The organism is Ruegeria sp. AL3 (assembly GCF_056536065.1).
In genome coordinates this window covers 2,460,467-2,517,623 of record NZ_JBQFJG010000001.1, presented here as the reverse complement: position 1 = coordinate 2,517,623, position 57,157 = coordinate 2,460,467, and the positions used below count along the sequence as shown (strand labels likewise).

Sequence of the window (57,157 nt, the reverse complement as noted above, 5' to 3'; positions counted from 1 at the left end):
ATCGAAGATCTGTGCCACAGCCTGATCAAAGACTTCCCCGGGAACACGTTCGACCTGTTGGATACCTATTGCACTCAGGTTCCGGTGGTCACGATCTGCCGGCTTCTGGGCGTCCCCGAAGCCATGGCGCCCGATCTGTTACAATGGTCTCACGATATGGTTGCCATGTATCAGGCCAATTGCACGCAGGACACCGAAGACACGGCCGCCAAATCATCTAAGGAATTCACCGAATTCCTGAAGGAATACATAGAGCTGCGGCGCAATGATCCCCGCGACGATCTGATAACCCGGTTGATAAGCGCCGAGGAAGAAGGCCAGAAACTGTCACTGGACGAGCTGGTTGCTACCTGCATCCTGCTGCTCAACGCAGGCCATGAGGCTACCGTGCACTCACTGGGGAACGGGGTGAAAACCCTGTTGCAGACCCGCACCGCCCCTGACGCCCTGGCACCGGATGGACTCGACGGAACCATCGAAGAAATCCTGCGCTATGACCCGCCTCTGCACATGTTCACACGTTACGCGTATGAGGACGTGGATCTGTTCGGCCATTCATTCAAACGTGGCGATCAAGTGGCACTGTTGCTTGGCGCGGCCAACCGCGACCCCGCTGTCTGGGCTGAACCGAACACGTTTCAGCCGAACCGTCCGATTGAAGTCAACACAAGCTTTGGGGGCGGAATTCATTTTTGTGTCGGGGCACCTCTGGCGCGTCTGGAAATGCGCATTGCTTTGCCGATCCTGTTCGAAAGCTGTCCAAACCTGCAACTGGCTGCGCCGCCGCTTTATTCGGACAGCTATCACTTTCACGGGCTGAATCAGCTGCTGGTCAGACCTTAGCCATCACCTTCCGCATACCTACACGATCCCTCTGGCGATTTTGCTTCCGGCCGGATGAAAACACCCATCAGCTCATCTGGCTCAAAGCCCATTGAAAGACACGGGCGGAGGAGCCGCGGTCGAGTGTTCTAAGCCCCCTCTGCCAACGCATTCAGCGGCAGCATCGTTGTGGACTTGATCTCTTCCATGGACAACAACGCCGTGACGTTGTGCACGCGCACTTCCGAGATGAGCGACTGATAGAACTGATCATAGGCACGCGCGTTTTTAACCCGGACTTTCAGGATATAGTCGATATCACCCGCCAACCGGTGCGCCTCTTGCACTTCGGGGTGATCCTTCAATGCTTTCAGGAATTTACGTTGCCAGTCCGCCTCATGTTCCGAGGTGCGGATCAAAACAAAAAAGGTGGCTTCGAACCCAAGTGCCTCGGCATCCAGCAGCACCGTTTGCTGGCCGATGATTCCCGCCCCCTTGAGCTTCCGAATGCGATTCCAAACAGGCGTCTTTGAACTGCCGACCCGAGCCGCAATTTCGTCCAATGATTGGCCTGCGTCCCGTTGCAGCTCGGCCAGAATTTTTCGATCCGTGTCATCTATCCGCACCGACATTCCAATTTTCCTTCTGTTTCGACACCTATGTTCCGGCTTTTCCGAAAATCGGAACATTTGTCCTTATTTTAGCGGTGATATGGCGCTTCGGTGGGAATATTTCCTATATTGAGGGTCAAGTCAAACAATGTCCGAGACGATCCGATGCAGGATTTTCACACAACCAGTCCCAAAGGTCATGTCGACTTTGTCGGCGCCGGACCCGGTGACCCCGAATTGCTGACGCTCAAGGCGTTGGCCGCATTCGAGCGCGCGGATGTGGTGTTGCATGATCGCCTGATCAGCAAGCCTGTGCTGGACATTGCCGCCCAGAACGCCGCTTTGGTCGATGTCGGCAAGGCCGGGTTCGGCCCCTCGTGGAAGCAAAGCGATATCGACGCGCTTCTGGTTGAATACGCCCTGAATGGCAACCGTGTGGTGCGCCTGAAGTCGGGGGATCCCACGGTTTTTGGTCGTCTGGACGAAGAAATCGAGGCCGTCGATGCGGCCGGTATTTCCTGGCAGATCATTCCCGGCATCACGGCGGCCTCTGCCGCAGTGGCAAGCATCGGTCAAAGCCTGACTCGCCGCGGACGCAACTCATCGGTGCGTTTTTTGACCGGGCACGACATGCAGGGTTTTGCGGATCACGATTGGAACGCTTTGGCCAAGCCGGGTTCCGTGGCGGCAATCTACATGGGCAAGAAGTCCGCTCGGTTCATTCAGGGTCGCCTGATCATGCACGGCGCTGATCGCGCCACGCCCATTACCCTGGTCGAAAATGCCTCGCGTCCCGACCAACGGATTTTGGCCACCACTTTGGACCAGTTGACCACCGATCTGGCCGCCGCCGAAATGGATGGACCGGCCCTGACCTTCTATGGCCTTGCCCCGCGCGAAGCGGCGCAGGCTGTAACCGAATTCAACAAGGAGCTTGCCTGATGGCCCGCGCTTTTACCCCCAAAGTCGTCACTGCAAATGACTTGCTCGAAGGTGACGTGATTTATCTGACCGAAGATGACCGCTGGTCCCGTGACCTGAGCGAGGCAGAACTGATCACCGACGAGGCGCATGCGCAGGTTCGCCTGCTGGATGCCGCGCGTCAGGCAAACAAAATTGTGGGCGCCTATCTGGCCGATGCCGTTGCTGGCGAAAACGGCCCCGAGCCCACCCATTTCCGGGAAGACTTCCGCCGCACTGGTCCGTCCAACTATGCCCACGGCAAACAGGAAGCTTCCCCGCAGCCCCGGGCCTGACCTCTGGCCCTTCTCTCTCCCCTTCAAGGCCCCAGGTTCGGGGCTGCAACCAAGGACAGCTAGACATGTATCGCTACTCCGAGTTTGACAAAGATTTTCTGGCAGAGCGTAACGCGCAGTTCCGCGCTCAGGTCGAGCGCCGCATCGACGGTTCGCTGACCGAAGATGAATTCAAGCCGCTGCGCCTGATGAACGGCCTGTATCTGCAACTGCACGCATACATGCTGCGGGTCGCCATTCCCTACGGCACGCTGAACAGCGCACAAATGCGCCAATTGGCCCTGCTGGCTGAAAAGTGGGACAAGGGGTATGGCCATTTCACCACCCGTCAGAACATCCAGTACAACTGGCCGAAACTGAAAGATGTGCCAGACATGCTGGACGCGCTGGCCGAGGTGGGCATGCACGCCATCCAGACCTCGGGCAACACCATCCGCAACGTGACGGCCGACCATTTCGCCGGTGCCGCCGCGGATGAGGTCGCCGACCCGCGCCCCTATGCCGAACTGCTGCGCCAGTGGTCGACCGACCACCCGGAATTCCAGTTCATGCCGCGCAAGTTCAAGATCGCCATCACCGGTTCGGAAAACGACCGCGCCGTGATCAAAGCGCATGACATCGGCCTGCAACTGGTCGAACGTGACGGCGTTCTGGGTGCGCGCGTCATCGTCGGTGGCGGCCTGGGCCGTACGCCCATGATCGGCAAGGAACTGTCCGAATTCGTCGCATTCGATGATCTGCTGGCCTATCTGGAAGCCACCGTGTCGGTCTGGAACCAGATCGGTCGCCGCGACAACAAGTATAAGGCGCGCATCAAGATCACCGTGCATGAACACGGCATCGACGCCATCCGCGCCAAGGTGAATGAACGTTTCTTGCAGGTTCGCCCACAGTTCAAGGGCGCCGACATGGCGCTGCTGGATGAGATCAAAGGCCATTTTGCGCCTCCGGGCTTCCGCGAAGGTTCGGTTGCGTCGTTTGAAAGCGCCTATTCCAACGATCCGGTTTTCCGGTCGTGGGTCGATACCAACATCGCGCCCCACAAGAACGCGGACCACGCGATCGTTACGATCTCGATCAAGAAACACGGTCAGACGCCGGGTGATGCGACCGCCGAGCAGATGCGCGTGATGGCCGATCTGGCCGAAGAATTCGCCTATGATGAGCTGCGTATCAGCCACGAGCAGAACGTGATCCTGCCGCATGTCCACAAATCGGACCTGCCCGCGATCCACGCAAAGCTGAAGGAACACGAACTGGCCACCGCCAATATCGGGCTGATCAGCGATATCATCGCCTGCCCCGGCATGGATTACTGCGCGCTGGCGACGGCGCGCTCGATCCCGGTTGCTCAGGAAATTGCGACCCGCTTTGAAGATTTGAAGCTGGAGCATGACATTGGGCACCTGAAGATCAAGATCTCGGGCTGCATCAACGCCTGCGGCCACCACCATGTGGGCCATATCGGCATCCTGGGCCTGGATCGTGCAGGCGTCGAAAACTACCAGATCACACTGGGTGGCGACGCCACCGAGACGGCCGCGATCGGCGACCGCACCGGTCCGGGTTTTGCCTATGACGAGATCGTACCGGCCGTGGAACGCATCGTCGACACCTACCTGGATCTGCGCGAGAATGCTGAAGAAACCTTCCTGATGACTTATCGCCGCGTCGGCATGGAGCCGTTCAAGGCCGCCCTCTACCCCGAGGCTCGGGCGAATGCCGCTTGATCTGATTCAAACGGAACTGGGCAAAGACCGCAGCGACCTGACCGAGAAGGTCAACGCATTGAATGCCCGGTTCCGTCACCACAGCGCCCATGACGTGATGCATGGCGCCCTTGAAGAGATCGATGCGCTTGCTCTGGTCTCAAGCTTTGGCGCGGAATCGGTGGTGCTGCTGCACATGGCTGCGGTGATCGATAAGATGACGCCGGTGTTGTTCGTGGATACCCAATTGCTGTTCACCGAAACGCTGGAGTACCAGCAGGAAGTCAGCGAGCGCCTGGGGCTCAGGAACATCCGGATCATCCGGGCGGATGACGAAGAACTGCAACGCGAAGACCCCTATGGCGCGCTGCGCCTGCGGGATACGGATGCGTGCTGCAACCTGCGCAAGACCTTTCCCTTGCAGCAAGCCCTGACCGGGTATTGCGGTTGGATTACCGGCAGGAAACGGTTTCAGTCCGGCACGCGCGCCGCGCTCGAGTTTTTCGAGGTCGAAGACGGCACAGGCCGGATCAAGGTCAATCCGCTGACCCATTGGGCGCCGGACGATGTGCGCGCCTATATGGAAGAAAACAACCTGCCCCGGCATCCGCTGGTGGCCAAGGGATACCCTTCGATCGGCTGTGCGCCCTGCACTTCGCCGGTGAAGGAAGGCGAAGACCCCCGCGCCGGCCGCTGGCGCGATCAGAACAAGGAAGAATGCGGCATTCATTTTGTCGATGGCAAGATGGTGCGCATCGGAGAAAAAACATGAACGTAATCGTAACAGATGAGGGCTTTTCGCCCGATGACTGGACCGACGGCTTTGTCACTCTGGATGATGCCGCGAATGACGTGGTTGCGCTGGACGTCAGCTCGGACACGGACCCGGATGAGCTTTTTGACCGTTTGGGCAGTGCCAAGCTGGTCCGGGTGGATTTTCCATCCTTTGCCGACGGTCGCGGCTTTACCATCGCCCGCACCCTGCGCCTTAAGGGCTATGCAGGACGTTTGCGCGCCAAGGGTCATGTTCTGGCAGACCAGTACGCCATGGCGCGTCGCTGCGGCTTTGACGAAGTTGAGATTGACGGAGACCTGGCAGATCGCCAGCCCGAAGATCAGTGGCTTTCCCGGGCCAACTGGAAAGAGAACAACTATCAGGCGCGTTTGCGCGGTTAAAAGCCGCCCATCGCCGGCTTGAAACACAAAGGGGGCAATCTGTCCCCTTTTCCTGACTTGGATCAAAGATTAAACGGAGATGTCGGTTTAGCAGACCGGCAGGTAAACGATGACAGAGATGAAGCCCGTGAGCGAAGCAACTGCCGTGAAGGCCCCGGTCCTGCCGGACGCGCAAACTGTAACCGAGGTCAAGCATTGGACCGACAGCCTGTTCTCTTTCAAGGTGACGCGCCCCGCCACGCTGCGTTTCCGCTCGGGCGAGTTCGTGATGATCGGTCTGCTGGGCGACAATGGCAAGCCATTGCTGCGCGCCTATTCAATCGCTTCGCCGTCGTGGGACGATGAGCTGGAGTTCTATTCGATCAAGGTTCAGAACGGCCCGTTGACGTCGAAACTTCAGCACATCAAGCCCGGCGACCAGATCATCCTGCGCCCCAAGCCGGTTGGCACGTTGGTGCATGACGCCCTTCTGCCCGGCAAGCGTTTGTGGTTTTTTGCCACCGGCACCGGTTTTGCCCCGTTTGCTTCGTTGTTGCGTGAACCGCAAACATATGAAGATTATGACGAGGTGATCATCACCCATACCTGCCGCGAAGTGGCCGAACTGGAATATGGCCGTCAATTGATCGACAGCATCCGTCAGGATGAAATGCTGGCCGAACTTATTGGCGAAGGCTTTGCTGACAAGATCCGCTATTACCCGACAACCACGCGCGAAGAGAGCCCCAAGATGGGTCGGATCACCGACCTGCTGAAGGATGGCACCGTGTTCAGCGATCTGGGCATTGAAGGCGGAATCAAACCCGAAACCGATCGCGCCATGGTCTGCGGGTCGCTGGCTTTCAACCTGGACATCAAGGAAATCCTTGAAGGTTTTGGTCTGCGCGAAGGCGCGAATTCCGAACCCAAAGAGTTTGTAATCGAAAAAGCCTTTGTCGGCTAAAGGCACCTTGCGTTCGGAGCTTTGCAGCCCCGAACGCAAAATTCAGCGGACAAAAACACTGTTTTTTCGCAACTGCCGGTGTTTATGCCGCTTGAAGTGTGGCCCGGCCCGGTTTAAATTCCGGGCTCGAAATTCTGCAATTATCAAAGGAATGAACCCATAGCTCGCAGACCTCACAACGCGCCGCCACAACGAGACACCGGCCCGCGCGTCAATGATAAGATCCGTGCCCCCGAAATTCGCCTGATTGGCGCCGAAGGTGAAAATGTCGGGGTGGTTCATCCCGCCAAAGCCATGCAGATGGCCGCTGAGGCCGGTCTTGATCTGGTCGAAATTTCGCCCAATGCGAACCCACCGGTCTGCAAGATCATGGATTTCGGCAAATTCAAATATGAAACGCAAAAACGCGAAGCCGAAGCCCGCAAGAAGCAAAAGATCATCGAGGTAAAAGAGGTCAAATTCCGACCCAACACCGACACGCATGACTATGACGTCAAAATGAAGAACGTCTTCAAGTTTCTGGAAAAAGGCGACAAGGTCAAAGTTACCCTGCGTTTTCGCGGTCGCGAAATGGCACACCAGAACCTTGGCCGCGAATTGTTGCAGCGTGTTGCCGAGGACGTCAAGGACTTGGGCAAGATCGAAAACATGCCCAAGATGGAAGGCCGTCAGATGATCATGATGATCGGCCCGCTGCCGCAGAAATAATCCGGTCCAAAGATCGAAACGGTCCAAGCCCCTTCTCTTTTGAAGGGGCTTTTTCGTTCAGGGCGATCGCCTGCTGCGCAGCCAACGGGCCGCGTCCCGGAAATCGAACACCAGCGAGGTGATATCGACGATCAGAAGCACCCGGAGAAAGCAAACAAAGGCTGGGCTCAGGGGGTCTTCGGAAAACAGCAGAAGCGTCACGATGATGACCAACGGCACCCAGCACAGAATGTGTGGCAACGCCATCGCGCCGCTCATCCCGCGTGCACCCAACATGATCGGCACGTTCAGCGCCATGCCCGAAATTGCAAGCAATGCAATCAGGTGCCCCTTTGGCTGATCCAGAAATGCCAGCGGAAGCAGGTTTACCGGTACCAAAATGAACGCTACCCAGACCTGAACCCACACAGGGAGCGTTCGGAAACTGCGCCAGATATCCAGCACCATGGACGTCGCCTTTTCCAGATCCATTGCCCACGACACATAGCAAACGTGTCGCAGGCAAACAGGGTGCTCACGGTATTGTCAGAGAACGGCTGAAAAAGAGCGTTCCAGTTTGCTGACAAGTTCGCCTATCTGGGCCTCTTCTATGATGAAAGGCGGCGCGAGAAGTATATGGTCTCCGTTCCGGCCATCCCGGGTGCCCGCCATGGGATAACAGATCAGGCCTTCGGCCAGCGCCGCCTTCTTTATCTTTCCGGCAATGCCCAACGATGGATCAAAGGGGGTCTTCGTCTCGCGATCCGCTACCAATTCCACACCCCGGAACAGGCCCCGGCCACGCAAATCGCCCACGTTCGGGTGCTGTCCAAACGCGGCTTCCAGTGCGGAATGCACTTTGCTGCCCATACGTCCGGCGCGCGCCGGTAAATCACCCTCTGTCAGTTCACGGACCACCGCAAGAGCCGCAGCCGTGGCGACGGGATGACCGATATAGGTATGCCCATGTTGGAAAAACCCTGACCCATCGCGAATTGCGCCATAGATTTTACCGGTGCACAGCATCGCCCCGATTGGTTGATATCCTGCGCCCAACCCTTTGGCGATGCACAGAATATCCGGTGCAGCACCGTCGTGATCGCAGGCGAACAGATGACCGGTGCGCCCCATGCCGCACATCACCTCATCCAGAATCAGCAACACGCCATATTGGTCGCAGATTTCCCGGATGCGTTTGAAATACCCCTCAACCGCCGGAACCGCGCCAAGTGTAGCACCAACAACCGGCTCGGCCATGAAGGCCATAACCGTTTCGGGACCAAGGCGCAGAATTTCCGCCTCCAGCTCATTGGCGACGCGCTGACCATAGTCAAAGCTGCTCTCACCCTCGGGCTTTTCGGCATATTCATAGCAGGCCGAGATATGGGTCATTTCGATCAGCATCGGCGCGAATTGGGCCCGTCTCCAGGCATTTCCCCCGGCAGACAAGGCCCCCAGAGTGTTGCCATGATAGCTTTGCTTGCGCGCGATCACGTGGCGGCGCTCGGGCTGCCCTATTTCCAGAAAATACTGGCGCGCCAATTTGATGGCCGCTTCGGTCGCCTCGGACCCACCCGATACGAAATACACCCGGTCCAGATCCCCCGGCGCGTGCTGGATCAGAAGATCGGCCAATGCCTCGGCCGGTTCCGAAGTCATGAACCCGGTATGGGCGAATGCGATCTGTTCCACCTGCTGTTGCACGGCCCGGATCACTGCCGCGTTGGAATGCCCCAGACAGGACACGGCCGCATCGCCGCAATCCAGATATCGCTTGCCGTCGGCATCAATTAGGTATGCGCCGTCGCCACCCGCCGCGACGGGAAGTTCAGATTTGGTGTGGCGTGGGAAAACATGACTCATGTTCCGGTCCTTCCAAGTGTTTCTACCAAAGCCGCGACCGAGGCCGCGTTGTCCGTCCAGAGCGTGCCATCCGGTGCCGTCAGGCTGTTTTCGAATCCAACACGCAAGTCACCGCCGCGCCGCGCGGTTTCGACAAGACAATCATGTTCCTGCGTCCCAAAGGCGCACACCATCCATTTGGCCGGGCTGGATGGAAACGCATCCAGATCCGCTGGCACGGATTGCTGATTCTGACTGTAGCGTCCCAACACAAGCAATCGGTCTGTCTGGTCCGGCTGGACGATACCTTTTGACTGCCAGTCTTCCAGCAGCTTCACATCTTCCAAGTCGTAGAGAATATGCTGAACCCGCGTGCCCTGAGCCGCACATAGCGCATAGACCCGAGGCGCAAGATCAAGGGCCCGCGCGATTTCCCGGACTGAGATCGAGGCCCATTCAGGCTGAACCAGTTGCAGGCATTCAAACTGCGACTGGACATCGAACACGCCTGCTGCCTCGGTGGTGATCTGAACATCCATGCCCGGCACTTCCCTTTTCAGTTCCGCGATTGTTTCGCGATACAATCCGGCATCCAGCGTGTGATGTCCGTCGGCATCCCGTACATGCAGGTGTATGCCATTTGCACCAGCCTCGTGGCAGCCCCGCGCCGTTGCGACGATCTGATCCGTCGTGACTGGCAAAGCCGGGTGATCCGCGCGGCCCCGCCGGGCCCCGTTCGGAGCAACCAGTATATATGGTTTCCCGGTGGTTTTCACTGTGCTCTTGGTCATTGCGCCCTCGTGATCGTCTGTCCTCAGCTAATGAGCCCAAGCTTCGTTTTCAATTTACCAACTAGAAAACATATGTTTTGCTTACCGCATGACCCGCACTCTAACTGCCATCGTTACGCAATTGCGCCGCGAGATCGATGAAATGCCTGCGCAAATGCAGGTCGCTGTAAAGTATATCATCGATCATCCCGGCGAATTCGCGTTGAATTCGATCCGCACCACCACCGATCGCATCGGCATCAGCTCGAACGTTCTGATCCGGCTGGCGCAACGCATGGGGTATGACAGCTTTGACGCTTTTCGGCGCCCATTTCGAAACGCTCTGACAACCGATGGTGAGGACAGGTTTGGGCAGGATTGGCTGGAACACCTAAAGGAACAAGGGCAGTTTGGTGCGGCGCAGGCACGATTTGCGCAGAACGAAATAAATGTCGTGGCCAGATCGCTGCGCCTCATGGCCCCCCATTTGACGGAACAGGCCGTCGCACACATCAGGTCGGCGCGCCGCTGCTATGTGACGGCCACACGATCCAGCCATGCGCTGGCCTATTATTTTCACTACGCCGCACGCATGGCCCATCCCGGGCTTCAGCTGGTGCCCCGCCACATGGGTTCGGCCATCGACGATCTGGTCGAAGCCACCGCCGAGGATTGTCTGTTTGCAATCACGGTTCACCCCTATTCAGCCGACACGATTCAGGCGATGCGGTGTGCTCGGGGCCGGTCGATGCGCATCGTCCTGTTGTCGGATAGCGAGGTCATCGCCCCGGGGGTTGAACCGGATGTCGTCCTGCCTGTCAGCACGCGAACCTTGCACCCGTTTTCGAGTTTTTCGGGGGCAATGGCTGTACTTGAATGCCTGCTGGGCCATTTGTTTGCCGCCGGCGGAGAGACCGCCAGAGAAAGAGTGGATGCCTATCAGAAAGCACGGGAAGATACCGGTGCGTATTGGCGACCCGGCGTATTGCCAAAGCTCAGAAAACCATAAGCCGGTTCGGTCAAAGCCTCTGGGGTCAACCTCAGAATTCAGCCCCGCTCAGGATCAGTGGCGGATCATTCTTTTCGTTTGGCGCGCGGCTGCGGTCTGGTCGGGATTTCCTTCAGCAATCCTCCGACACCCATTCCGGCAATATCCGATCCGGTCGTTTCGATCCCGCAGGCAACCCGTGACAGAACCCAATCCGCCCCGTTCAACGCTGGAGATCGTGCACATCCGGGCAACCCGATCACCGGTCGATCCTGCATCGCACCCAGAAACAGCAGGTTTCCCGGATCAACCGGCATTCCGAACCGATCCACCCGCCCGCCGGCAAGCCGAACAGCAGACGGGGCAACATCGTCCGGATCCGAAGTCGCGGATCCGGTCAGGATCATGAGCAGATCACCGGTCGTTCTGGAAACCGCCTTGGCCAGCGCATCCACGCGATGCGGCACGATCTGAACATCACACAAATCCAGACCCAGGGCTTCGGTCCGTCCGCGAATGGCGGCGATCCCCTTGTCGTTGGGCGGGCCGCCGGGGATATCCGTGACGATCAAACCTGCCGTCTTGTGAACGGGTCTTGCCAGACGCACGGCCCCTTGCGCCAAATTGGCGGCCCGCCGAACATCAGCCTCTGGCACGGCATATGAGATAACCTTGATGGTGGCGACCATGCCCTTCGGGCCCATCTGCTGGTATTGCGGAACCGTCGCAACCGTGATCATCGGGTTGACCTGATTGAACATTTCCAGCGCATCCACATCCAGAACCGCCACGCCCGGCCCGTCCGCCAACAGGTTGACCCGGCCGGTGAACGCGTCTGTCACGCGCAGATTGGCCGACGCCGCATCTGGCGCAAGAGCTGCGGCCAAACGACGTGCGGCCTCGTCTTCGTGGCAATCGCCGGGTTCGAGGCGCGCAACGATCACTTCGCGGATGTCCGCCTGCGTCAACTGCGCCACATGCTCTGCGCGCAGTGACAGCCCCTTGCGCAGCTTTTGACCGTCAGCCGTCACCGAATGGGCCAGAATGGCGCCTTTTGCTTCAGAGACGGGTACCGGACCAAACCTCATGCCTTGCCTCGCAGAACGGCCGTCATCTGCGCCAGAATTGCAATGGCAATCTCGGATGGGCCGGCAGCCCCGATATCCAACCCGATTGGCCCATGAATCCTCGAGATTTGCTCATCACTGAAACCGGCCGCTTTCATACGCTCGACGCGTTTGGCGTGGGTACGTGTCGATCCCAAAGCACCAATGTAAAACACGCCCGCATCCAGTGCAGCTTGCAATGCCGGATCATCCAGCTTTGGATCATGCGTCAGCAGGACAATTGCGGTGCGCGCATCCAACCCGAGTATTGCAACGGCCTCATCCGGCCAATCCGTAAGGATCGTTTCGCCCGGAAAACGGGCGCTGGATGCAAACGCGTCGCGCGGGTCTATTATGGCCGGATCATACCCGGCAATTCGCGCCATCGGCACCAGTGCCTGCGCGATATGCACCGCACCAACAACGATCAATCGCAGCGGCGGGTTGTGAACGGCCACAAAGGTCTGACCATCTTCTTCAAAACCAGACCGATCCATGCGCAGCCGTTCCGCATAGGCGTTACGACGCAAGGCTCTGTGCCCGGTATCGATATTGACTTCGTAAGCGATGGGTTCACGCGCTGCGCGGGCTGCAACCAGTTCCGCAAGCATCGGTTCGGGCAGAACCTTTCCAACGGGTTCGACAAGAACGCGAATGGTCCCGCCACAGGCCAGCCCGACCGCAAAGGCATCTTCGTCGCTCACTCCGAATTCCAGCAAGCGGGCTTCGCCTTCGTCAATGGCCTCAAGCGCCTCGACGATCACCGCGCCTTCGACACAGCCGCCCGACACAGAACCCTCGATCCGGCCATCGCCGCCGATCACCAGCTGGGAACCCACCCGGCGTGGCGCGCTGCCCCAGGTTTCGACAACCGTGGCAAGCGCGGCGCCGCTGCCATTGCGGTGCCACTTCAATGCCGTTTCCGGGCTGTTGTCGAATCGTTCCATCAGGACCTCCAGACGTCGTCTGTCTCCAACATAGGCAGGATTGGCGGGATGAAAAGCGCAACGCCCCTGTCAAAACGTCTATGTTGAGCCCTGCAAGCCGATGCTAAAGCCTGAACAATATTCAATAAATCATAGTATTGATTGTTATGGGCCCGGGTTTTAGCTTGTGCGGGCAGCGGGCCAGTTGCCCAAGCTGCATACCAAACACATTTTTTCGGAGACAAGCAGTTGAAACATTATCTTGCACTGGGCGCAGTGGTTGGCCTTTTGGCTTCGACCGCAGCGTGGGCTGACACATTCGAACGTTATGGAGAGGTCGAGGGCTGGAAAGTCTTCATCGACAACGAAAAGAAATCCTGCCTGATCGAGGCCGTGGACGATGCGGAAAACGTCGTTCAGATGGGCCTGACCGAAGATCGCGGCGTGGGGTATGTGGGGGTATTCACCAAAGCCGATACCGACATCAAACGTGGCGAAACCCAAGAAGTGGCTATCCTGATTGGGGACAACATCTATCTGGGTGAAGCCACAGGTATGAAAGGCAACATCACCAAGGGTTATTCCGGTGGTTACATTCTGTCTGACAACCCGCAATTCGCGGATGATCTGGCCAAGAAGAAGGTCATGATCGTGTTCCCCGAGACATCCTATGCATTTACCGTCGATCTGACCGGCACCTACAAGGCCATGGAAATGGCCCGGAAGTGCAACGAAGAACAGTTGTCGTAACGGTCTAATCGGAAAGAGCGGCCATCAGCCGTGCTTTCTGCCCCTGGTCGTCGGGTTGTGAAATCACGGCGGCCAGGTCCTCGAGCGAGGCAATCGAGTGCCCTGCCCTGAAACTGTCGACATGGGGCAGCATGGCCGCCACACCCTGTGCCTTGGGGGCAAACCCGTCCCAGCGCAGCAGAGGGTTCAGCCAGATCAGGCGTTTGGAGGACAGGTGCAGCCGCTCGATCTCTTTCTCGAGGCTCTCCGGGTCACCCCGTTCCAAACCGTCGGTGATCAAAAGAACAACCGCACCTTGCCCCATGACACGTCTTGACCAGTCTCTGTTGAACTGATGCAGACAGTCGCCGATGCGTGTGCCCCCTTCCCAGTCCTGCGCCTCGGCCCCGGCAGCGGCGAGCGCTGCGTCAACATCCCGATGATGCAAGTGGCGGGTTATGTTGGTCAGGCGCGTGCCGAACGTAAAGGCATGAACCTTGGCCCAACCTGCCCCCTTGGCGTTCGAGACCGTGTGCAGGAAGTGCAGAATGACTCGGCTGTATTGGCTCATCGAACCCGAGATATCGCAAAGCGCAACAAGATTTGGCCATCGCGGTTTGGGTTGCAGCCGGGCGATATCACGCAATTCGCCCCCTTGCCGCATGGCTGCGCGCAAGGTGCGGGCACGGTCGATACGGTGCCCCAGATGACTGGCCTGTCCGCGGCGCGACTCAATGGGTTTGACCGGCAGGGTCATCCGCGCCAATACGCGTTTGGCTTGCGCGATTTCAGCGGTGCTCATCTGTTCGAAGTCCAGATTGCGAAGACGCTCTTCTGACGATGCCGTTTGCGTGGCGTCAATCTCGATTTCGGTTTCGCCCTCGTCTTGCGCAGCCTGCTGGGGCGCGTCACGTTCGACACCATCCAGCAGGGCCTCGGCTGCGCGCTTTTCACCGGCATCCGCCTTGCGTTCCTCTTGCACGCCCCGAATGGCAGGGAGCATCATGGCCATCATGTGTTCCATGTATCGCGGGTCGCGCCAGTACATTCGGAAGACCTGCGCAAACACCGTGCGATGTTCGGGGCGGTTCACGAAACAGGCGTGCAGCGTCCAGTAGAAATCCCGTTTCTGAGTGAAACCCGCGGCTTGTACCGCGCGAATTGCATCGATCACCCGCCCCGGACCAATCGGCAGCCCCGCCTTCCGCAACGCGCGGGCAAAATGGGTGATGTTCTGCGCCAGCTTCGGGTTGTCGGGAATCTCCAGCGGGATCTGCTCGGCCATAGCGCGTCAGGCCGGCTCAAGGGTCGCTTTGGCCTCATCCAGAATGCGCTTGGCCTCGGACCCTTGCAGCTTCTGGATGTCGTCCTGATATTTCAGGATCGCCCCCAGCGTGTCACCGATCACCTCGGGGCTAAGGTTCATCACGTCCAGCGCCAGCAGACATTTGGCCCAGTCAATGGTTTCGGCCACGCCGGGTTTCTTGAACAGATCCTCGGTGCGCAGACGCTGAACGAAGGCCACGACTTCGCGGCTGAGCGCATCGGCGGCCTCGGGCGCGCGCGCGTGCAGAATTTCGATCTCGCGTTCAAAATCGGGATAATCGACCCAGTGATACAGGCAGCGACGCTTGAGGGCATCGTGCACTTCGCGAGTCCGGTTCGACGTGACAATCACAATGGGTGGTTGGGGTGCTGCAACGGTGCCCAGTTCAGGGATCGTGACCTGAAAATCACTCAGAGCTTCCAGCAGAAAGGCTTCGAACGGTTCATCGGTCCGGTCCAGTTCGTCGATCAGAAGAACCGGTGCTCCGTTTTCGTCCGGGCGCATTGCTTGCAGCAAGGGGCGTTCGATCAGGTATTCATCCGAAAACAGTTCCGCCTGCAACGCGCCCCGGTCGGCCCCGCCCGAAGCCTCGGCCGTTCGGATCGCAACCATCTGTGCCGGAAAGTTCCATTCGTAAACGGCCGAGGATGCGTCCAGACCTTCGTAGCACTGCAACCGGATCAAACGGCGGTTCAGACCGGATGCCAGCGCCTTGGCGATTTCCGTTTTGCCAACTCCGGCCTCGCCTTCCAGAAACAACGGGCGTCCCAGCTTCAGCGACAGGAACACAACCGTGGCAAGGGCTCGTCCGCAGACATAGCCCTGACGTCCCAACATCTGCTGCACGGTATCGATGGAATTTGGCTGCGTCATGGAATTCCTCTCTACTTCGCGGACAAACAGGTCACGCAAGCGCCATTGCGTCAAGGCCCTAGCCCCTGTCAGAGCTACGACGTTCCGGTTGGTTGACAAGTTTTTTCGGCAACTCGTTCCGGGCTGGTTGGTCTTTCGGGGCAGCTATGCTAGCGGAAGGCCATGACTGATACCCTCACGATCCGCCGCCCCGACGATTGGCATCTGCATCTGCGCGATGGCGCCATGTTGCAGGCCGTTCTGCCCGAAACTGCACGTCATTTCGCCCGTGCAATCATAATGCCGAACCTCGTGCCGCCGGTCGTGCGCGGGGATCAGGCCGCCGCTTACCGCGACAGAATCCTGGCCGCCCTGCCCGACGGCATGGTGTTCGAACCACTGATGACCCTGTACCTGACCGAGGATACAGATGCGCAGGACGTCGCCGCCGCCCATGCCAGCGGGCTGATAAAAGCGGTCAAGCTGTACCCGGCAGGGGCCACGACCAATTCGGCCTCGGGCGTGCGTGACTTTGACAAAGTGCGCCCGGTTCTGGAGAAAATGGCCGAGATCGGCCTGCCCATGTGTGTCCATGGCGAAGTGACCGACCCCGAGATCGACATCTTTGACCGCGAGGCCGTGTTCATCGACCGCGTTCTGGACCCGATCCGAAAATCGACGCCGGGTCTGCGCGTGGTGATGGAACATATCACCACGTCCAATGGCGTGGACTATGTTAAAGCCAACGAAAAGGATCTGGGCGCGACGATCACCGCGCACCACCTGATCATCAACCGCAACCATATTCTGGTGGGCGGGATCAAACCGCATTACTATTGCCTGCCGGTCGCCAAGCGCGAAGAACATCGCCTGGCCCTGCTGGCTGCCGCCACCTCGGGCGACACGAGATTCTTCCTGGGCACGGACAGCGCTCCGCACACGGATGCAAACAAGGAAATGGCCTGCGGCTGCGCGGGGTGTTTCACCGCGACGAATACCATGTCTCTGGTGGCTGAGATGTTCGACCGCAAAGGTGCGCTGGACAAGCTCGAGGCGTTCGTCTCGCTCAACGGGCCGGGCTTTTACCGCCTGCCTGTGAACGAAGAGACGATTACCCTGACCAAAGGCGAGCCGGTTGCATACCCGTCAAAGATCGACACCGGCGAAGGGCCTGTCACGGTGTTCGACCCCGGTTTTCCGCTGCACTGGAGCGTGGCTTAACCCGCCATACGTTCGGCCAGATCACGGGCGCGACCACCGGTGCGCAGCATCGACCAGATCGCGTCCGCCTCATCCGATCCGATCAGCTTCGACGCTTTGACGCGCACGCGATCCTCGCGGTCAGACAGCGACATTGGGGTCATCAGGTCATGCGTCGCCTCGCGGCGGACACCGTCGCGACGCAACAAGGCCAGATGCGCCTGCGTTTCCGATAGGTTTTCATCCGCTTCGACCGTGATGCGATCTTGCAGAGACGTAATGCGCGGGTCCGCGCAGATCTTGTCGGTGTAGCTGCCCGGCAAAGCCGTATCATACCCCAGCGCCTGCATCGCAATGACCGTCCGGTAAGAGAACTTGGCCCCCAGCCCGGTTGTGGGCGAAAGCTGATTGCACACACTCATCCAACGGGGATGGGTTTTGATTTTAATCTCGGCCACTTCGGGTTCCGCGATGTCCAGCGCGCGCGCCGCTTCCAACGCCGCGTGCAGGCCGTGACAACAGGCGTGGAACTTGTGGCTTACCGTTTCGAACAACCATTCATCGCCCAAACCATCCAGCGCGCTTTGATCCGCTGCACCCTGATGGGTCGCGCCAAATCCATACGTGCCTTCCAGCGCGTCGGCGTTGGGTTGAAATCCACGCTGAACAAGCTTAGCCGCCTCGACCCCTGCCGAAGCGGCAAGCCCGGCATTGTAAGGCTTGCCCATTGTTCCGAACTGGGCCTTCAGCCCGGCCGCGCACGTTGCTGTCAAACCCAATACGGATCGCATCTGAACCTTGTCGAATCCAAGCAACCGCCCCACGGCGACAGCGGCCCCGAATGCACCGGATGTCGCTGTCTGGTGAAACCCGGCCTGATAATGCCCCCTGCCCAGCCACAGGCCGACACGGATTGACGTTTCCATACCGACCAGCGCGGCTTCGAGCAGATCGACCAGAATGCGGTCATCCCACTCGGCCACGGCAAGGGCCGCAGGCAGGATGGCGACTGACGGATGCCCGATATGCGCGAAATGCGTGTCATCGTAATCCAGCGCGTGGGATATGGTTCCATTCACCAAAGCTGCGCCGCGCAATGGGGCCGCGCCCCCTCCGAACAGATGGGCCTGAGCGTTCCCGCCCTCGGCCAGAACCATATCGCGAACTATGCAGGACACCGGCTCGGACGCCCCTGCACGACCAACTGCCATCCAATCCAGAACGGATAGCGACGTGACAATCCGTGCCTGAGCCGTCGTTGAAACCTGGCCCGCCGCGAAGGTGGCCAATGCTGCTGTGAAATCCGTCATGAGCGCAGTCTAGCGTGCGCCCTTGCCGCGTAAAGGCCTAGCCGTAGAGTTCTTTCGCACGCGCCTCGAAGGCGCGGACGATCCGCTGCATGGCTTCGTTGAACACAACGCCGATGATCCCCTGAAGGATGGCGTTCTTGAATTCGAAATCCACATGGAACGAGATGTTGCAGCCCCCATCGGGCGCGTCCTCGAACTGCCAGTCGGATTTCATGTATTTGAAAGGCCCGTCCAGATACTCGGTATCGATCTTCTTCTGATCTGCAAACAGGGTCACCCGGCTGCCGAACCGTTCGCGGAATACCTTGAACGAGATGACCAGATCGGCCTCCATCACCTCGGCCTCACCAACCGCATAGGTCTTGCGGATCCGGGACGCGGCGCACCAGGGCAGAAACTTTGGGTAGTTGCCCACATCCGCAACAAGATCATACATCTGCTGGGCTGTGTATGGCAGGTGGCGGGTTTCCGAATGGATTGGCATGATGTCCGGTATTTGCAGGTGACAATGGCGCGTCATGTCGTATGTTGCGCGCCAAAGATCAAGGGGGCTGCGATGACTAACCGCGCATATGTGATAGATGAGATGATCTCGGCCAAGGCCATCGCGGCGCGGATCGAGGAGTTATGCCGCGAAATCACGGATGAGTTCGGCGATACCGACAAGCTTGTCGTCGTGGGATTGCTGCGCGGCAGTTTCGTCTTCATCGCCGACCTGGTGCGGGAACTGGACCTGCCGATCGAAGTGGATTTCCTTGAGGCATCCTCGTATGGCGATTCGATGGAGAGCAGCCGGGAAGTGCGCATTCTCAAAGACTTGCGCGGCGCGATCGAAGGCCGCGACGTGCTGGTGGTCGAAGATATCGTCGACACCGGGCACACGCTGAACCACGTCACCAACCTGCTGCGCAGCCGCAAGCCGAAACGGCTCAAGTCGATTGCCCTGCTCGACAAACCCAGCCGTCGCGAAGTTGAATTCCGGTCAGACTGGATAGGCTTTGAAATTCCGGATGAATTCGTCGTGGGTTACGGGATCGATTACGCTCAGCGCAACCGCAACCTGCCGTTTATCGGCAAAGTCCGGTTCACCAAGGACTAGCTGCACTTTACCCAGGCAATTTGAGTGGCTACCCAGCGCCCCAAATTCAAAAACCCGAATAATAGTAGACAAACTTATTTGCGCGCCCTTACTCTTCCTATCAGCACGGGAGGATTATGTATGAAGCGTGTAGTTGCGACAGCTGCTGTCGTTATGGCGATCGTGGCACTTGCAAGTTCGGGTGCTGCAAAAGACAACAAGGGCAAAGGGCAAGGTGCCAATAAAAGCAAGGTAGAGAAATCCATCAAGTCAAACGGCAAAGCCGTACCGCCCGGTCAAATCAAAAGATACACGCGAGGGCAGAAGCTGCCGGGTGATCTGAGTTTTGACTATATCGACGATCTCGACAAATGGAAGCTCAAGCCTTTGGGGCCCGGCCAGCGCTATATCCGGGTGGATGATGAAATACTCTCGATATCTGATGATACGAAGACAGTTATAGAAGCCGTTGGAATCGTTGGCGATCTGGTTAAATAAGTGGATCGTGACTAGCAGGTTTTGCCAAGCACGACATCAATCGCGCTCAGGAAAATCCCGGTTCCAATCGGAATAAGCGCATCCGGGAAATCGTAATCCGGGTTGTGCAGTTGTGGATGGTCCTGCCCCGCCCCCAACCAGAACATGGCCGCCTGCGCGCCTTTGCCAAATTGGCCAAAGTCTTCGGAAAAACGCTGTGGCCGATCGACCAGCCGGCACGCGACGCCCCGATCGGCACAGGCTTTGGCCAAAACCGAAACGGCTTCACGGTCATTGACGCAGGCTTCGAATACCTCGTCATAGCTGATTTCGAACGCCAGCCCCTCGGCCTTCGCCGTGTTTTTTACCAGAGTTTCCGCCTCGGTCATCAGGCTTGCCATACGCGCGTCCGAAACCGTGCGTAGGGTTACCCACAATTCGGCCCAGCCCGGTGCGACACCAACTGTGCGCTCGCCCAGAGTGGCATGGGTAACCGTGGTCAAAGCGTAGGTGTCATCCAAGTCGCCACCCGCCCCCAATCTGGCCAATGCCGGCATCAACGTCGACAAAGCACCTGCCGGTGACACGCCGTCCTGAGGGGCCGCTGCGTGTGAGGTTTTGCCTGTCAGAACGATTTGCATCCCGCGCGAGGCACAGTTCGCGGGACCTTCACACAGTTCCACCGCGCCCAGCTCCAGCCCCGGCAAAGTATGCAGAGACAGCACGATGTCAGGGGAAACCTCAGCGAACTGAGGATCGGCCCGATAAGCAATAGCGCCATGTCCGGTTTCCTCGGCGGGTTGGAAAATCAGAACCACGCGGCCAGATTTCGGGCGCTGTTCTTTCAACGCCTCCGCCACCCCAAGGACCATCACCATGTGGCCATCATGGCCGCACAGATGCCCTTTGCCTGCAATCTGAGACGCGTATTCCAGATCCGAGCGTTCCTGAATTGGCAGCCCATCCAGTTCGCATCGAATTCCAACCGTGGGTCCGGCAGTACCGCTTTCGTAAAGGGCCGCGACACCGTGCCCGCCTATGCCGCACAGAACTCTGTCCGCACCCGCTTGGCGCAAAAGATCCGCAACCCGCGCCGCGGTATGCTCCTCTTGCCCCGAAAGCTCTGGCTGTTGGTGAAACTCGTGGCGCAGGCGGATAAGCTGCGCGATCCGCTCGGGTGTCACGCTTGCTGTAGCTTTGCTTGCCGGGCCGCGCGAAGCCGGGCGAAATCGTCGCCGGCGTGGTACGAAGACCGGGTCAGAGGTGTCGCGGATACCATCAGGAACCCCTTGCCATAGGCCGCCTTTTCGTAAGATGCGAACTCTTCCGGGGTTACGAACCGATCTACTCCGTGATGTTTCGGAGTCGGTTGCAGGTACTGGCCGATGGTCAGGAAATCGATATCCGCCGCGCGCATGTCGTCCATGACCTGGCGCACTTGCTGTTCGTTTTCGCCCAACCCGACCATGATGCCTGATTTGGTGAAGATCGACGGATCAAGTTCTTTCACGCGCTGTAGCAGGCGCAGGGAATGAAAGTACCGCGCCCCCGGGCGCACTTCGGGGTAGAGACCCGGCACCGTTTCCAGATTGTGGTTGAACACATCCGGTTTCGCTTCGACCACGGTCTCAAGGACAGTGTTGTCGCATTTCAGGAAATCCGGTGTCAGGATCTCGATCGTGGTTTTCGGAGAACGATGACGTACCGCGCGGATTGTCTGCGCAAAGTGCTCGGCCCCGCCGTCTTGCAAGTCGTCACGGTCCACCGAGGTGATCACCACGTGGTTCAGGCCAAGTTTTTCGACCGCATGGGCCACGCGACCGGGTTCAAATGCGTCAAGATCGTCGGGGCGACCGGTTGCAATGTTGCAGAAGGTGCAGCCGCGCGTACAAATCTCGCCCATGATCATCATGGTGGCATGACCCTGGCTCCAGCATTCTCCTACGTTGGGGCACCCTGCTTCTTCGCAGACCGTCACCAGATTGTTGTCGCGCATGATCCGCCGTGTATCCGCATAGCCCTTGCCACCGGGTGCCTTGACCCTGATCCAATTTGGCTTTTTGGGCTGTGCATTGTCCGGACGATGGGCTTTTTCCGGATGGCGCTCTTCGGGGATCTTCAGATCTCGCACGGTCGTTTTCCTGACTTTGGGTCAACTCTTGTTACTCATAACATAGACAGAAGCGCGGTGTTAGACCAGCGGCGCATAGCCGCTATGCGTTGTACCCTCGCAAACGCAGAAAGGTATCATGCGCGTATTCGTATTTGCGATTTAATTTCAATATCTAGCAAGACGTTGGCCTTATTCGCAATCGCAGCGTTTACGCGATTGAATGCGGTTTAGAACTGTTTTAATTCACACCAAAATCATATGTGAATCACAGGAGTTTGACTATGAAAACCGGCGCAAAACTGCCCGACGTGACCTTTCACACCCGTGTCCGTGACGATTCCATCGAAGGACCAAACCCGTTCCGTTGGGAAGACAAGACGACAGCTGACTATTTCGCCGGAAAGCGCGTAATCCTGTTCTCATTGCCGGGTGCGTTCACCCCAACCTGTTCGACTTATCAGCTGCCTGGGTTTGAGAACGGCTATGCCGATTTCAAGGCCATGGGGATCGACGAAATTTACTGCATGTCCGTCAACGACAGTTTCGTGATGAACAAATGGGCCCAGGATCAGGACCTGAAGAACGTGAAAGTCATCCCCGACGGATCGGGGGAGTTCACCCGGAAAATGGGCATGTTGGTCGACAAGGACAATCTGGGTTTCGGAATGCGCTCGTGGCGCTATGCGGCCATCGTCAATGATGGCGTTGTCGAGGCGTGGTTCGAAGAGCCCGGTCTGATGGACAATTGCCCGGAGGACCCCTATGGCGTGTCCTCGCCGGAAAACCTGATGAAACACCTGAAGGCGTCAGCAGAACCTGAAATGGCCTAAGCCTCAAATCCAAAGAAAAGGCCCGTATACACCGGGCCTTTTTTCTGTTCAGCCGATCATCCGATCTCGTTCCGCCTGCTCCTGATAATGCCGTTTCAGCCGTTGCAGGGCGATCCGCAGGACAATCTTGCCGGACCGCGCAGACCAACCCATTCGCTTTTCCGCCAGCTCCAACCCTTCCAGATAGCAGCAGCATCGCAACGCAACATCACTCAGACCCGGTCCCAGGTCGGATAAGGCACGTGCAACGCGGTCCTTCGCATCGGAAGCGCCCTTTCCCCCATGGCTTTCACTGGCAAAACTGCTTCGACCACCTGTCGTCAGAAAACGATCCCAGTTCTGCGAAACCTGAGGGCCGATCTGTGCCAGCTCAAAATCTTCGCGCAAGCGCTCGCCGGCGCTGACGAGGGAGTCATCCAGAAACGGTTTTCCGTCACGATCCCGTCTGCGCGACAAAGCAATCAGCGGGCTTTCCGCAGCACTGTACCGAATGCGTTTGACCCGCTCGGCGGACCCGCCCGAAGGCTTGCCCTGAAAGCTACTCTGAGCTTCGGCAAAACCAAAGTCAGTCCCGGCACGTGCCTTATTTTCCGCCTTGGCGATCAAATGGCTTAGCGCCGTTCGTCCCGCTGCGGAAATCCGATATCGCGAAATGCGTCCGGGATTGTCGCAGGTGATCCAGTCTTTCAAAGCCAGGGCCTGCGCGATCCTGCATTCTACGACTGCGGTTCTTGTAGCCCCGGCATTGCCGGTGTCGCGTACGACGACCGCCTTGTCCATTTCCTCGGCCACGGCAAGGACCGAACCCGTCTCGCTCAGGCGGCGCAACACACGCAGTGCCTCATTTTCAAATTCTTCTTCAGCCGCGTTTTCTGACCCGCTTGTCGGGCCGTCGGCGCACTCCGAAACTGAAAAATGTGTCTCTGCGAGCGATTGCAAGGCGGCATCCACCAACGGATCGTCGCGGCGCATTTCGATGCGTCGAATTTGTCTGAGGATAGTTGACGCATGGCACCCGGCTGATCGCGCGATATCGCGGATCGAGCGACCGGTCTCGGTATGAGCAAGGTATCTTTGCGCCCCTTCTGGAACCCATGCCGGAATGGTGAAAGCCATGTTGTTTTCCATAATTATTTGCCCTCGTCGACAAAACAAACTGCCACTTTTCGCCCTCGGAATGTGGGTTAACCAAATCTAACTAGAGGTCCATTCGTTACTCGTTCGTTAACCACACAAGGCAAGAACCAGATTTGATTTAAAAAGATAAACAGTCGTGAAACCATCGTTCGGGGGGACTCTGACTAAGGCAACACCCGCTTAGGTTGTGCAAAACAGGATCCATCAATTTCCAAAAAAGGGACACATAACATGCAGGACCTGATGACAATGATCGCAACCCTCCGCCGCCCACGCATGTTGGCGCGTGCTGCAAGATTCGGGGCGCGGGATTACAATCGGGACAGGCATCTGCAACGCATTCTGGGATACGGGTCGCTGCCCGGTTCAGGTCAGGCGCTGCTGCGTTTGCTCGAGATGGAAAGAGAGGTAAATGAAAAGCGAAAAGAAGATGATGCCGCCTACTCATTGGTGCGGCATCTGGATCTGCTTATTGCGCTGCTGGGTGAGGCGCAGCTGTATCAGGCCAGCCGCGCCTCGGTTCTTCAATAATCAGGAGAATGCGTCCGGCATGGAGGCCTTTTTCTCGGCGATATAGGCTTCCAGCGCCGCCGCGGTATCCGGGTCCATCTGCGGTTGCTGATAATTGGCCAGCAAATGTTCAACCCGCGCCGTGGCCAGAGCCCGCGTGTCACGCGCGCCCTCTTCCTGCCAGGTTTCATATGGCTTGTAGTCCAGCACTTCGGATTTCCAGAAGGATTCCTTGAAGTTGGCCTGCGTGTGGGCACAGCCAAGATAGTGACCACCCGGCCCTACTTCGCGGATTGCGTCCATGGCCTGCGCGTTTTCGTCATAAGCAACGCCCTTGGCCAGTGAATGTAGCACTCCCAACTGATCCGCATCCATGACGAACTTTTCGAAATCGGCGACCAGACCGCCTTCCAGCCAGCCGCAGGAATGCAGCATAAAGTTCACGCCCGAAAGCAGCCCCATGTTCAGCGAATTCGCTGTTTCGTAGGCCGCCTGCGCATCCGGCAGTTTCGAGCCGCAGAACGACCCGGCCGAGCGGTATGGCAGGTTCAGACGACGCGCCAGCTGGCCTGCACCATATGTGATATGCGCGGCTTCTGGTGTGCCGAAGGTGGGTGCGCCCGAGTTCATATCGATCGACGTCACGAACGCGCCGAAAATCGCGGGGGCACCCGGACGGATGATCTGGCTGTAGGCAACGCCGGCCATCACCTCGGCCAGAACCTGTGTCAAAGTACCAGCCACCGAGACCGGCGCCATCGCTCCACCCACGATGAAGGGCGAAATGATGCAGGCTTGATTGTTGCGCGCATAAACCTCCAACGAGCCCATCATCACATCGTCGAATGTCATCGGCGAGTTGATGTTGGTCAGCGAGGTCATCACGGTGTTTTCCTGCACGAACTCCTTGCCGAACAGGATTTCGCACATTTCAACCGAATCCTGTGCCCGGCTGGGATCGGTTACCGAGCCCATGAAAGGCTTGTCCGACAGGGTCATATGCGCCTTCAGCATATCCAGATGGCGCTTGTTCACCGGAATGTCGGTCGGTTCGCACACCGTACCGCCCGAGTGGTGCAACCACTTGGACATGTAGGCAAGTTTTACGAACTTGTTGAAATCGTCCATGGTTGCATAGCGGCGCCCACCCTGTGCATCACGCACGAACGGAGGACCGTATACCGGGGCCAAAACCATGTTGCGGCCACCGATTACAACCGATTTTTCGGGGTTGCGGGCGTGCTGGGTAAACTGGCTGGGGGCTGTCTTGATCAGCTCACGCGCCAGACCACGCGGAATGCGCACACGCTCACCGTCGATATCTGCGCCCGCGTCACGCCACCGTTCCAAAGCTGCTGGATTGTCGACAAAGTTGACGCCGATTTCTTCCAACACGGTTTCAGCGTTGTTTTCGATAATCTCAAGCGCCTCTTCGTTGAGGATCTCGAAATTCGGAATGTTGCGTTCGATGTATTTCGCAGTCTCGATACGAACTGCGGTACGCTCGGCACGGCGGGCGGCGCCACCGCCACCTCTCGCCCTGCGCCGGGTGTTTGCCTCTGCCATGAGAAAATCCCGTCTGGTTGGTTAGATTGAGCGTTTTGATACAGGTTTGCCAGAACTCAAGCATAGGGATTGCGGCGCTCTGGGGGGAAAAGCGACATTGCCGCCCCACCGCGAACCAGGCGGTCAGTCAGGATCGGCCGCCAACGCTTTCTCCATGGTAAGGCCGCTACCCACCTGATCCGTCACTTTCCAGCCCATGTGCCGGTACATCGCAATCGTGTCTTTCATCATTTTATGAGTTCGCAACTTCAACTTGGATAGATTCCGCGCCTGTGCTTCTTCTTCGGCAAACTGCATCAATTGCCGCGCAACCCCCTGCCCTTGGGCTTCGGGCGCAACCGCAAGGTTGAACACCATGATTGCGTCGTCAACTTGGTCAAAAACGATGACCCCAACTATACCGCCAGATACCGCAAGCAAGACGCGATGGGTCTTGATGTCTTCCGCGATTCCGGCAGTAACGTCAGGCAGATCCTCGATCCGGCTTATTGCATCTTCATAAGCATTTTCCAGACACCGCGTTACCTTATCCGCATCCACCACAGCAGCCGTTCTGAACTCTATCTTCGACATGGCACCTGATCTTTCCGCCGGTTTGACTCAGCTTTTGTACCAAATGACGCCATACCGCTTGCACATGCAAGGCTTGCAACTTATGAGCCGGTTATGACCCAGACATCCCACGACCGCCTTCTGATCATCGACTTCGGCAGCCAGGTTACGCAGCTTATCGCCCGCCGCCTGCGCGAGCTGAATGTCTATTGTGAAATTCACCCTTACCAGAATGTCACGATGGATTTCGTGCGGGAAATGGCGCCGCGCGCCGTGATTTTCTCGGGCGGTCCGGACAGCGTGACGCGCGAGGGCTCGCCCCGCGCCCCGCAAGAGATTTTTGACTATGGCGTTCCGATTCTGGGCATCTGCTATGGCCAGCAGGTGATGATGCATCAGCTTGGCGGCAAGGTCGAAAGCGGCCATGGCACAGCCGAGTTTGGTCGGGCATTTGTTACACCGAAAAGCAAACTGGATATCCTGGATGGCTGGTTCGCGGACGGCGCTGAACAAGTCTGGATGAGCCATGGCGACCATGTCAGTGAAATCGCACCTGGGTTCGAGGTATTCGGAACCTCGCCCAACGCACCTTATGCGATCACGGCCGATCCATCGCGGCACTTCTATGCCGTGCAGTTTCACCCCGAGGTACACCATACGCCAAAGGGCGCGAAACTGTATGAAAACTTCGTAAAGCTGGCCGGGTTCAAGGGCGACTGGACCATGGGTGCCTATCGCGAAGAGATGATCCGCAAGATCCGCGAACAAGTCGGAGACAAAAAGGTCATTTGCGGATTGTCCGGTGGCGTTGACAGCTCGGTTGCCGCGATCCTTATTCACGAAGCAATCGGGGATCAGCTGACCTGCGTCTTTGTCGATCATGGGCTGCTTCGCAAGAACGAGGCCGCGGAAGTTGTTGGCATGTTCCGGGATAACTACAACATTCAGTTGATCCACGCCGACGAATCCGAGTTGTTCCTTGGCGAACTGGAAGGTCAGAGCGACCCCGAGACCAAACGCAAAATCATCGGAAAGCTGTTCATCGACGTGTTCCAGAAACACGCCGATACCATCGACGGCGCCGAATTCCTGGCGCAGGGCACTCTCTATCCCGATGTGATCGAATCGGTGTCGTTCTCGGGCGGGCCTTCCGTAACGATCAAATCCCATCACAACGTGGGCGGCCTGCCGGAAAAGATGGGCTTGAAACTGGTCGAACCGCTGCGCGAATTGTTCAAGGACGAAGTCCGTGCCTTGGGTCGCGAACTTGGTCTGCCGCAGAGCTTTATCGGGCGCCACCCCTTCCCCGGGCCGGGTCTGGCCATTCGCTGCCCCGGCGAGATCACCCGCGAAAAGCTGGAGATTCTGCGCGAGGCCGACGCGATCTACATCGATCAGATCCGCAAACACGGGCTTTATGATGACATCTGGCAGGCTTTCGTTGCCATCCTTCCCGTCCGCACCGTCGGCGTGATGGGCGACGGGCGCACCTATGACTATGCCTGTGCGCTGCGGGCCGTCACCTCGGTCGATGGGATGACCGCGGATTATTACCCGTTCAGCCATGAGTTCCTTGGCGAAACGGCAACCCGGATCATCAACGAGGTCAAGGGCATCAACCGATGCACATATGACATCACCTCGAAACCGCCCGGAACCATCGAGTGGGAATGATCCGGCAAACCGCAACGGCGTTCGACGCCAAAACGACCCGATCCCGGGAAATCTTGCCAAGCCGTGCCTGAAAATGTCGGGCACGACCTTGAACCTGACGCTTCATAAGCGTTTCAATGATTCAACGAATTCAATCTTTTTGATCGCGTAGCGAAAGCCCCGGTACCGGGGCCGTGACCGCGCGGCCAGGTCGGGGTGCGCACGTGAATCAGACACAAAAAAACACATTCAAAGCCGCCTTGTGGATGACCGGAGCCATCGCGTCCTTCTCCTCGATGGCGGTTGCCGGTCGCGAACTGAGCCTCGTGCACGACACGTTCGAGATCATGATGTACCGAAGCCTCGTGGGGTTTCTTGTTGTCGCCCTCGTACTTACGGCCACAGGCGGTTGGGTTCAGGTTTCCACGCAACGCCTGGGGTTGCACGCCCTGCGAAACACCCTGCATTTCACAGGGCAGAATCTTTGGTTCTATGCGGTCGCTGTTGCGCCTCTGGCGCAGGTATTCGCGCTGGAATTCACACAGCCGCTTTGGGTGATCCTGCTGTCGCCGCTGCTGCTGAACGAACGTCTGACGCCCCTCAAGATAACGGCAGCGCTTATCGGTTTTGCGGGCGTTCTGATTGTCACGCGCCCAGGCAGTGCGCCTTTGAGCCCTGGCCTTGCGACCGCAGCCGCGTCTGCGATTTTCTTTGCATTTACAACGATCACAACCAAAAAGCTCACACGCTTTGCCAGCATCGGATGCATCGTTTTCTGGCTTACTTCCATGCAGGCGGTACTTGGGGCCGTCGCGGCCGGTTTTGATGGGCAGATTGCCTTGCCCACGGCGCAAACCGTTCCGTTTTTGGTTCTGGTCGGGCTGGCGGGGCTGCTGGCCCATTTCTGCATAACCAACGCATTGGCCATTGCCCCGGCGACAGTTGTGATCCCATTTGATTTTGCGAGGCTTCCCACGATCGCAGTGGTCGGAATGATCCTGTACCACGAACCCATAGACCACTGGGTCCTGATCGGGGCGGCGGTCATCTTTTCCGGTATTTTCCTGAATATTTGGTCTGAAAGCCGTAACAGTTTAGCAACAGTTGAAAACACTAGTCGCAATACGTAACGCACCGTCACCAGTTGACCTTAAAGTAACCAAAAAGAGAGTATCGCTCATCATACACGGGACAGGCGTTCATTACACTCAACCAAACGCCAGTGAAGCCCGCCATGGATTGTTAGGGAGGACAGAATGAAAAAAACACTTCTCGCGACCTGCGCTTTGTGCGTTGGAGCGACGGCAGGATATGCAGGCGGCCTAGATCGAAGCGGTCAGGGCATCAACCTGATCTTCGAAGAAGGATCAGCTGTTCAGTTCCGGTTGGGATACACCAATCCCAGCGTAACGGGCACCATGCCTGCTTTGGCCGGACCAAACATCGGGCAGCCGGTCGATTCCGGAGAGGTTGCGAACGACTTTTTCACACCGCATCTCGGCTACAAAACGTCACTGACCGAAAAGCTCGATTTCGCGATCATGTATGACCAGCCCTTTGGCGCAGACATTGAATACGCAAACACCTACCCTCTTTCGATCAACCCTATTCCGGGAGGTCGCACCGACACTCTGAGGGCCACAGCGGACACGGACGCCATCACGGCATTGCTGCGTTACAAATTCGATGGCGGGTTCAGCGCAATCGGCGGCATTCGTGCGCAGCGTGTGAAGGCTTCGGTCACCGTTCCCCTGGCTGCGGGATATCAGGTTGACTCCGATGCCGACACAGCATTCGGCTACGTAATCGGTGTCGCGTGGGAGAAACCGGAAATCGCGGCACGTGTGTCACTGACCTACAACTCCAAGATCAGTCACGATCTGTCACAAACAGAATCTCTGAACCCACCACCGATCCCGCCGATTCCACCAGGAACCGTGGCCACCTTCAACACAAACAGCGAAATCGAGACGCCCCAGTCGATCAACCTGGATTTCCAGACAGGCGTCGCGCCTAAAACGCTGTTGTTTGGTTCTATCCGTTGGGTCGACTGGCCACAGCTGGTGTACAACCCGCCAAACTACCCACCGACCAGCAACCTTGTTGACTACGCCGATGCGACCTTCACCTATTCATTGGGCTTGGGGTATCAATTCTCGGAAGAGTTCAGCGGCGCTGTGACGTTGGGCTACGAGACGTCCCAGGGCACGCCGGTATCAAACCTCGGCCCGACCGACGGGTTCTGGAGTGTTGGTCTGGGCGGGACGTACTCGCTGGAGAAGGCCAAGATTTCCGGCGGTGTTCGTTACACCGACATCGGTGACGCGACAGCCAACGGCGCTGGCCCGAATGCACGCGGAACATTCACCGGCAACAGCGCCTGGAGCGTGGGCTTCCAGATTACATACGCTCTGAACTAGTCCAAGGATGACCATCCTCAAGGCTCCGCTGTTTCAGCGGGGCCTTTTTTATGCGCAGGTTTCGGGTCGCGTATATTTCGATTAAATGAAACTGTGCGGTCATGAACACCCAAAAACACCTTTCTCGGCGCGCCTGGTCCGAGCTCATTCTTCTGGCCGTCATTTGGGGCGCATCCTTTGTGGCCATCCGGGTCGCTCTGGATTCCATTCCCGTTATGACATCGGTTTTGCACCGCACGTTCTGGGCGATGCTGGTGCTGTGGCTGGTGGCATGGGGCAAGGGGTTTACGCTGCCCCGTTCTCTGCGCATCTGGGGTGCTTTTCTGATCATGGGATTGCTGAACAATGTCATACCGTTCAGCTTGATGGCATGGGGTCAGCTTTACATCGACTCTGGGCTTACGGCCATTCTGAACGCGACCACGGCCATTTTTGGTGTTCTGGTTGCGGCTGTGTTTTTCAAGGATGAACGTTTGACACAAGCGCGCGTGATCGGTGTCGTCTTGGGCTTTCTCGGTGTCTCGATCACCATCGGACTAAAGACCTTCACGTCTTTCAGCCTGCAAAACACAGCGCAGCTAGCCGTGTTGGCCGGAACGCTCTCGTATGCTTTTGCTGCGGCTTGGGCACGGTATCATCTGTCTGACCTTCACCCCGTCGTCGCGGCCGCTGGCATGTTAACCGGCTCGACCCTGCTGATCCTGCCCCTGGCGCTGATGACGGACGGGGTGCCAACGCTTGCGCTGCCCGCGATCACCTGGGCTGCGATTGGCTATTACGCCATTGTGGCAACAGCAGGGGCATATCTTTTGTACTATCGAGTCCTGGCGATGGCGGGCAGCGGCAACCTGATGCTGGTGACGCTTGTAATCCCTCCTGTCGCCATCGTGCTTGGCGCAATTCTGCGAAACGAAGCGCTGCCGTCGAATGCCTATTTCGGCTTTGTTGTCCTTGCCATGGGTCTTCTGGTATTGAACCGAGCTGGCCGCCGTGATTGACGCCGTGCGCTGCCCGATTTAGCAAAGGCAAAAAAGGGACAGCACAAGATGATCTACAACTCAGCCGAAGACTGGCGCACGGCAAGCCGCAAGAAGGTGCTGTTCTTTGGTATGTCCGGTCTGGGCAAGACATATGTCTCGAACATTCTTCGGGACTCAGGGAACTGGTTTCACTACTCGATCGACTATCGCATCGGCACCCGGTACATGGGCGAATACATAACCGACAATGCGAAGGCCGAGGCGATGAAAGTCCCGTTCTTGCGTGACCTGCTCCTGTCGGATTCCATTTACATCGGCTCGAATATCTCGTTCGCGAATCTGACTCCGGTCGCAGCCTATCTGGGCAAACCGGGCAACCCTGCCCTTGGCGGATTGGAAATGCCGGAATACCGCCGCAGGCAGGAACAGTTTCGGCTGGCCGAAATACACGCTCTGCTGGATACCGAGTATTTCATCGACCGGGCCGAGCGATTGTACAAATACCCCCATTTCATCTGCGACACCGGTGGATCGATCTGCGAATGGGTAGACCCCGAAGATCCGAACGATCGGGTACTGTCCGAGCTTTCGCAACACACCCTGATGATCTGGCTGAAGGGGGATGAGGAACACACGGCAGAGCTTGTACGCCGTTTTGACAAAGCCCCAAAGCCGATGTCCTATCAGGCCGAATTCCTGACCAAGGCGTGGACAGATTATCTGGATCTGCAAGGCTGTTCGGAAGCGGATGTTGATCCCGATGATTTCGTCCGTTGGACCTATGCACAGGCCTTGGCGCACCGCCAGCCGCGTTACGAAGCCATGGCGAACAACTGGGGCGTGACGATTGCCGCCAACGACATCGGAAAAATCCGCGATGCCGCCGATTTCGATGAATTGATCGAACACACACTTGAGACGACGCGCAATAACGCCTAACTACCAGTTTTCACTGATCTCTTAGAAGCCCGACACATGCCCATCAAAATCCCATCGGAACTGCCTGCTTTTGATGTCCTGACCAAAGAGGGCGTCATGGTCATGGACGAAGATCAGGCAATGCGTCAGGACATCCGACCGCTGCGCATCGGATTGCTGAACCTGATGCCCAAGAAAATCCAGACCGAAAACCAGTTCGCGCGTCTGATCGGGGCGACCCCGTTGCAAATCGATCTGTCTTTGATCCGCATGACCGAACACCGGACCAAGAACACCGCCGCCGAGCATATGTCCGAATTCTATCGCCCGTTTCAGGAGATCAAGGATCAGAAATTCGACGGCCTGATCATCACCGGTGCCCCGATCGAACATCTGGAATTTCATGATGTCACCTATTGGGACGAAATCAGCGAGATCTTCGACTGGACCCAAACCAACGTGCATTCCACCTTTGGTGTGTGCTGGGGCGGGATGGCGATGATCAACCATTTTCACGGTGTCAAAAAGTACATGCTGGACGCAAAAGCCTTTGGGTGTTTCCGGCATCGCAACCTGGACCCGGCGTCTCCGTTCCTGCGCGGTTTCTCGGATGACTGTGTCATTCCGGTCAGCCGATGGACGGAAATGAAACAGGATGAAATCGATCGCGCACCCGGGCTGAGGACCCTGTTGGGCAGCGACGATGTCGGCCCCTGTCTGGTCGAAGATCCCGGCCATCGCGCGCTGTATATCTTCAATCACTTCGAATACGACAGTGATACGCTGAAACAGGAATATGATCGGGACGTCAGCAACGGCACGCCTATCAACGTGCCGATAAACTATTACCCCGATGATGATCCATCCAAAACGCCGCAGAACCGGTGGCGCAGTCACGCACATCTGCTGTACGGCAATTGGATCAACGAAATCTATCAGACCACGCCTTTCGACATGACAAAAATTGGCCACTAAAGTCCTGATATCCCTTGGCCTGGCCGTACTGGGCCTTGTCATACTGACAACCTGGCGCAGCGCCCGGAACGAGGCGCTGGCCGAGGCGGCTTTCCCCCCCGAGGGTCGGATTCTGGATGTGGGCGGCATCGCCGTGCACGCCGTGGTCATGGGGGACGGCCCTGATGTCGTTCTGATCCATGGTTCCAGCGGGAACACGCGCGACATGACCTTTGCGCTGGCCCCCATTCTGGCCAGGTCATACCGCGTGATCGTTTTTGACCGACCGGGCCTGGGCTATTCCGAAAGCTTCAATCCGGATGGCGAAACCATCATTGAACAGGCGGATATCCTGCAACGGGCGGCGGCTCAGCTTGGTGCGGAAAAACCCATCGTGACCGGGCAGAGCTATGGCGGATCGGTCTCGCTGGCCTGGGCCGTGACCCGACCCCAGAATATCTCGGCTCTGGTTCTGATCGCCCCGGCCGCTCTCCCATGGGAAACGCCTTTGGATGGGTTCAACCGGCTTGCGTCAACCACGGCGGGCAATATGCTGGCCTTGCCCTTGATCAGCTCTTTCGTACCCGAGTGGTACGTCACACAGGTGTTGGACAAAGTTTTTGCACCGCAAACGGCGCCCGAAGGTTATGCGGAACATTTCGGGCCGGGGCTGACGATCCGGCGTGGCTCGATGCATGCAAACGCCAAGCAACGCGCCAACCTGCTGGACGAAATTACCCGTCTGCAACCCAGATATGGCGAGATCTCCGTTCCGACGGAAATCATCCACGGAACGGCCGACGACACCGTTGGTCTTGAATGGCATTCTGAACGCCTGATCGAACAAATCCCCGGGGCCGAGTTGATCGAGCTACCGGGTGTCGGCCATATGCCACAGGTGGTCGCGGCGCCTGAGGTGGCCGCCGCGATAGATCGCGCGGCGCAGCGCGCGGGTTTGCGTTAACCCACGCTCTAATCCATAGTTAGATATGGATTTTATCGCGAGGTGACATATGGCCCGGTCAGGAAAAGGCTCTATCGAAAAGTATTTTCTGAAAGACGCGCCCAGATCTGTACGGGAAGAGATTCAAAACGCGAAAAAAGGCGATATTCTGAACCCGACCTACCCGTATTCCGAAAAAATGAAGACCAAGGATTATGAAGAGCAGATGGACCTGCTTCAGATCGAATTGGTCAAAATGCAATCCTGGGTCAAGGAAACCGACCAGCGGGTTGCCATCATTTTCGAAGGCCGCGATGCCGCCGGCAAAGGGGGCACCATCAAACGGTTTCGCGAAAACCTGAACCCGCGCGGCGCACGCAACGTTGCGCTGGCCAAACCATCAGACGCCGAACGCAGCCAATGGTATTTTCAACGCTACATCCCGCATCTGCCCGCCGCAGGAGAGATCGTGTTCTTTGATCGCAGCTGGTACAATCGAGGTGTCGTCGAGAATGTCTTTGGCTTCTGCACTCAGGAACAGCGTGAGAGGTTTTTCCGTCAGGTCCTGCCACTTGAAACGGGCCTGGTGAATGACGGCATCCATTTATTCAAGTTCTGGCTCAATGTCGGGCGCGCAGAACAACTGAACCGTTTTCTGGCGCGCGAAAACGACCCTTTGAAGCATTGGAAGCTCAGCGCGATCGACATCGCAGGGCTGAGCAAATGGGACGAATACACGCAGTCGATCTCGGAAACCCTGACCCGGTCGCATTCTGATGCCTGCCCGTGGACGATTGTGCGTTCCGACGACAAGAAACGCGCGCGGCTTGCGGCCATCCGAACGGTTCTGCATGCCTTGGACTATGATGAGAAGGACGAGAAGAGTATCGGCGAGATTGATGCCCGTATCTGCGGTGGCCCGGATATGTGGGAGGCGTAAATTGTCTCCCCGCCCTGCCCCGTCGATGCCTTCACGATCATGTATTGGACGACAATGCGTCGGTGGTCTATGTCCTTGTCTTCCAACACGCAATCAATGCAACTGAGGCCGGGATGACGAAACGCGGTTATCACCACGGAAACCTGAAGCAAGCCCTGATCGAGGCTGCCTTGTCCCTGATCGAAGACAAGGGCCCGACCGGTTTCACGCTGTCCGAGGCGGCCAAAACGGCCGGTGTCACGCCTGCCGCCGTCTACCGTCATTTTCAAGGGCGCGAGGACCTGATTGCCGAAGCCGCACGGCAGGGGTTTGAGATGTTCGCAGACCTGATGCAATACGCCTATGACGAGGGACAGCCTTCAGCCCTTGCCGCTTTTGAAGCAACGGGGCGTGCGTATCTGGCTTTTGCGCGCAAAAATCCCGGGCATTACATCGCCATGTTCGAAAGCGGGATTTCCCTGAACCGGACACCCGAATTGTCCTTGGCCGCCAATCGGGCGAAGGCCGTTCTTGAAAAAGCGGCCGCGGACCTGTCCCAGCATATTCCGCCTGACAAGCGCCCGCCCGCATCGATGTTCAGCGCCCATATCTGGGCGATGAGCCACGGCGTCGTCGAGCTGTACGCCCGAAATACCGGCGCAACTTCGCCTTTTCCTCCCGAAGATTTACTGGAAAGCGGTATCGGCATCTACCTGCGCGGTCTGGGTCTGATCCCTCAGGACGAGTGACGCGGTCAGAACGAACGGCTGCCCTGAGGCATACTCAAGCCCGATGTCACGTTGATCAGATCCATCTCACCCATGCCCTTGATATCAACGCACCCCAGATCCGAGACCTGAAACTCGTCAATCAAGGCATATTTCATCTCTTCCGGGGCCACGATGTTCATGGGGTTGGCAAAGACCTGCAACCGGGACGCGATGTTTACGGCAGGGCCAAACACGTCATAGACATATTTCTGAATGCCAACGACCGATCCAACCGCCGCACCCATCCCCAATCCGATCCGCGCCTGCCACTTATGCGGATGGCTTTCGTTGCGGCGTTCGAGATAGCGCAGGAACCTTACCGCACAATGCGCCACGGCGGTCGCATGATCCGGTGTTGGATCGGGCATGCCTGACACGGCCAGATAAGCATCACCGATCGTTTTGATCCGCTCACACCCGAATTGTTCCACGATCCGGTCAAAGGCCGTGAAGATGTCGTTCAGTTCACTCAAGGTGACCGTCGGGTCGGTCTTGGCCGCAAAATCCGTGAACCCGACAAAATCCAGCATCACCACCGAAACCTGCTGATACAGCTGCGGTGTGACAACGCCGAACGTCTTGAACTCTTCATACACGGCTCGGGGCATCAGGTTCAGCAACAGGCGTTCCACTCTTTCCTTTTCGCGCTCAAGCTCTCGGGTGTTGCGCTCGACCATGGTGGAATAGCTGTCGATCATGCTTTCTAATTCGCGAATGCGAGTGATGTTCTGACATTCCACAATCAGCACCTGCTCGGACAAGCCATTGGCCAGTGAGACGGCGACTGCAAAGATCAAGGTCCTGCGTTTCGGCTTTATCTGCAATTCGACCGAGTACCGAAGGCCGGACTGCTTTACATCCTCCAGTTCCTTGGGGTCGAGATCCGGCAGAACGTCGCTTAAGGTGCTGCCCTTTTCAGGAGTGCCGAACCATTCCGTGAAAGGCCCGTTGTGAAACACGAATTGCAGGTCGGATGCGCGCACCACGGCGACGCCGACTCCGATCGCACGCAGCAATTGCTCGTTTATCGCCAGAATGCTCATGCCGCGTTCCGGGTGACTATGATCGAACGTTTGCCTTCGATTGCGGTCAGCGCAGTTTTGATGTCTCCGTCGGACATGCCATGCTGACTTAGCGCGTCGCCAAACAGCTCGGCCATGACGTCAAACTCATTGTGCGAAATGTTCAGATGCCGATGAACTGCTTCGATCCTGTCATCACTGAAAGATGCGGGCCCACCAATCAAGGACGAGACGAACTTGGTTTGATGGTCGATCAGGCGCGGCATATCAATGTCTTCGAAATGATGGCCGATCTCATCCGAATCCAGCGCCATTTCATAGAAGGTCATCACGACCCGGCTGATCGTTTTGAAACCGCCATATTTCTCATAAAGTGTCTGTGCCACACGAATACCCGCGCGTTACCAATCAATAACCCCACAACTTTATATCAAATCGATATTTTTGTTAACGCTTATGATTTTCTGGCCCAGACGGATCAAAAACCGTCTTGCTGAAAAGGAAAATCTGCCAGAGCACCGCTGAGGCCGAAGGGGATCTTTCATACGTTCTTTGGGTATGGGAAATGAAAGAAATGCAACACCATCAGCGGGATTATCTTTTGACTGATCTTGAAGCGCTCTGATGGGCTGGGCCGGATCAGCTTTGAACGCAAGCCAGCCCGCCCTTCTGGAAGAAAATTTCCTCTGGTCCCCCAAAATCCGCCGTTCAAAGAGAATTTGGTTTCAAAACGGCGTGTCCTCATGTTCACATGCAGGAAAACGGCACAACAATCGAAAGGACCCAAAGTGCAGGAACATGGATATGCGTCCGGGCGACTGAATCTTCCTTTTGTCGGAATATCGACCTTCGCAAAATCTCCATATGTCGAGAACTGGGACAGAATCGAGGCCGACGTTTGCGTGCTCGGCGCGCCGTTCGACTTTGGAACCCAATGGCGCCCCGGCGCGCGTTTTGGTCCTCGGGCCGTGCGAGAGGCATCGACCCTTTTCAGTTTTGGCCATGCCGGCGCCTATGATCATGAGGATGACGCGACCTATCTGGACAGTTCGGTTCGGATCGTCGACCTGGGCGATGCGGATATTGTCCACACCAAGACCGAGACGAGCCACAAGAACATAGCCTTTGGCGTGCAGAAAATTCTCGAGGCCGGGGCACTTCCGCTGGTGATTGGCGGTGATCACTCGGTCAACATCCCCTGCATTTCCGCATTTGAAAGCGACTGCGCTGAAAACGGCCCGATCCATGTTGTTCAAATCGATGCGCATTTGGACTTTGTGGATGAACGTCACGGCGTCACCAACGGGCACGGAAATCCCATGCGCCGCGCGATCGAGAAAGACTATGTTTCAGGGATGACCCAGCTGGGCATTCGAAACGTGTCGTCCACCGCCAAGGAAGGGTATGACGACGCGCGTGCGCGCGGATCGGACATCCTGTCCGTGCGGCAGGTTCGCAGATTGGGAACAGAGGCTGTTCTTGACCGCATTCCCGAAGGCAAACGGTACTATGTAACGATCGATATCGATGCGTTCTGTCCCTCGATCGCGCCAGGAACCGGCACTCCGAGCCACGGAGGGTTCTTGTACTATGACGTTCTGGAAATCCTTCAGGGACTGGCGAAAAGGGGCGACGTGGTGGGCATCGATCTGGTCGAGGTGGCCCCCGCCTACGACCCCACTGAAAGCACTCAGATTCTGGCGGCACAGCTGCTGTTGAATTTTCTGGGTTTCATTTTTCACGAACGTGCCCGACGCGCGTAAAAGCGGGTGGAGCAGAAGCTCCACCCCAATCCTCAGGCGTCGATAATGTTGTGTCCCGGCCCGTAGGGGAAGCCTGTGATGTTTTCGGCTCCGTCTTCGCCCACAACCAGAATATCGTGTTCCCTGTAACCGCCTGCACCGGGCTGGCCTTCGGGGATCCACAGCATCGGCTCGATCGAGACCACCATGCCGGGTTCCAGCACTGTGTCGATGTCTTCACGGAGTTCCAAACCGGCTTCGCGACCATAGTAGTGGCTCAGAACACCAAACGAGTGCCCATAGCCGAAGGAACGATATTGAAGCAGGCCTTCGTCGGCAAAGAACCGGTTGATCTCGGCGGTGATACCGGAACAGGTGGCACCGGGTTTGATCAAGCTCAGGCCAAGTTCATGCGCGGCCACATTGGCCTGCCACAGGCGCAGACTGTCGGCATCCGGCTCGCCCAGGAACAGGGTCCGCTCCAAGGCGGTGTAATAGCCCGAGATCATCGGAAAGGTGTTCAGCGAAAGTATATCGCCTTTTTGCAACGCGCGTTTGGTGACCGGGTTATGCGCGCCGTCGGTGTTCAAACCCGATTGAAACCAAACCCATGTGTCACGGTATTCAGCATCCGGATAGGCTCGCGCGATTTCCACTTCCATCGCGTCTCGACCAGCCATCGCGATTTCGATTTCGGTTGCTCCTTCGCGGATTGCGGCATGGATCGCAGCACCACCCACATCGGCCGTGCGCGCTCCTCCCTTGATCAATTCGATTTCTTCAGCGGATTTGATCATCCGCGCGGCCATGGTGTCGGCCGCGATGTCAACCAATTCTGGCTCGCCCAGCATGTTCAGCGCCGTGTCCCGCGCTGCAAGCGTCATGTGGTCGCCTTCGATGCCGATCCGCTTTGCATTCCCGATCAGGCTCGCAACTGCCCGCCAGTAGTTGTCGCGTTTCCAGTCAGTATAAATCACGTTGTCTTCAACCGACCGGCGCCAAGGTTGCCCGGCATCAATATTGGCCGAAACGGTGGTGCAGTTGTCTTGGGTTACAACACAGCCATAAGGGCGCCCGAACGCACAGTATAGAAAGCCCGAATAATAGGCGATATTCTGCATCGATGTCAGCAGCACCACCGGGATATCCCGCTTGGCCATAATCGCGCGCAGCTTGCCAAGACGGCGGTCATACTCAGATTTGCTGAAAGGCAACGGGGCTTTGTCGCCATTGTGGCAGGTGAAGAACTGAGGGCGGTCAGAAATGTCAGTCATCCTTGGTCTCTCATCTATGCCGGGCGTGCATCTCCCGGCCACATGTCCCGGCGTTCAGGACAGGCGGTCTCGGGGTCCGAGAGCCGATCACCTCGGTAGTCGCCGCGACGCCATCGCGGCAGAGATGAACAGGTGAACCGTTAGATCAGACGGTTTGCTGCGTCAAGCGGGCGAAAGACCTCGCAGACGCTCCGACCGGCGTCGCAACAGTTCGACCGTCGTCAGCAGGGCAATGGACAGGACCACGAGGATTGTCGCAACCGCCAGAATGGTTGGACTGATCTGTTCCCGCAGGCCGGTGAACATCTGCCACGGCAACGTCTTTTGCGATGAGGATCCCACAAACAAGACCACGACCACTTCGTCGAACGATGTGATGAAGGCAAACAGGCCGCCCGAGATTACGCCCGGCAATATCAACGGCATCTGTATCTTGAAGAAGGTCCGCACCGGCCCTGCGCCCATATTGGCTGCCGCCCGCGTCAGAGATCGATCAAAGCCCACCAGTGTTGCCGTCACGGTAATGATCACAAAGGGAATACCCAGCACTGCGTGGGCCAGGATAACTTTCAGATAGCCTACGAAGTTCTTGTTCATGCCCAGTGTTCCTTCGAGGAAACGCCCGATATCACTGTAGAAAAAGAACATACCCGTCGCCGAGATGATCAGCGGAACAATCATCGGCGAAATCAGAATTCCCATGATCGCACGGCGTCCGGGAACGTGAGACTGGCTGAGCCCGATCGCGGCCAGCGTTCCCAACGTAACCGAGATAACCGTCGCAATCGGCGCGATGATCAGCGAGTTCTTGAAGCTGCGCTGCCATTCGTTGTTGGTGAAGAAATCACGGTAATGCTTCAGCGAATAGCCTTCGGGATCAAGCCGCAGCATCTCGGGCGTGAAGGTAAAGAAATCCTGCGCGTTGAAAGACAACGGCAACACCACCAGAATCGGCGTGATCAGGAACACGAAGATCGCACCACAGATCACGCGAAACAGGTAGTGATAGAAAACCTGCTGTGCCGTGAGATACGGCAGCAGCTTGCGCCGATACCGCCCCTCGTACAACCAATAGATAAACCAGGCGAAAAACCAGCCGCCGAGCAGGCCCAATACACCGCCCATCAGACCGGCCATTATGAAACCTATGACGCCGAACCCGATGATATTGATCCAGCGTGCGAGGTTTTCGTTCTTCACGATATTTATGTAGACCCAGGCCAGCCCCGCGATCAGGACAGCCCCGCCCAGTATGCCCAGAAGGACCGAACCATTTCCGGCCCCGACGAAAATGCCGGCAAATGCCCCGGCAAGTGCGACACTGGGCAAAACCATGGACATGGGTTTGCGGGATATCGGTGTCAGTGCTGCCATCTTGATTATCCCAACTTCACGTTATCGATGCCCACGATCTTGTCGTAGACCCAGTAGAGCAACAGCACGACCGCCAGAAGGATCGTACCCAAGGCCGCGGCCAGCCCCCAGTTCAGTGAGGACGAGATGTGATAGGCAATCCGGTTCGAGATGAAGACACCCTTTGTGCCGCCCACGATCTCGGGCGTGATGTAGTACCCAATCGCCAGAATGAACACGAGGATCGAACCGGCACCGATTCCGGGCACGGATTGCGGGAAGTAGATGCGCCAGAACGTCGTCCAGTTCGTTGCACCCATGGATTTGGCCGCGCGTGTATAAGACGGCGGAATGGTCTGCATCACCGAATACATGGGCAGGATCATGAAGGGCAGCAGGATATGTGTCATCGCGACGATAGTGCCGATCTGGTTGTTGATTATGATAAGGCGAGCATCATCAGCGACCAGCCCCAGCCAAACGAGGGTATCGTTAATAACCCCCTGTTGCTGCAACATGACCTTCCAAGCGGAGGTTCGCACCAGAAGGGACGTCCAGAAGGGCAAAAGGACCAGTATCATCAACAGGTTAGATACCCGCATAGGCAGCGTCGCCAACAGATAACTGACAGGGTAAGCAAGCAGGATACAAGCACCCGTAATCACGAGCGACATGAACAGAGTACGTCCAAAAAGCTTTATCAGGATTTGCTTGTCTGCGGGTTGAGCCTGCGCGCCTTCCGGGGTTCTGCGCATGTCGACGGCATTCAGGAAGTAACCATTGGTAATCACAGGTGAGTGGGTCTTGATCACCCGCCAGGTTTGCGGATCTCCCCATCCGTCATGAATCTCGATCAATGTTTCCTTGAACGGCCCATCCGTTTCAGGATCCAGTTTTTTGATCTGGCGCCCAGACCTGCGGAACATCGAAGACATGCCAGTCTCTTCGTAGTTCAAACGCGAACCGAGCCTTGTGTGTTCTTTGTTGTCAATCGCGACGATCATGTCGCGGACAAAGGCCTCGTAAACATCCTCGCCCGGCAACTCACCCGACTGTTCGTCCCAGTTGTTCAGGGCTTCGACGGTCAAGGGAAGTGTGTCGGACACGATGCTGTTTTCAACGGACCGAAACAACATCGATGCAATGGGAACGATGAATGAAAGCAGGACAAAAAGAAGAAGCGGCGCAATCAACATCAACGCCCGGAGCTTCTGCCTGCGTAGAGAGCGCGCCAGCGACTGCTTGAGCGGTGTTCCATCAGCGGCCAGCATGGGGCCCGCGTTTTGGGTGGCGTCAGTCATTGTTGTCCCTTGGCTTTTCCTGGGTCAGGGGCAGTTTCCCGCCCCTGACAGTGTCACCAATTCAAAACCGGCTTATTGCGCCAGCCACGCCTGGAATTTGGCGTCGATGTCGTCACGGTAATCCGCCCAGAACTCGTAGTTGTACAGGAACGTGTTCTTGGCGTTTTCCGGATCGGTTGGCATATGGGGCGCCATATCGATACCCAGTTCGGCATGCTTACCCACCAGCGGAGCCGACGATGCACGGGCCGGGCCGTACGAGATGTACTTGGCCTGATCCGCCAGACGCTGGGTGTCGGTCGCAAAGCGGAGGTAATCCAGCGCGCGTTGCTTACGCTCTTCGCTCAGACCGGCGGGGATGATCCAGCCGTCAATATCGAACACCTGCGCATCCCACAGCATGGCGACGGGCTGGTTCTGCTCCTCGATCACGCTGAACAGACGACCGTTATAGGTCGAGCCCATGATGACCTCGCCGTCGGCCAGCAGCTGGGGTGTGTCCGCACCGGCGGACCACCAAACAACACTGTCTTTGATGGTGTCCAACTTGGCCAGAGCCTGATCCTGACCTTCCGGAGTGGCCAGAACGTCATAAACTTCGTCCTTGGGAACGCCGTCGCAGATCAGTGCCCATTCCATGTTGTTGATGGGGCGTTTCTCCAGCGAACGTTTGCCCGGATAGGTTTCCAGATCGAAGACGGCGCAGACGTCCGTCGGCGGCGTGTCACCAACCAAATCGGTGCGGTATCCGAACGTGGTCGAATACACGATGCTCGGGATGTAGCAATCGCTGACGATCAGATCACCGAAGTCTTCAGATGCCGGTGTGCCATCGGGCGCCGGGGCCAGCATCGCGTCATGGTCGATTTCCATCGCCAGACCTTCGTCGCACAAGCGGATCGCGTCAGACGCCACGACATCGACCACATCCCAGGTGATGTTCCCCGCTTCGTTCATCGCGCGCAGCTTGGCCACCGCCTCGTTCGAGCTGTCATCGTTCAGAATGGTGACGCCGGTCTTTTCCGAATAGGGCTCGTGATACGCCTTCAACTGCGATTTGGAATAGGCCCCGCCCCAGGAAACGATGGTCATTTCCTCGGCCGAAACACCACCCGCCGCAATGGCGACGGCGGCCGTTGTCAGAAGGGTTTTGGTTGCTTTCATGTGTAAATAACTCCCAGTTAGTCCCGTTTATATGTGTGGTCAGCTGACGCACGGGCCTTCATCAGCCGGTCCCTCTGATAGAGCTGTGCTTGTTTCGCGCAGCTTGGTCTATGCGTCGAGCGCACGACAATCCTGGGCCAGCCAGCCGATCTCGATCTCCTGACCGGGGGTCAGGCGGACGGCATCTGGCGCGTTCCGGGTCTTGACGATGAACTCATCATTTCCTGCAACGGACATGCGGAAACGGAATACGTCACCCATGTAGATGAATTCTTTGACAGTCGCTTTCAGAGTATGAGCATCGGCGTGCAAGCGATCCTTGTTGAATTCCACCCGCTCAGGCCGGATTGAAACCTTCGTCCTTTCGCCCGGATTGTGAACGTTGATCGGAACCGCGTCGATCTCGGACCCATCGTCCAGCTGGACAAGGCATGTGTCGCCATCAATCGATTTAACGACACCTTCCAAAGTGTTGTTTTCCCCGATGAATTGGGCAACAAAGCTGTTTTCGGGTTCTTCATAAAGCTGATCAGGCGGTGCAAGCTGCTGAATGCGGCCATCGTCGAACACGGCCACACGATCCGACATCGTCAATGCTTCGGTCTGGTCGTGGGTCACATAAACCGTGGTGATTCCCAATTCGTGCGCAAGACGTGTGATTTCGAACTGCATATGCTCGCGCAGCTGCTTGTCCAGTGCGCCCAGTGGTTCATCCATCAACACCAGTTCGGGTTCGAAAACCAAGGCGCGCGCCAAGGCTATTCGTTGTTGCTGACCGCCAGACAACTGAGCCGGGCGCCGGCCTCCAAACGCCCCCATCTGAACCATGTCCAGGGCACGTTGTACCTTTTCATCCCGTTCAGACTTGCCCAACTTGCGGACTTCCAAGGGGAACGAGAGGTTTTCGGCCACTGTCATGTGGGGAAACAGGGCATAGTTCTGGAAGACCATGCCAATCCCACGCTTGTGTGGAGGGATATTGTTGATGGGCTTCCCATCAAGAAGGATTTCGCCATGAGTGGCGGTTTCGAATCCGGCAAGCATCATCAGGCAGGTTGTCTTTCCAGACCCGGACGGCCCGAGCATGGTTAGGAATTCGCCTTTTGGCATTGCAAGGTTGAGATCTTTGACGACGAGATTCTCGCCATCATAAGATTTTTGTACGCGTTGAAATTCAACAAACGCGGCATCGGTATTTGTGTCGGTCACAAGACCCCCTGTTGCGTCAAATGATTATCCGAGTGTTGCGGATTTCATTGATCTGTAGTCAGCAGTTAAGACCATGCAGTGGGCACTTGGCAACAATAGATGACGCTTTTGCGAATTTTCATGTCATTTCTGCTGTTTCAATCAGCAAGATTGAGGCGGCACATATGCCATGCAAGGCTTTGATTACTTGAAAGAACTGGCTTACCGATCCGCTTGCGAATCTCAGGAATCGCTTCAATCGTGCGCAGGTTGGTACAGCTGAGGAAAACGGCCTCGACCGATGGATCAGATCCCAGTTTCGTCGCGGCCTCGATCACCGACTGCACAGAAATCCGAGCAACCTTTGCCTCTTCGGCCTGCCCGAATGTCCCGAAAACATCCATGGTTATCCCGTTTTCCGAAAACGCGGCACGCAGCGGTACGTTGACCTCTTCGACATAAGGCGACAGCAACGCAAACCTGGACACCCCAAGATCCGCGGCGCAGGCCGTGGCCGCGCGCAAAGGGTTCGTAACCTCTTTTGTATTGCACGACTGTTTGACAAGTTCCTCCACACGTTTTGAACCAATGACGGAACTTGCGGACGTGCAGCCATAACCCACCACCTCGAAAGGACGCGCGCTGGGCAGCAACCCTGCCGCCGCCGGCAGGGCCTCTTCCATCTTGGCCAGACTTTCTGGTGTCACTTCAATGCCGCTGGGTATCCGTGTTACATACAACGGGTTTTTCCGGTCCGAGAAAATCTTGCCGAACTCCGGCTCAATCGTCTCGTCGACCTGAAGAACAATCAATCCAAGCGGCGGGGCTTGCGGGTCGTCCTCGTCAAGCGTGTATGGCACGTAGGTCATAGCTGGATCATCTCCGGCCCGATACGCGGGCTGATAAAGCGCGGAACATCGTCTGTTACGACGATGTTTTCTTCGTGAACCAAGATCTTGCCACCAACGGCAATGCCCGGCTCCAAGGTCAGCACCATGCCCGGCTCAAGAACGGTCTGGTCCGTCGGGATGAGCGACGGCCATTCGGTCAGCGACATTCCCAACCCATGCCCCGACCGACCGGCATCTGTGCCTTCGGACGCCTTGGTCAGCACCGTGTTCATGGCATGAAACAGCTCTGCTGAGGTGGCGCCGGGGCGCGCGATTTCGAATGCAGCATCCGACGCCTCAATCAGTCTGGCGTAAGCAGATTTCACGTCCGGACTTGCCGGGCCGACAGACCAATTGCGGTCGAAGTCACTGAAATAGCCATCCCAGACCAAGCCGGTGTCAAGCATCAGTACATCGCCAGCCTTCAAGGGGGACGACGACGCCGGAGAAATCACGTCAGAGTAACCGCCCTGCTCTGCCCCACCTGCGAGATACGGCACCCAGTCCGCGCCCTCTTCCAGACAGAGTATCTGGAAACCGCGAAATACTTCATCCAAAGGCACGCCGACCCGAGCAACCTCGGGAACCCGTGCGAAGGCTCGACCGGCTATGGCGCATGCGGTTTCGATTTTAGCTATTTCCGCCTCGGATTTGACCATGCGAAGTTGGCGCAAAATACCGTGATCTCCGGTGATGTGGCGCGAACCGAGCCTGTTTCGCAGGCGTTCAATATCCGACATGGGCATACGCGCGTGCGTCTCGTGACCATCGGGCATTCCGATACGGCCTTTGGGGGGTGTCAATTCCGTCAGGGTGTCCGTCAAAAGCGAGACGCCGTCATCCTGAAGATCGGGTGAGCTCCACGTTCGAATGTCATCGATCCAGGTTTGCCCCATCAACGAGGCGCCGATCGAGGGGATGACTGCAACCGGTTTACCAACCTCAGGCAGGATCAGGAACCAAGGACGGGTCGGGCTTTCCCAGAATCTGGTCAGGTATCCGGTAAAGTAACGCACGTCGGTTTCCGTGGTCAGCAGCAGCGCCGACAGGCCAGCGGCATTCATCATCACCTGTGCGCGTTCGGTGCGCGCTGAGAATTCTGCTGGCTCGAACCCTCTCATCCGGCGACCTCAGAGGTGGGGCGCCGCATGCAGCCTGAAACGTGGAAATGACACCGCTTGAATGGCCCGATGCTTCGGCCCGTTCGGTGCGGATTGATATCGGTTTTCATGCAGCCCCCCTGAATTTTCGTTCGTTGACGTGAGCGGATCGGTAGGGTTCTGTCAACCAAAGTCTTTTGTTGACCGGAGGCGCCAATGACCCACTCTGATCCAGCCTTCAGCCGGGCGGAATATGATCGCCGTCTTGCCAAGACCCGAAAGGCGATGGCCGCAAAGGGAATTGACTGCCTTTTTGTCGAAGACCCTTCGAACATTGGATGGCTCACCGGGTATGAGGGCTGGTCTTTTTACGTTCACCAGGGTGCCTTGATCTTTCTTGACGCGGACCCGATCTGGTGGGGGCGCCGGCAGGATGCAAACGGTGCGCTGCGCACGGTGTGGATGGGGGACGATCGGGTTTTTGGATACGCGGATCACTTCGTGCAGTCGACCACACGACATCCAATGCAGGATCTGGCCAAACTTATTGCGGACTGCGGACACGGCCAAAGCCGCATTGGGGTGGAACTTGACAATTATTACTATTCGGCCAAAGCCCATATTACTCTGACGACGGAACTGCCCGGGGCAACCCTGATCGATGCAACGGCCTTGGTCAACTGGCAACGGGTCGTGAAATCTGACGAAGAAATCGCCCTGATGCGCAAGGCGGCCCGGATTTCAGAGTTTGTGACTGACGGCATGCTTGAGCGCGTTGAACCCGGCCTGCGCAAGAACGAGCTGGTCGCACAGATTTACCATGACGCGATAACGGGCGTCGGTGATGACTGGGGGGATTACGCAGCCATCGTCCCACTTTTACCGTCAGGGTCAGACGCCGCCGCGCCGCATCTGACATGGAATGGAGATGTGTTCAAATCGGGCGAATGCACCTTCTTTGAGCTCTCCGGCTGCTACCGCCGGTATCATGCTCCGTTCTGCCGGTCGGTATTTCTGGGTCAACCGCCTGATTATCTCAAAAGGGCTGAGGCGGCCTTGGTTGAAGGGTTGGAAGCGGGTCTGGAGGCTGCGCGCCCCGGCAATCGCGCAAAAGACATTGCCAAAGCGCTGGCGGCGCCTCTCGAACGTGCGGGGATCGAACGCGGCGCCCGCTGTGGCTATCCTGTCGGCCTCAGCTATCCTCCGGACTGGGGCGAACGCACGATCTCGCTGCGGGAAGAAGACAATACGATCCTCGAAGCTGGCATGACATTTCACTTCATGCCCGGGCTCTGGATGGATGATTGGGGGCTTGCGATCACCGAAACCATCCTGATCAGGGAAAACGGTCCCGCAGAGTGTCTGTGCAAACGACCACGCAAAGTATGCGTCAAGCCCTGAGAGATATTCGAACGATCCAAGGCCCGCGCTTGATCAAACACGTATCTGATCAAGCAACCAGTCACGAAATAATGCGGCCGCTGGATTGCTGGCGTCAGCGGAAAGATAATACCCTTCGTTGCAGTCTACAGTGCTGTCATGTGCGCTTTCGACAAGACCGGTTATCATCGCATGTTTCGCCAGGAACTCGCTGATCAGGGCAACCCCACTGCCATGAACCGCCAATTGAAGCGCCATGCCGAACGTATCGATGAAAACGGCAGGCTGCCGCTGCACGCCCTGCTTGTCGAACCACGACTTCCATCCGCTTGACGTGCCGACTGCCTCTATCAGCGGAAGGTCAAACGGATCCCCTGCAAGCGTCGGCGCCTTGAGAGCGACAAGCCTGTCCGGCCACAAACGTTCGCCCCCCCTGCCCACTTGTTTTTCCGATCCGAACCTGACCTGAACGTCAGCTTGCGACGCGTGGAAATCGTCAGGCCAGATTGCACTGAGCAGCCGCACACTGATCTCTGGATTACGGGTGGTGAAGTCCGCGAGGTTTGGGGCGATGACCCATTGCGCGACGCTGACAGATGTGGCCACTGTCAGGACATCTCCTGGTGCGCTAGCGTCGGCCCTTCCGGCGGCGGCGGCTAGCGCCTCAAGCGCACTGCCGACTTCGGGCAGCAGTTTCCGCCCTGCATCCGTCAGGGCCAGACTGCGCGGATGCCTTATGAAAAGCGCTGTCCCCAGACGCATCTCAAGGGATTTCACCTGCTGACTGACGGCCGATTGGGTCAGGCCGATTTCCTCGGCCGCTGCGGTAAAACTCAGGGTCCGGGCCGCCGCCTCGAAGGATCGGAACCAGGTCAGGGGGGGAAGTGATTTTGCCATTGATCAAGTTAGCCATTAATCTTTTTAATGCGAAAGCACATAATTCAATCATTTGTCAAAAACCACACCCGTTTCTACCTTTTCCCAGCGCGACAGGAGAAGTGTGATGAAGCCGGAAATACGCAAGATTGTAACCTACGACGAGGAAGTTCTTGTCGAGGGATTTCGCCCTGCGGAAATCCCATGGCGCATGTTCGCCGTGGCCGCAGTGATTACCAATCCCTGGGCGGGTCGATATGTCGAAGACCTCAAACCGGAAATCCACGCATATGGCCCCGTACTGGGAAAGATGATGACGGACCGCATGATCGCGTTGGCCGGCAGTGGCGACGCAATCGAAGCCTATGGAAAGGCAGCCGTCGTCGGATTGAATGGCGAGGTCGAGCACGCCTCGGGCATTATTCATACCCTTCGGTTCGGCAATCACTACCGGCAGGCGGTCAGCGCGAAATCCTATCTGGCTTTCACAAACACGCGCGGCCCCGCAAATGCGCCGATCATGGTGCCATTGATGGACAAAAACGATGCCGGGCGTCGGTCTCACTACCTGACCGTTCAATTCGCGATCCCGGACGCACCGCGCGACGACGAAATTGTGGTGGTACTGGGGGCGGCAACATCGGGCAGACCGCATCACCGTATCGGCGACCGGTATCAGGATCTCAAGGATTTGGGTCATGACGTGGACAACCCGGCCGCGGTCTGAAATCGGCGGGCTGGCCGCCATCCAGACAGGCACAGGTCCGGACATCCTGTTGCTGCACGGGGTTGGCCTGCGGGCCGAAGCCTGGGGTGCGCAGTTGGACGGTTTGGCGTCTGTAGCTCGACTGACAGCGCCGGACATGCCCGGTCACGGAGAAAGCCCACTGAGTTTTTTCGGCACGGAACTGTCGGAATACAGTGATGCTGCACACAACGTGCTTCGCGATCTGAACGGGCCCGTCCTTGTTGTCGGCCACTCGATGGGCGCAATGATCGCATTAGACCTTGCCACCAAGGCGCCCGACCGGATTTGCGGCGTCGTGGCAATGAATGCCGTTTTTGAACGCGGCGCAAAGGCCGCGCTGGCGGTTCAGGAACGAGCGGCGGGGCTGGATGGGGAAACACCGGTTGATCCAACCAGCACGCTGCGCCGGTGGTTTGGTGACATCGGTTCGCCTGAACGTGATGCCTGCCGCGAATGGCTAACGGCAATGGATCCGGCTGCTTACAAGCTGGCCTATTCGGTTTTTGCCCAAAGCCGAACTCCGCGGCGCGACGCGCTGGAGAAACTCGCCTGCCCCGCGCTGTTCATAACCGGCAGTCAGGAGCCGAACTCCACCCCAGACATGTCGCATAAAATGGCCGAAGTCACCCCGAACGGCCGCGCGCTGATCATCGATGGGGCGGCCCATATGATGCCGATGACCCATGCAAATCAGGTCAACGCCGCCATTTCCAGCTTTCAAAGCGAGGTGCAATCATGACCGAACTTGATCCCCGCGACCTTCGGCGGGCATTCGGCAAATTCATGACCGGCGTGACCGTCGTTACCACGCGCAGCGCCTCTGGCATGGCCCTGGGCTTCACGGCAAACTCCTTCACTTCGGTTTCGCTCGACCCGCCGCTGTTGATCGTCTGCCCCGGCAAGAACTTGTCTTCATACGGCGAATTCTCGACCTGCACCCATTTCACGGTGAGTGTTCTGGCCGAGGGGCAAGAGGATGTGTCCAATACCTTCGCCGGCTTCAAAGGTGACCGGTTCGCCAAAACCGACCATGATCTCGACGCGCGAGAGATCCCTTTGATCAACGGCGCGGTCGCAACATTTTCCTGCCGGACCCACCAAGTGATCGAGGCAGGAGACCATTGCGTTCTGATCGGACAAGTCGAAGCCTATTCCCACAACGACCACCCGGCGCTGGGCTACGCGAACGGGCAGTACTTCAGCCTTGGCCTGGAACGCGGCGCACTTGAACCGACGGGGCGCAGGATCGTCTGTGGCGCAATCATCGAACACGAAGGCCGCGTGCTGCTTGAGAAAACGGATGCCGGTTTCAGGCCGCCGCAGGTCACATTGTCCGACCGGCGACAGTTGCGCGACAGCCTGTGGCAGGATCTGCATGATCGTGGCATCGACGCACGTCTTGGCGTCGTCTACTCGGTCTATGACGATGCCACAGCGCATCATGTCTACATATTGGGCAATGCGCCGGAACTTCCCAAACACGGCAAGCTTGAGGCCGTCGCGATTGAAGACCTGGCAACCCTTTCCTACACGACGACGCCAATCACCACCATGATTTCCCGTTTCGCGCTGGAAAGCCGGACCCGCGACTTCTCACTGTATCTGGGCAGTGCGCAGCTAGGCGACGTGCACAGCTTTTCTGAAAGGACCTGATGGATGGAGTTTTCCCTTTTTGCACACATGGAACGGCTGAGCCCCGATCAACCCCATGAGAAGCTGTATGAAGAGTTCATCGCGCTGTGTAAAATGGCCGATGAGGCGGGAATGCGTGCCGTCTGGACCGGCGAGCACCACGGGATGGACTTTACGATCGCGCCCAACCCTTTGATGTCTTTGGTGGATATCGCACATCACACCAAGAACGTACGGCTTGGCACGGGTACAGTTGTTGCACCGTTCTGGCATCCGATCAAACTGGCGGGCGAAACGGCTGCGGCAGACCTGATGACAGGCGGCCGTATCGAGCTGGGCATCGCCCGCGGCGCCTATTCGTATGAATATGAACGGATGATGCCGGGAATGGATGCATGGGATGCTGGCCAGCGCATGCGAGAAATCGCGCCACTTTTGCCCCGGCTGTGGGAGGGTGACTGTGCCCATGATGGAGAATATTTCAAATTCCCTGCCACCACCTCGGCCCCCAAACCCGTGCAACCCGGCGGGCCGCCCATCTGGATCGCGGCGCGGGATCCGAACAGTCATGAATTCGGTGTGCAAAACGGCTTTAACATTCAGGTCACACCGCTCTGGCAGGGCATGCATGAGATTGAAACGCTGATGGGCCGCTTTGAAGATGCATGCGCAAACCATGAGGGGCCGCGCCCCAAGATCATGCTGCTGCATCACACTTACGTTGGCAGCGACGATGATGATCTGGGTCAGGCCGCTCGGGAATTGTCGCGCTTCTACAACTACTTCGGGGCCTGGTTTCAAAACAAGCGGCCGGTCCGGCAGGGCTTGATCCAGACGTTGACGGACAAAGAGATGGCGGCCAACACGATGATGGCACCGGAAAACCTGGCGCGCGATCTGACTGTCGGAACCCCGGATAGGGTCACGGAACGTCTGAAACGTTATGAAGATCTGGGCTATGATGAGTATTCGTTCTGGATAGACAGCGGTATGAGTTTCGAACGCAAACGCGCATCGCTGGCCCGTTTCATCGACGACGTCATGCCAAAGTTTCAGTGAGGATCGATGATGCATCAGAAACCACATTTCCAGCTTTACATCGACGGCGCGTGGACCGAAGGGGCGCGCAGGCAAGTGATGCATTCGCAAAACCCGGCGACGGGCCAAGACTGGTCCAGTTTCGCCTGTGCCGCATCCGAAGACGTTGACCGCGCCGTGTCCGCCGCGCGACGGTCACTTGATGATCCCGCGTGGCGCGACATGACGCAAACCGCACGCGGCAAACTGTTGTTCAAACTTGCCCAGCTGATCGAGGAAAACGCCGGACACCTGGGCCAGCTTGAGACCACAGACAGCGGCAAGCTGCTTGCCGAAACCGCAAGCCAAACAGCTTATGTCGGTGACTATTATCGATATTATGCAGGGCTTGCGGACAAAATCGAAGGGGCGGTTCTTCCGATCGACAAACCGGACATGCACGTCTTTACCAAACGCGAACCGATTGGTGTGGTGGTCGCTATCGTCCCCTGGAACGCACAAATGTTCCTGACCGCGACCAAGCTTGGCCCCGCGATAGCAGCAGGCTGTTCGGTCGTGCTGAAGGCCTCTGAAATTGCACCCGCTCCGATGCTGGAGTTCGCACGGCTGATCGATGAAGCCGGCTTTCCGCCCGGTGTCGTCTCTGTCATTACGGGGGATGCCGAAAACTGCGCCATCCCACTTACGCGTCACCCGGACGTGGACCGGATCGCATTCACCGGCGGCCCGGAAACAGCGCGCCATGTCGTGCGCAATTCGGCTGAGAACTTTGCGGTGACTACTTTGGAACTGGGCGGGAAATCCCCGATCATCGTTTTTGATGATGCCAATCTGGATGGCGCGGCCAATGGTTTGATTGCGGGAAACTTCGGCGCCTCGGGTCAAAGCTGCGTGGCCGGCTCGCGCGGGTTGATACATCGCCCGATACTGGATGCGCTTGTTGACAAGATCGAACAGAAGATGAAGGGCGTCGCAATCGGCGACCCATTGGAAGCGGCCACCCATATTGGCCCGCTTTGCACCACAGCTCAGGTGGACAGAATTCAGGCGACTTTGGCGAAAGCCACAGAACAAGGCGCACGCATCCGCTTCGGGGGAAACCCTCTGGACCGGCCGGGCAACTTCATGGCCCCTACGCTGGTGGAATGTTCGAGTCCAGAGACCGAGACGCTGAAGGTCGAAATGTTCGGCCCCGTGATGTCTCTGCTGCCATTCGATACGGAAGAAGAAGCGATCGCATTGGCCAACGACTCGCATTTCGGGCTTGGATCCGGCGTTTTCACTGAAAATGTCGCCCGCGCCCATCGGGTTTCATCCCGCCTGAAATCGGGAATTTGTTGGATCAACACGTATCGCGCAGTGTCCCCGATCGCTCCGTTTGGAGGCTACAATCAATCCGGCTATGGCAGAGAAGCCGGGATCGAGGCCATTCACGATTACACAAGGACCAAAACCGTCTGGCTGAATACGTCGGAACAGCCAATGTCGAACCCGTTCGTCATGCGGTAGCCAGCACGGGGCGCTTTCGACACCCGAGGAACTGCCGGAGCATCGTTTCATCGCATGGCTGGCGCGGGCCCTGGCATCATCCCCAGTGCGCCAGATATATCGCTCGACGCCGAGGTCTTGCTGTCTGATCAGGCACTCTTCCGTGCTGGTCGGTATCCGGAGCAGGCGCTGCGGATAGGTGTGATACTGAGCGCAAACGGCAGCCGGACGCTCATCCCATTGGAGCAGCACTTCTTCCTTCGCGTCGGAAACATCGCGCAGGACCGTTTCCGCCATCCACGTCGCGGCGTGCGCCTGTAGGCCCGAGGGCCATTCTCTGAAAGTCGAGTGCCATCGTTAAACCCTTTTGAGACAGAAAGAAAAAGGCCCCGCTAGGGACCTGATATCGGGTTCGCGATTGGTAAGTGGCGGAGAGACAGGGATTCGAACCCTGGAGACGGTTTCCCGCCTACACACTTTCCAGGCGTGCGCCTTCGACCACTCGGCCACCTCTCCGTGCCGGCGATATTTGGACGAATGCTGTCGGATTTGCAAGGCCTCAATTCGACGAATTCAGGGGAATAGCGCAATTTAATCAATGCGCCCACCGAGGGGTGATCAACGGTCAACACGTGCCGCGTTTGGGCCACTCATGTCTCATCACTGGCACCCAGGTCCATATCCGCCTCGGTCAAATCCGCCGGAGTCTCTGCGACTTTGCGTGGCTCATCCTGCACAGAAACAGAAGGCTCCTGCTTGCTCGGGCCAGATGCCCGCAGGGTTTCGGGATTTCGCAACCAGACATCACGTTGTGCGAACGGGATCTCGATCCCTGCTTCCGAGAATCTGCGGTTGATTTCATGGTTCATGTCAGATTTTACCGACAGAGCCCAATTCACATCCCGCAGGATCGCCCGTATTTCGAAGTCCAAGGAATCTGCGCCGAACCCCTGGAACACAACGCTTGGCGCCGGGTTGGCCAAAACCATCGGATGGTTGTTGGCGATTTCGCCCAGAATGGTTTCGACCTGGCGCGTGTCAGTTCCGTATGCAACACCCACCGGAACGATCACCCGCCCGATCGTGTTGCCGCGGGTATAGTTTGTTACAACACCGCTGATCAGGTCAGAGTTCGGAACGATAACATCCGTCCTGTCGAACGTCTCGACCCGGGTCGAACGAACGGAAATGTCCTTAACATATCCCATCATGCCATTCACATCGATCCAATCCCCCTTGGAAATCGGACGCTCGACCAAAAGGATGATGCCAGAAACGAAGTTCGACACGATTGTCTGCAAACCAAAGCCGATGCCAACAGACAGCGCGCCAGCGACGATCGCCAGCGATGACAGATCAAATCCGGCCACCATGATTGCGACCAACGCGGCAAGAAATATGCCAACGTATCCTGAACCCGCGACAATCGCGTTTTGGCCACCCGGATCGATGTTGGTTTTCGGCAGAAGCGAATTGCGCAGCCCGCTTTGCAACAGACGCGTCAGCGTATAACCGATTGCAAACACGGCAACAAAGGTCAGAAAGTTGCTGGGCGAAATTGTGACGCCACCGATATCAAAACCAAGCAGCAGGCGCGACCATGCTTCCAGCAGATCGGTTTCCCGCGCCCCCCAATAGATCGCCAGAATGGGAAGCGCCAAGATGGCCAATGCAAACCCGACCAGTACGGAAAAAAGCGAATCCCCCGCGGCTTCGCCCTGCCCGGTGACCCAGCCGTAAATCTGACTGATGAACCGTTGCAGGATGACCAAGGCCCCGATCAGTACCAATGTCTTGACGGCAGGAAACACGATGGCTTCGGCCGCATTGGTGTATCCGAAAATCGCCAGCAAGGGAGACACGATGCCCAAAAGGAACAAAGCCCGGCGCAGGAATTCGACCAATTGGCTGAACCCTGCGGAACGGGTCGAGGCAACCTGATCCGGTGGCCCTTCCGTTGTTCGAATCTGGCGTATCCGCAACAACAACAAAGCCGTTGCGACAATGACCGGGAAACTGACCACGGCACGGGTCGCGTCGGAGATGTTTTCGACCCGTCCGAACAGCAACACCAATTCGTGCAGAACCAGCACCAGGGCGAGCAGATCGATATACACGCGCAGTTCGGTGATGCGCGCAGCGGACAGACGTTTGAACCCTTGCGACGCGCCGATCACGTAAACCTGGCGACCAATCCAGTCATAGAAAAACACGATCGCTGCCCAATACGGAACATTCTGAAGCAAAAGGCTGCCCCGCAGACCGGGAACGCCGGTGAGGCTGATTGCCGTGACCACGGCCACCACACCGATCCATGGCAACAGAATTCGCAGCAGTGAGATTACGAACGACCAGACCCCCGTCCCGGCCCCGCCGAGCAACCTCAGGTAGTCGCCTCCAAGTTCGGACCACCGTTTTCCAAAGATCAGCAGCACGGCTGAAATGATCAGAAGTATGAAGATTGCGAGACCACGAGCGCGAACTTGTTCGCGCACGACATCTGAACGCAAGTTCGTGATCGTTTCATTTGCCAGGCTTTGAACGGCCTCTTTGACATCCACCCATGCCGGTCCCCAATGCGCCGGGTTGATCGGTGACGGGCCCTGTTCGAAGAACTCTTTTTTCTGCCGCGCGCGAATGATCTGATCAATTTCGCTGATCAGCCCGTTCGCACGGCTATACGCCTCTTCGGATATGATGCGCGGCACACGCAGACTGTTGAGCTGATCCTCAAGATGCGTGCGAAGTTTGGCTATGTCTTCAGGCTCGGTCGTGTCCCCTTCGGGTTTGGGACCCAACGCTTTTAACTGGCTTTCCAGCGTCGTAATGCGGTCGGTATTTGCCCCACGAGCCCGATTGAAGTCTTCCCTGTAACCACTTATTTCCG

General features: G+C 57.4%; 57 protein-coding genes and 1 tRNA gene (2 of these 58 cut by a window edge). 31 read left to right on the top strand and 27 right to left on the bottom strand.

Features of this window, described 5'->3' with window-relative positions:
* Positions 1-843: the 3' portion of a cytochrome P450 gene (locus ACR3E6_RS12705; RefSeq protein WP_480487427.1), read on the top strand. The gene continues 339 nt to the left of window position 1, outside the view; only the last 843 of its 1,182 coding nucleotides appear in the window; its start codon lies beyond the left edge, outside the window; its stop codon occupies positions 841-843.
* A 128-nt stretch (positions 844-971) separates the two neighbouring features.
* Here ACR3E6_RS12705 and ACR3E6_RS12700 read toward each other — a convergent pair whose 3' ends face one another.
* On the bottom strand, positions 972-1,454 hold the full coding sequence (locus ACR3E6_RS12700) for an Lrp/AsnC family transcriptional regulator (RefSeq protein WP_117869097.1): 483 nt from the start codon (positions 1,452-1,454) through the stop codon (positions 972-974).
* 144 nt (positions 1,455-1,598) lie between these two features.
* Between ACR3E6_RS12700 and cobA the strand changes: the two genes are divergently transcribed.
* The 7 genes from cobA (at position 1,599) to infC (ending at position 7,225) form a co-directional block, all read left to right on the top strand.
* Complete coding sequence (gene cobA, locus ACR3E6_RS12695) at positions 1,599-2,375, top strand: uroporphyrinogen-III C-methyltransferase (RefSeq protein WP_480487425.1); 777 nt, start codon at positions 1,599-1,601, stop codon at positions 2,373-2,375.
* The gene (locus ACR3E6_RS12690) at positions 2,375-2,689 is read left to right on the top strand and encodes a DUF2849 domain-containing protein (RefSeq protein ID WP_171328572.1); all 315 of its coding nucleotides are present in this window, start codon (positions 2,375-2,377) and stop codon (positions 2,687-2,689) included. Before cobA ends, ACR3E6_RS12690 begins: the two co-directional genes overlap by 1 nt.
* A 65-nt stretch (positions 2,690-2,754) precedes the next feature.
* Entirely contained in the window at positions 2,755-4,419 is a 1,665-nt protein-coding gene (locus ACR3E6_RS12685; RefSeq protein ID WP_209833262.1) for a nitrite/sulfite reductase, read from the top strand.
* On the top strand, positions 4,409-5,170 hold the full coding sequence (locus ACR3E6_RS12680) for a phosphoadenylyl-sulfate reductase (RefSeq protein WP_480487423.1): 762 nt from the start codon (positions 4,409-4,411) through the stop codon (positions 5,168-5,170). Before ACR3E6_RS12685 ends, ACR3E6_RS12680 begins: the two co-directional genes overlap by 11 nt.
* Positions 5,167-5,574 (top strand): DUF934 domain-containing protein, encoded by a 408-nt coding sequence (locus tag ACR3E6_RS12675; RefSeq protein ID WP_480487421.1) that lies wholly within the window; start codon positions 5,167-5,169, stop codon positions 5,572-5,574. Before ACR3E6_RS12680 ends, ACR3E6_RS12675 begins: the two co-directional genes overlap by 4 nt.
* A 109-nt stretch (positions 5,575-5,683) precedes the next feature.
* Positions 5,684-6,517, top strand: a complete 834-nt coding sequence (locus ACR3E6_RS12670) for a ferredoxin--NADP reductase (RefSeq protein ID WP_152457833.1) — start codon at positions 5,684-5,686, stop codon at positions 6,515-6,517.
* Positions 6,518-6,634: 117 nt separating this feature from the next.
* Entirely contained in the window at positions 6,635-7,225 is a 591-nt protein-coding gene (gene infC, locus ACR3E6_RS12665) for a translation initiation factor IF-3 (RefSeq protein ID WP_480488138.1), read from the top strand.
* Between the two features lie 57 nt (positions 7,226-7,282).
* Here infC and ACR3E6_RS12660 read toward each other — a convergent pair whose 3' ends face one another.
* The 3 genes from ACR3E6_RS12660 to ACR3E6_RS12650 are packed head-to-tail and all read right to left on the bottom strand — an operon-like array spanning position 7,283 to position 9,837.
* Positions 7,283-7,696 (bottom strand): hypothetical protein, encoded by a 414-nt coding sequence (locus ACR3E6_RS12660; RefSeq protein WP_171723362.1) that lies wholly within the window; start codon positions 7,694-7,696, stop codon positions 7,283-7,285.
* Between the two features lie 54 nt (positions 7,697-7,750).
* Positions 7,751-9,067 carry an aspartate aminotransferase family protein gene (locus ACR3E6_RS12655; RefSeq protein ID WP_209833265.1) on the bottom strand — a complete coding sequence of 439 codons (1,317 nt, stop codon included), beginning with the start codon at positions 9,065-9,067 and terminating at the stop codon, positions 7,751-7,753.
* Positions 9,064-9,837, bottom strand: a complete 774-nt coding sequence (locus ACR3E6_RS12650; protein ID WP_171723364.1) for a beta-keto acid cleavage family enzyme — start codon at positions 9,835-9,837, stop codon at positions 9,064-9,066. The genes ACR3E6_RS12655 and ACR3E6_RS12650 overlap by 4 nt, the downstream gene beginning before the upstream one ends.
* 88 nt (positions 9,838-9,925) lie before the next feature.
* Between ACR3E6_RS12650 and ACR3E6_RS12645 the strand changes: the two genes are divergently transcribed.
* Complete coding sequence (locus ACR3E6_RS12645; protein WP_480487418.1) at positions 9,926-10,825, top strand: MurR/RpiR family transcriptional regulator; 900 nt, start codon at positions 9,926-9,928, stop codon at positions 10,823-10,825.
* A gap of 65 nt (positions 10,826-10,890) precedes the next feature.
* Here the strand turns inward: ACR3E6_RS12645 and ACR3E6_RS12640 are convergent, their stop codons facing one another.
* Entirely contained in the window at positions 10,891-11,892 is a 1,002-nt protein-coding gene (locus ACR3E6_RS12640; RefSeq protein ID WP_480487416.1) for a molybdopterin-binding protein, read from the bottom strand.
* Positions 11,889-12,857 (bottom strand): XdhC family protein, encoded by a 969-nt coding sequence (locus ACR3E6_RS12635; protein WP_171723367.1) that lies wholly within the window; start codon positions 12,855-12,857, stop codon positions 11,889-11,891. The genes ACR3E6_RS12640 and ACR3E6_RS12635 overlap by 4 nt, the downstream gene beginning before the upstream one ends.
* A gap of 228 nt (positions 12,858-13,085) precedes the next feature.
* Here ACR3E6_RS12635 and ACR3E6_RS12630 point away from each other — a divergent pair, with 228 nt between their 5' ends.
* On the top strand, positions 13,086-13,586 hold the full coding sequence (locus ACR3E6_RS12630; RefSeq protein WP_171632817.1) for a hypothetical protein: 501 nt from the start codon (positions 13,086-13,088) through the stop codon (positions 13,584-13,586).
* Positions 13,587-13,590: 4 nt separating this feature from the next.
* Here the strand turns inward: ACR3E6_RS12630 and ACR3E6_RS12625 are convergent, their stop codons facing one another.
* Positions 13,591-14,850, bottom strand: a complete 1,260-nt coding sequence (locus tag ACR3E6_RS12625) for a vWA domain-containing protein (protein ID WP_209833268.1) — start codon at positions 14,848-14,850, stop codon at positions 13,591-13,593.
* A gap of 6 nt (positions 14,851-14,856) precedes the next feature.
* Entirely contained in the window at positions 14,857-15,765 is a 909-nt protein-coding gene (locus tag ACR3E6_RS12620) for an AAA family ATPase (protein ID WP_171632821.1), read from the bottom strand.
* A gap of 162 nt (positions 15,766-15,927) precedes the next feature.
* On the opposite strand from ACR3E6_RS12620, the gene pyrC reads away from it, so the two are divergent.
* Entirely contained in the window at positions 15,928-16,965 is a 1,038-nt protein-coding gene (gene pyrC, locus ACR3E6_RS12615) for a dihydroorotase (RefSeq protein ID WP_480487413.1), read from the top strand.
* Here the strand turns inward: pyrC and ACR3E6_RS12610 are convergent.
* Together ACR3E6_RS12610 and ACR3E6_RS12605 are read right to left on the bottom strand one after the other, a co-directional pair.
* Positions 16,962-18,254, bottom strand: a complete 1,293-nt coding sequence (locus tag ACR3E6_RS12610) for an MmgE/PrpD family protein (RefSeq protein ID WP_480487411.1) — start codon at positions 18,252-18,254, stop codon at positions 16,962-16,964. The two genes, pyrC and ACR3E6_RS12610, sit on opposite strands and share 4 nt — an antisense overlap.
* A gap of 37 nt (positions 18,255-18,291) precedes the next feature.
* Entirely contained in the window at positions 18,292-18,738 is a 447-nt protein-coding gene (locus tag ACR3E6_RS12605) for a type II toxin-antitoxin system RatA family toxin (RefSeq protein WP_171633839.1), read from the bottom strand.
* Positions 18,739-18,810: 72 nt separating this feature from the next.
* Between ACR3E6_RS12605 and hpt the strand changes: the two genes are divergently transcribed.
* Positions 18,811-19,353, top strand: a complete 543-nt coding sequence (gene hpt, locus ACR3E6_RS12600; protein ID WP_171632829.1) for a hypoxanthine phosphoribosyltransferase — start codon at positions 18,811-18,813, stop codon at positions 19,351-19,353.
* Between the two features lie 120 nt (positions 19,354-19,473).
* Positions 19,474-19,830, top strand: a complete 357-nt coding sequence (locus ACR3E6_RS12595) for a hypothetical protein (protein WP_171632832.1) — start codon at positions 19,474-19,476, stop codon at positions 19,828-19,830.
* Between the two features lie 11 nt (positions 19,831-19,841).
* Here the strand turns inward: ACR3E6_RS12595 and ACR3E6_RS12590 are convergent, their stop codons facing one another.
* Together ACR3E6_RS12590 and lipA are read right to left on the bottom strand one after the other, a co-directional pair.
* Positions 19,842-20,993 carry an amidohydrolase gene (locus tag ACR3E6_RS12590; protein WP_171723373.1) on the bottom strand — a complete coding sequence of 384 codons (1,152 nt, stop codon included), beginning with the start codon at positions 20,991-20,993 and terminating at the stop codon, positions 19,842-19,844.
* Positions 20,990-21,940, bottom strand: coding sequence for a lipoyl synthase (lipA, locus tag ACR3E6_RS12585; protein ID WP_152457817.1), 951 nt, complete (start codon positions 21,938-21,940; stop codon positions 20,990-20,992). The genes ACR3E6_RS12590 and lipA overlap by 4 nt, the downstream gene beginning before the upstream one ends.
* A gap of 263 nt (positions 21,941-22,203) precedes the next feature.
* Between lipA and ACR3E6_RS12580 the strand changes: the two genes are divergently transcribed.
* The gene (locus ACR3E6_RS12580; protein ID WP_171168387.1) at positions 22,204-22,752 is read left to right on the top strand and encodes a peroxiredoxin; all 549 of its coding nucleotides are present in this window, start codon (positions 22,204-22,206) and stop codon (positions 22,750-22,752) included.
* A gap of 48 nt (positions 22,753-22,800) precedes the next feature.
* Here the strand turns inward: ACR3E6_RS12580 and ACR3E6_RS12575 are convergent, their stop codons facing one another.
* A complete protein-coding gene (locus tag ACR3E6_RS12575) occupies positions 22,801-23,880 on the bottom strand; it encodes a DUF6456 domain-containing protein (RefSeq protein ID WP_480487407.1) in 1,080 nt (359 codons plus the stop codon).
* Positions 23,881-24,120: 240 nt separating this feature from the next.
* On the opposite strand from ACR3E6_RS12575, the gene ACR3E6_RS12570 reads away from it, so the two are divergent.
* Positions 24,121-24,420 (top strand): DUF6477 family protein, encoded by a 300-nt coding sequence (locus ACR3E6_RS12570; RefSeq protein ID WP_480487405.1) that lies wholly within the window; start codon positions 24,121-24,123, stop codon positions 24,418-24,420.
* Here the strand turns inward: ACR3E6_RS12570 and ACR3E6_RS12565 are convergent, their stop codons facing one another.
* Entirely contained in the window at positions 24,421-25,965 is a 1,545-nt protein-coding gene (locus tag ACR3E6_RS12565; protein ID WP_171632846.1) for a trimethylamine methyltransferase family protein, read from the bottom strand.
* Between the two features lie 123 nt (positions 25,966-26,088).
* A complete protein-coding gene (locus ACR3E6_RS12560; protein ID WP_171632848.1) occupies positions 26,089-26,538 on the bottom strand; it encodes a GNAT family N-acetyltransferase in 450 nt (149 codons plus the stop codon).
* Positions 26,539-26,631: 93 nt separating this feature from the next.
* Here ACR3E6_RS12560 and guaA point away from each other — a divergent pair, with 93 nt between their 5' ends.
* The 9 genes from guaA (at position 26,632) to ACR3E6_RS12515 (ending at position 36,053) form a co-directional block, all read left to right on the top strand.
* A complete protein-coding gene (guaA, locus tag ACR3E6_RS12555) occupies positions 26,632-28,191 on the top strand; it encodes a glutamine-hydrolyzing GMP synthase (RefSeq protein ID WP_171723377.1) in 1,560 nt (519 codons plus the stop codon).
* Positions 28,192-28,394: 203 nt separating this feature from the next.
* Positions 28,395-29,300 carry a DMT family transporter gene (locus ACR3E6_RS12550; protein WP_480487403.1) on the top strand — a complete coding sequence of 302 codons (906 nt, stop codon included), beginning with the start codon at positions 28,395-28,397 and terminating at the stop codon, positions 29,298-29,300.
* A 126-nt stretch (positions 29,301-29,426) separates the two neighbouring features.
* Complete coding sequence (locus ACR3E6_RS12545) at positions 29,427-30,590, top strand: OmpP1/FadL family transporter (protein WP_171723378.1); 1,164 nt, start codon at positions 29,427-29,429, stop codon at positions 30,588-30,590.
* Between the two features lie 101 nt (positions 30,591-30,691).
* Positions 30,692-31,588: a DMT family transporter gene (locus ACR3E6_RS12540; RefSeq protein ID WP_480487400.1), complete on the top strand. Its 897-nt coding sequence runs from the start codon at positions 30,692-30,694 to the stop codon at positions 31,586-31,588.
* 48 nt (positions 31,589-31,636) lie between these two features.
* Complete coding sequence (locus ACR3E6_RS12535; protein WP_171613846.1) at positions 31,637-32,509, top strand: ATPase; 873 nt, start codon at positions 31,637-31,639, stop codon at positions 32,507-32,509.
* Between the two features lie 36 nt (positions 32,510-32,545).
* On the top strand, positions 32,546-33,463 hold the full coding sequence (metA, locus tag ACR3E6_RS12530) for a homoserine O-acetyltransferase MetA (protein ID WP_171632856.1): 918 nt from the start codon (positions 32,546-32,548) through the stop codon (positions 33,461-33,463).
* Complete coding sequence (locus ACR3E6_RS12525) at positions 33,453-34,406, top strand: alpha/beta fold hydrolase (RefSeq protein WP_480487398.1); 954 nt, start codon at positions 33,453-33,455, stop codon at positions 34,404-34,406. Before metA ends, ACR3E6_RS12525 begins: the two co-directional genes overlap by 11 nt.
* Before the next feature lie 49 nt (positions 34,407-34,455).
* The gene (ppk2, locus tag ACR3E6_RS12520; protein WP_171632860.1) at positions 34,456-35,325 is read left to right on the top strand and encodes a polyphosphate kinase 2; all 870 of its coding nucleotides are present in this window, start codon (positions 34,456-34,458) and stop codon (positions 35,323-35,325) included.
* Between the two features lie 113 nt (positions 35,326-35,438).
* Entirely contained in the window at positions 35,439-36,053 is a 615-nt protein-coding gene (locus tag ACR3E6_RS12515; protein WP_152457804.1) for a TetR/AcrR family transcriptional regulator, read from the top strand.
* A gap of 5 nt (positions 36,054-36,058) precedes the next feature.
* Here ACR3E6_RS12515 and ACR3E6_RS12510 read toward each other — a convergent pair whose 3' ends face one another.
* Together ACR3E6_RS12510 and ACR3E6_RS12505 are read right to left on the bottom strand one after the other, a co-directional pair.
* A complete protein-coding gene (locus tag ACR3E6_RS12510) occupies positions 36,059-37,117 on the bottom strand; it encodes an adenylate/guanylate cyclase domain-containing protein (RefSeq protein WP_171632863.1) in 1,059 nt (352 codons plus the stop codon).
* Positions 37,114-37,482, bottom strand: a complete 369-nt coding sequence (locus ACR3E6_RS12505; RefSeq protein WP_152457802.1) for a group I truncated hemoglobin — start codon at positions 37,480-37,482, stop codon at positions 37,114-37,116. The genes ACR3E6_RS12510 and ACR3E6_RS12505 overlap by 4 nt, the downstream gene beginning before the upstream one ends.
* Positions 37,483-37,884: 402 nt before the next feature.
* On the opposite strand from ACR3E6_RS12505, the gene speB reads away from it, so the two are divergent.
* On the top strand, positions 37,885-38,859 hold the full coding sequence (speB, locus tag ACR3E6_RS12500; RefSeq protein WP_480487395.1) for an agmatinase: 975 nt from the start codon (positions 37,885-37,887) through the stop codon (positions 38,857-38,859).
* Between the two features lie 32 nt (positions 38,860-38,891).
* Here the strand turns inward: speB and ACR3E6_RS12495 are convergent, their stop codons facing one another.
* From ACR3E6_RS12495 to ACR3E6_RS12465, 7 genes are all read right to left on the bottom strand, one after another.
* Entirely contained in the window at positions 38,892-40,112 is a 1,221-nt protein-coding gene (locus ACR3E6_RS12495; RefSeq protein ID WP_480487393.1) for an aminopeptidase P family protein, read from the bottom strand.
* A gap of 162 nt (positions 40,113-40,274) precedes the next feature.
* Entirely contained in the window at positions 40,275-41,486 is a 1,212-nt protein-coding gene (locus ACR3E6_RS12490) for an ABC transporter permease (RefSeq protein WP_171723384.1), read from the bottom strand.
* Positions 41,487-41,491: 5 nt separating this feature from the next.
* On the bottom strand, positions 41,492-42,766 hold the full coding sequence (locus ACR3E6_RS12485; protein WP_480487391.1) for an ABC transporter permease: 1,275 nt from the start codon (positions 42,764-42,766) through the stop codon (positions 41,492-41,494).
* A gap of 72 nt (positions 42,767-42,838) precedes the next feature.
* The gene (locus ACR3E6_RS12480; RefSeq protein WP_480487389.1) at positions 42,839-43,930 is read right to left on the bottom strand and encodes an extracellular solute-binding protein; all 1,092 of its coding nucleotides are present in this window, start codon (positions 43,928-43,930) and stop codon (positions 42,839-42,841) included.
* A 108-nt stretch (positions 43,931-44,038) separates the two neighbouring features.
* A complete protein-coding gene (locus ACR3E6_RS12475; protein ID WP_171632879.1) occupies positions 44,039-45,139 on the bottom strand; it encodes an ABC transporter ATP-binding protein in 1,101 nt (366 codons plus the stop codon).
* 137 nt (positions 45,140-45,276) lie between these two features.
* Entirely contained in the window at positions 45,277-45,987 is a 711-nt protein-coding gene (locus ACR3E6_RS12470; RefSeq protein ID WP_480487387.1) for a maleate cis-trans isomerase family protein, read from the bottom strand.
* Positions 45,984-47,129 (bottom strand): M24 family metallopeptidase, encoded by a 1,146-nt coding sequence (locus tag ACR3E6_RS12465; protein WP_480487385.1) that lies wholly within the window; start codon positions 47,127-47,129, stop codon positions 45,984-45,986. The genes ACR3E6_RS12470 and ACR3E6_RS12465 overlap by 4 nt, the downstream gene beginning before the upstream one ends.
* 195 nt (positions 47,130-47,324) lie before the next feature.
* Here ACR3E6_RS12465 and ACR3E6_RS12460 point away from each other — a divergent pair, with 195 nt between their 5' ends.
* Positions 47,325-48,509, top strand: a complete 1,185-nt coding sequence (locus tag ACR3E6_RS12460) for a M24 family metallopeptidase (RefSeq protein WP_480487383.1) — start codon at positions 47,325-47,327, stop codon at positions 48,507-48,509.
* Between the two features lie 33 nt (positions 48,510-48,542).
* Here the strand turns inward: ACR3E6_RS12460 and ACR3E6_RS12455 are convergent, their stop codons facing one another.
* The gene (locus ACR3E6_RS12455; RefSeq protein WP_480487381.1) at positions 48,543-49,385 is read right to left on the bottom strand and encodes a LysR family transcriptional regulator; all 843 of its coding nucleotides are present in this window, start codon (positions 49,383-49,385) and stop codon (positions 48,543-48,545) included.
* Positions 49,386-49,491: 106 nt separating this feature from the next.
* On the opposite strand from ACR3E6_RS12455, the gene ACR3E6_RS12450 reads away from it, so the two are divergent.
* The 5 genes from ACR3E6_RS12450 to ACR3E6_RS12430 are packed head-to-tail and all read left to right on the top strand — an operon-like array spanning position 49,492 to position 54,291.
* The gene (locus ACR3E6_RS12450) at positions 49,492-50,091 is read left to right on the top strand and encodes an amino acid synthesis family protein (RefSeq protein ID WP_480487379.1); all 600 of its coding nucleotides are present in this window, start codon (positions 49,492-49,494) and stop codon (positions 50,089-50,091) included.
* Positions 50,063-50,851, top strand: a complete 789-nt coding sequence (locus ACR3E6_RS12445) for an alpha/beta fold hydrolase (RefSeq protein WP_480487377.1) — start codon at positions 50,063-50,065, stop codon at positions 50,849-50,851. Before ACR3E6_RS12450 ends, ACR3E6_RS12445 begins: the two co-directional genes overlap by 29 nt.
* Positions 50,848-51,765, top strand: a complete 918-nt coding sequence (locus ACR3E6_RS12440) for a flavin reductase family protein (protein ID WP_209833290.1) — start codon at positions 50,848-50,850, stop codon at positions 51,763-51,765. The genes ACR3E6_RS12445 and ACR3E6_RS12440 overlap by 4 nt, the downstream gene beginning before the upstream one ends.
* Before the next feature lie 3 nt (positions 51,766-51,768).
* The gene (locus ACR3E6_RS12435) at positions 51,769-52,803 is read left to right on the top strand and encodes an LLM class flavin-dependent oxidoreductase (RefSeq protein ID WP_480487375.1); all 1,035 of its coding nucleotides are present in this window, start codon (positions 51,769-51,771) and stop codon (positions 52,801-52,803) included.
* Positions 52,804-52,812: 9 nt separating this feature from the next.
* Positions 52,813-54,291 carry an aldehyde dehydrogenase gene (locus ACR3E6_RS12430; protein ID WP_480487373.1) on the top strand — a complete coding sequence of 493 codons (1,479 nt, stop codon included), beginning with the start codon at positions 52,813-52,815 and terminating at the stop codon, positions 54,289-54,291.
* 405 nt (positions 54,292-54,696) lie between these two features.
* Here ACR3E6_RS12430 and ACR3E6_RS12425 read toward each other — a convergent pair.
* Both ACR3E6_RS12425 and ACR3E6_RS12420 read right to left on the bottom strand, forming a co-directional pair.
* Positions 54,697-54,786, bottom strand: a tRNA-Ser gene (locus tag ACR3E6_RS12425).
* 134 nt (positions 54,787-54,920) lie between these two features.
* On the bottom strand, positions 54,921-57,157 hold the 3' portion of the coding sequence (locus tag ACR3E6_RS12420; protein WP_480487371.1) for a DUF3772 domain-containing protein. It continues 190 nt past the right edge of the window; 2,237 of the gene's 2,427 nt are visible here — the last part of the coding sequence; its start codon lies beyond the right edge, outside the window; the stop codon is at positions 54,921-54,923.

Bases quoted from the DNA above. Each gene is read 5' to 3' on its own strand.
- ACR3E6_RS12535 (WP_171613846.1), top strand. From the start codon at position 31,637: ATGATCTACAACTCAGCCGAAGACTGGCGCACGGCAAGCCGCAAGAAG.
- ACR3E6_RS12655 (WP_209833265.1), bottom strand. From the start codon at position 9,067: ATGAGTCATGTTTTCCCACGCCACACCAAATCTGAACTTCCCGTCGCG.
- ACR3E6_RS12450 (WP_480487379.1), top strand. From the start codon at position 49,492: ATGAAGCCGGAAATACGCAAGATTGTAACCTACGACGAGGAAGTTCTT.
- ACR3E6_RS12470 (WP_480487387.1), bottom strand. From the start codon at position 45,987: ATGACCTACGTGCCATACACGCTTGACGAGGACGACCCGCAAGCCCCG.
- ACR3E6_RS12445 (WP_480487377.1), top strand. From the start codon at position 50,063: ATGACGTGGACAACCCGGCCGCGGTCTGAAATCGGCGGGCTGGCCGCC.
- ACR3E6_RS12440 (WP_209833290.1), top strand. From the start codon at position 50,848: ATGACCGAACTTGATCCCCGCGACCTTCGGCGGGCATTCGGCAAATTC.
- ACR3E6_RS12460 (WP_480487383.1), top strand. From the start codon at position 47,325: ATGACCCACTCTGATCCAGCCTTCAGCCGGGCGGAATATGATCGCCGT.
- ACR3E6_RS12670 (WP_152457833.1), top strand. From the start codon at position 5,684: ATGACAGAGATGAAGCCCGTGAGCGAAGCAACTGCCGTGAAGGCCCCG.
- ACR3E6_RS12635 (WP_171723367.1), bottom strand. From the start codon at position 12,857: ATGGAACGATTCGACAACAGCCCGGAAACGGCATTGAAGTGGCACCGC.
- ACR3E6_RS12680 (WP_480487423.1), top strand. From the start codon at position 4,409: ATGCCGCTTGATCTGATTCAAACGGAACTGGGCAAAGACCGCAGCGAC.
- ppk2 (WP_171632860.1), top strand. From the start codon at position 34,456: ATGGCCCGGTCAGGAAAAGGCTCTATCGAAAAGTATTTTCTGAAAGAC.
- ACR3E6_RS12465 (WP_480487385.1), bottom strand. From the start codon at position 47,129: ATGAGAGGGTTCGAGCCAGCAGAATTCTCAGCGCGCACCGAACGCGCA.
- ACR3E6_RS12455 (WP_480487381.1), bottom strand. From the start codon at position 49,385: ATGGCAAAATCACTTCCCCCCCTGACCTGGTTCCGATCCTTCGAGGCG.
- ACR3E6_RS12650 (WP_171723364.1), bottom strand. From the start codon at position 9,837: ATGACCAAGAGCACAGTGAAAACCACCGGGAAACCATATATACTGGTT.
- pyrC (WP_480487413.1), top strand. From the start codon at position 15,928: ATGACTGATACCCTCACGATCCGCCGCCCCGACGATTGGCATCTGCAT.
- ACR3E6_RS12435 (WP_480487375.1), top strand. From the start codon at position 51,769: ATGGAGTTTTCCCTTTTTGCACACATGGAACGGCTGAGCCCCGATCAA.
- ACR3E6_RS12605 (WP_171633839.1), bottom strand. From the start codon at position 18,738: ATGCCAATCCATTCGGAAACCCGCCACCTGCCATACACAGCCCAGCAG.
- ACR3E6_RS12510 (WP_171632863.1), bottom strand. From the start codon at position 37,117: ATGAGCATTCTGGCGATAAACGAGCAATTGCTGCGTGCGATCGGAGTC.
- ACR3E6_RS12495 (WP_480487393.1), bottom strand. From the start codon at position 40,112: ATGACTGACATTTCTGACCGCCCTCAGTTCTTCACCTGCCACAATGGC.
- guaA (WP_171723377.1), top strand. From the start codon at position 26,632: ATGACCCAGACATCCCACGACCGCCTTCTGATCATCGACTTCGGCAGC.
- ACR3E6_RS12645 (WP_480487418.1), top strand. From the start codon at position 9,926: ATGACCCGCACTCTAACTGCCATCGTTACGCAATTGCGCCGCGAGATC.
- hpt (WP_171632829.1), top strand. From the start codon at position 18,811: ATGACTAACCGCGCATATGTGATAGATGAGATGATCTCGGCCAAGGCC.
- ACR3E6_RS12660 (WP_171723362.1), bottom strand. From the start codon at position 7,696: ATGGATCTGGAAAAGGCGACGTCCATGGTGCTGGATATCTGGCGCAGT.
- ACR3E6_RS12560 (WP_171632848.1), bottom strand. From the start codon at position 26,538: ATGTCGAAGATAGAGTTCAGAACGGCTGCTGTGGTGGATGCGGATAAG.
- ACR3E6_RS12700 (WP_117869097.1), bottom strand. From the start codon at position 1,454: ATGTCGGTGCGGATAGATGACACGGATCGAAAAATTCTGGCCGAGCTG.
- ACR3E6_RS12690 (WP_171328572.1), top strand. From the start codon at position 2,375: ATGGCCCGCGCTTTTACCCCCAAAGTCGTCACTGCAAATGACTTGCTC.
- ACR3E6_RS12620 (WP_171632821.1), bottom strand. From the start codon at position 15,765: ATGACGCAGCCAAATTCCATCGATACCGTGCAGCAGATGTTGGGACGT.
- ACR3E6_RS12575 (WP_480487407.1), bottom strand. From the start codon at position 23,880: ATGGAAAACAACATGGCTTTCACCATTCCGGCATGGGTTCCAGAAGGG.
- metA (WP_171632856.1), top strand. From the start codon at position 32,546: ATGCCCATCAAAATCCCATCGGAACTGCCTGCTTTTGATGTCCTGACC.
- ACR3E6_RS12545 (WP_171723378.1), top strand. From the start codon at position 29,427: ATGAAAAAAACACTTCTCGCGACCTGCGCTTTGTGCGTTGGAGCGACG.
- ACR3E6_RS12480 (WP_480487389.1), bottom strand. From the start codon at position 43,930: ATGAAAGCAACCAAAACCCTTCTGACAACGGCCGCCGTCGCCATTGCG.
- ACR3E6_RS12515 (WP_152457804.1), top strand. From the start codon at position 35,439: ATGACGAAACGCGGTTATCACCACGGAAACCTGAAGCAAGCCCTGATC.
- ACR3E6_RS12685 (WP_209833262.1), top strand. From the start codon at position 2,755: ATGTATCGCTACTCCGAGTTTGACAAAGATTTTCTGGCAGAGCGTAAC.
- ACR3E6_RS12640 (WP_480487416.1), bottom strand. From the start codon at position 11,892: ATGAGGTTTGGTCCGGTACCCGTCTCTGAAGCAAAAGGCGCCATTCTG.
- ACR3E6_RS12580 (WP_171168387.1), top strand. From the start codon at position 22,204: ATGAAAACCGGCGCAAAACTGCCCGACGTGACCTTTCACACCCGTGTC.
- ACR3E6_RS12485 (WP_480487391.1), bottom strand. From the start codon at position 42,766: ATGACTGACGCCACCCAAAACGCGGGCCCCATGCTGGCCGCTGATGGA.
- cobA (WP_480487425.1), top strand. From the start codon at position 1,599: ATGCAGGATTTTCACACAACCAGTCCCAAAGGTCATGTCGACTTTGTC.
- ACR3E6_RS12430 (WP_480487373.1), top strand. From the start codon at position 52,813: ATGCATCAGAAACCACATTTCCAGCTTTACATCGACGGCGCGTGGACC.
- ACR3E6_RS12490 (WP_171723384.1), bottom strand. From the start codon at position 41,486: ATGGCAGCACTGACACCGATATCCCGCAAACCCATGTCCATGGTTTTG.
- ACR3E6_RS12595 (WP_171632832.1), top strand. From the start codon at position 19,474: ATGAAGCGTGTAGTTGCGACAGCTGCTGTCGTTATGGCGATCGTGGCA.
- ACR3E6_RS12540 (WP_480487400.1), top strand. From the start codon at position 30,692: ATGAACACCCAAAAACACCTTTCTCGGCGCGCCTGGTCCGAGCTCATT.
- ACR3E6_RS12675 (WP_480487421.1), top strand. From the start codon at position 5,167: ATGAACGTAATCGTAACAGATGAGGGCTTTTCGCCCGATGACTGGACC.
- ACR3E6_RS12625 (WP_209833268.1), bottom strand. From the start codon at position 14,850: ATGGCCGAGCAGATCCCGCTGGAGATTCCCGACAACCCGAAGCTGGCG.
- ACR3E6_RS12570 (WP_480487405.1), top strand. From the start codon at position 24,121: ATGCAGGACCTGATGACAATGATCGCAACCCTCCGCCGCCCACGCATG.
- ACR3E6_RS12610 (WP_480487411.1), bottom strand. From the start codon at position 18,254: ATGACGGATTTCACAGCAGCATTGGCCACCTTCGCGGCGGGCCAGGTT.
- ACR3E6_RS12565 (WP_171632846.1), bottom strand. From the start codon at position 25,965: ATGGCAGAGGCAAACACCCGGCGCAGGGCGAGAGGTGGCGGTGGCGCC.